The sequence below is a fragment of the Fructobacillus evanidus genome (assembly GCF_963580165.1).
GTDB lineage: Bacteria > Bacillota > Bacilli > Lactobacillales > Lactobacillaceae > Fructobacillus > Fructobacillus evanidus.
The window spans coordinates 1-57671 of the sequence record NZ_CAUZLM010000005.1 but is presented as its reverse complement, the minus strand read 5'-3'; the positions used below and the strand labels follow the sequence as shown (position 1 = coordinate 57671).

Here is a 57671-nt window from a genome sequence, read left to right as displayed (position 1 = left end):
TAAAACCGCTAACTTCTTGTCTGGTGGTGTCGGTCCGGCCATTATTTGGCAGGGAACGATGCAAGCCATTCTTGTTTTGGCGGTTTACGGGATTGCCTTGGCCTTCCCAGAACACCAAGGATCAGAATTGATTCATGGGGATGCCTTAACGATGGCCTTTATGACCTTAGGGTTGATGCAGATGTTTAATGCGATTAACGTTAAGAGCGTTTACCAATCAGAGTTGGGTCCACAGGCCTTTGCCAACAAGTTCTTCAACTGGGCCTTGGTCTTCTCACTCTTTGCCATGATGGCCGTTGTCTTCATCAAGCCATTGAACCCAATCTTCCACGTGACTTACCTTGATAGTCACCAGTGGTTGACGGTTGTCCTAGCAGCTTTCTCTATCATTGTGATTGTCGAACTGGTAAAATGGGTGCAACGACAATTTTTCAATAAAGGATAAAGCATAGTGGCAAAATTTAACCCCAAGCAATTACAGTATTATCTCCAAGCACTCCAGGATGTCTTAACGAAGACACAGGAGACAGCTGACCACGTTTCACCATTTTTCGTCAAATTAGATTCAGCTAAGCAAGAATCAGCAGTTGCTGACATGCCCAAGGCTGATTTTGCCGAAGTAAAGGCGGAATTTGATGATGCTGTGGCTGTTTACCAAGAAAACGCCAAGACTTTAGCCGCCTTGACTGTACCCGTTCGTTTTATGGGTGCCCACAAGACGTTGGCAAAAGCCTACCAAGATTATGCTGATGCAACAGCCATGATGGCTGATGCATTAATTCTTGACGGCCAAAAGGTTGATGACGAGAAGTTCGCACAATCTGAAGCTGACCAGGAAACTTACTTGAACAAGGTTCAAGCTCAAGTTGCTAAAATCTTTGGTGTATAAAAAGAGCACCGTGAATGACCAAGTAAAATTGGCCGCTTCGCGGTGCTTTTTCTATGTGCGAATGTCAGTTAGCTAGTCTCTATTGGAAGAAATCAGTTACGGCTTTGAGCGTTTGTTTAGTAAAGAACCCTTCGCTGACCTGTTCTCGCAGTGGCAAGAGGTTAGCCTGCCAGCTTTGATACTGGTCGGCAGTCATGGTTTTCATCAAATCTTCTAGTTCGGCTAAATCGTTGATGGTGAAACCGATTTGATAACGGTCAATCAACCGGCCAATATGGCTTTTTTGCCAAGCAATGAGCGGGAGCCCGGCCTTGAGATAGAGGCTCGCCTTGTGTGGGGCATTGATTTTCGTGTAGCTTTGATAGTGGAGAGTATCAAAATCGCTATCCCAGAGCAAACCAAAGCCGGCGCCCAAATGGTTTTGAATGTCGTCGGGCTCGAAGTTGCCAGCCCACTCGATGTCTGCAGGCGCTTGCCAGTCACGCCACTTCTTGGGTCGATTACCAAACAGTTTTAGCGCCTGTCCCTGGTAATTTTGTAGCCAGGGGGCTTTTTGCCAAGTACCGGCATAATTTAGAATTTTTTGATAGCTAGCGAGGGGTGGATTGGGGCCCAAATAGTCAAAAAGAGGTTGAACAATTGTTCTTTGAGTAACACCCATTTTTGCTAAGGCTTGGCTCATTGCCTCTGAATGGGTGATAATGAGGTCGGCCTTTTGTGCTAATGCAAACTCCGTCGGGTTAGCTTTTGTTACTCGGAATGGTTCGAAGTCGTGAATTAATAAGACATAATTAGCTTTTTTGTCTTTAATAGCTGCCAACCAATCGGCTTCAAAATCAGCACTCATGTAAGTTGGGAATTGATGGATCACGGTATCGCCTGGTACAATCAGCTTGAGTGCCTCCTCGATGCGCTTTTGACGTTCGGTTTCTGAGAAACGCTGATCGTTGTAACGTTCAAGAGGGAGGTGAGAGAAACCGCTTGCTTGAGCGATTTTGGCATAGTCGTCCTTGGCCTTTAAAGCGCCCTTGGGCATCCATGGTTCGATTGTTTGGCTAATCCAATTGGTCATGAAGTCTATTATAGCAGACTCCATTCACTCTTTCGGACTAGACCACTAACGTAATAAAAACTAACATTGTCAGTAAATGCCCTGTTAGTTTTTGATATAATAGGCACATTATGAAAAAGAGGTTATTATGAAAAAAGTACTAATGACTTTGGTGACTGCAGTGGCAGCCTTCCTGGCCTTTGGTGTGGCAAGCCAAAAGCCAGCTTCGGCCAGCGAACCCCACTACATTATCGCCACGGATGCTACTTATGCACCCTTTGATTTCCAAGATAAGAACAACAAGTACGTTGGAATTGACCAAGACATCTTGGCCACCATTGCCAAGCGTGAAGGATTTACATATGAATTAAAGCCAATGTCCTTCAACGCCGCTACTCAGGCCGTTGCTTCTGACCAGGCCGATGGGGTGATTGCTGGGATGTCAATTACTGACGCCCGTCGTCAGGTCTTTGATTTTTCAACGCCTTATTACCGTAGTGGAATTGGTTGGGCAACTGCCAAGGATTCAAAGATTAAGTCTTTGTCTGATTTGAAGGGCAAGACGGTTGCTTTGAAGACTGGAACTGCCGGTGCACAGTACGCCGAATCAATCCAATCAAAGTATGGTTTCAAGATTACTTACTTCTCTGATTCCGATACTTCATACCGTGATGTGATTAACGGGAACACGGCCGCTACGTTCGGTGACCTTCCTGTTTTGCAGTATGCCGTTAAGAACGGTACGGAATTGAAGGTTCAAAATCCAAAGGATCCATTTAATGCTGGTGACTATGGCTTTGCCGTTAAGAAGGGTGCTAACGCTTCCTTGTTGGCTGCCTTTGACAAGGGCTTTGCTGCCATCAAGAAGGATGGTACTTACGACAAGATTGTCAACAAGTACTTGGATGCGAAGGCATCAACCTTTACTGGTTCAGCTTCTGACAACAACTCCGTCTTTGGTATCTTGCGTTCAAACTCATCAGCTTTCTGGACAGGTTTGAAGGAAACACTTTACTTGACGATTGTTGGAATTGTCCTGGCAACTATCTGGGGCTTGCTCTTGGGTGTCATGGGTGTGGCAAAGTCAAAGTTTTTGCGTGGTTTGTCAACAACGATTATCTACATCTTCCGTGGAATGCCAATGATGGTTTTGGCCTTCTTTATCTACATCGGTTTGCCTGGTGTGATTGGCGTGAAGATTCCTGCCTTTACGGCCGGCGTTTTGACACTGATTTTAAATGAAGGTGCTTATACCGGTGCCTTTGTTCGTGGTGGTTTCAATTCTGTTGATGCTGGTCAAATGGAAGCTGCGCGTTCATTGGGACTTTCTCATTCAAAGGCCATGCGGAAGGTGATTATTCCGCAAGGTTTGAAGTTAATGATTCCAAGTTTTATTAACCAATTTATTATTACCTTGAAGGACACGTCAATCTTGTCTGCTATTGGTATTTTGGAATTGACACAGACTGGTACGTTGATTGTTACTCGGAATTCACAGGGATTCCGTGTCTGGGCAATTATCGCTGTGATATACTTAATTGTAATTACGTTACTTACATGGTTGAGTAACTGGGTTGAAAAAAGGACACGAGCATGAGTGAAGAAAAGCAAGTGAAAGTACACGTAGACAAGGTTAACAAGTCATATGGCGATAACCACGTTTTGCGTGACATCTCTTTGGACGTGATGGCCAACGAAGTTGTTGTTATGATTGGGCCTTCTGGTTCAGGAAAGTCAACCTTCTTGCGGATGTTAAATCAGTTGGAAATGCCAAACTCTGGTTTGGTTGAAGTTGATGGCTATGACATCTCTGATCCAAAGACTGATATTAATAAGGTTCGCGAAAACATCGGAATGGTGTTCCAGAACTTTAACCTCTTTAACAACTACACTGTTTTGCAAAACATTACTTTGGCACCTGTTCAATTGGGCAAGATGACAAAGGAAGAAGCAGACAAGCGTGGTAAGGAATTGTTAGAAACTGTTGGCCTGTCAGATAAGGCTGACAAATCAGTTAATTCATTGTCAGGTGGACAAAAGCAGCGTGTTGCTATTGCCCGTGCCTTGGCAATGGACCCAGACATCATGCTTTTTGATGAACCAACATCAGCCTTGGATCCAGAAATGGTTGGCGATGTGTTGGATGTTATGAAGGATTTGGCGAAGTCAGGAATGACGATGATTATCGTTACCCACGAAATGGGCTTTGCCAAGCAAGTGGCTGACCGGGTTGTCTTCTTCGAATCTGGTAAGATTCAAGAATCTGGTACGCCTGAAGAAGTGTTTAATGCACCAAAGAATGAACGTTTGCAAACCTTCTTGTCAAAGGTGATGCAAGCCTAAGGGTAACTAATCGTTAACACGAAAAGATAGGAAGAATGAATACAATGGTCAACCAACGAGTAAAGCCGATTTTGGTGGCGCTAACGCTTTTCTTGGGGCTCTTTGCCTTTGGAACGAAGGCAAGTGCTGCTGAACCCAATTATGTCATCTCAACGGATGCAACTTACGCACCCTTTGATTTCCAAGACAAAAATAATGAGTACGTCGGTATTGACCAAGATATTTTGAAGGAAGTGGCCAAGAGAAACCACTTCACCTATACATTGAAGCCAATGTCCTTTAACGCTGCCGCTCAAATGGTTGCTAACGGCCAGGCAGATGGTATCATTGCTGGAATGGCCATCACGGACGAGCGGAAGCAAGTCTATGATGTTTCGGATCCTTACTATAAGACTGGTGTTGCTTGGATTACTAAAAAGGGCTCCAAGATTAAGTCATTATCCGAATTAAAGGGGAAGACGGTTGCCTTGAAGTCTGGAACGGCCGCCTCGAACTATGGTTTGTCCTTGCAAAAGAAGTACGGCTTTAAGGTTAAGTACTTCAACGATACGGACACGATGTATAACGACGTTGTCAATGGTAACAGTGCTGCTACCTTTGAAGATATGCCCGTTATCCAGTACGCCATTAAAAACGGCTTAGATTTGGAAGTTAAGAATCCAAATAACCCTGGTAACGCCGGTGGTTATGGCTTCTTCGTTAAGAAGGGCCAAAACCCACAGCTGATTGCTGATTTTAACAAGACCTTGAAGGAAATGAAGGCCGATGGTTCTTATCAAAAGATTGTTGATAAGTATTTGAAATCAGACCAGAAGAACTTTACTGGTTCAGCTTCTGATAACAACTCTACTTGGGGTATCTTGCGTTCAAACAAGAAAGCCTTCTTTGATGGCTTAGTTCAAACGATTGAGTTGACTGTTACCGGCATTATCTTGGCTTCTCTTTGGGGCTTGTTGCTTGGTTTGATGGGTGTGGTTAAGTCAAAGTTCTTGCGTGGATTATCCACAACGATTATTTACGCCTTCCGTGGTTTGCCACTGATGGTCTTGGCCTTCTTCATTTATATTGGTTTGCCAGGTGTGATTGGAACGAAGATTCCTGCCTTTACGGCCGGTTTGTTGACACTGATTTTGAATGAGGGTGCTTATACTGGAGCCTTTGTTCGTGGTGGTTTTGAAGCCGTTGACCGAGGACAGATGGAAGCGGCTCGTTCATTGGGATTGCCTTATGGTAAGGCAATGTCCAAGGTCGTCGTTCCACAAGGTTTGAAGATTATGGTGCCATCGTTTGTTAACCAATTCATTATTACCTTGAAGGACACGTCAATCTTGTCTGCCATCGGAATTTTGGAATTGACACAAACGGGAACATTGATTGTTGCTCGTAACTCACAAGGATTCCGTGTTTGGGCCATTATCGGTCTGATTTACATGATTGTGATTACGCTGTTGACTTGGTTCTCAAACTGGTTAAAGAAGCGTTTAGATTAATTAAAAATGATTTTAAAGGGTTCTCTCGTCTAACTGACTGAGAGGCCCTTTTTATGTTACTTGCAATTAATTCATCCAACCAATACTGCTTTGCCAATTTGGCTAACCGAGAGGAAAGTTACCGGTGTCCAGCCTGCAAAGAGTCAGTCGTCCTTCGACACGGTCAACAAAATGTAGCCCACTTTGCCCACCAGGTGCAGGCGAGCTGCCATTCTTTTACAGAAGGTGAAACAATCGATCATCTTTTGGGTAAGATGGCACTCTATCGGTCTTTTGCAAAAGATTATCAGGTAGTAGTGGAACCCGTTTTAGGTCAAATTAGTCAGCGTCCTGATTTGTTGGTTAAACGACCACAGGGTCCTGATTTGGCAATTGAATACCAATGCTCACCAATTGGTCGAAAACGGCTGCAGGAGCGTAATCAGGGACTGAAAAGTCTTGGATTAGAGGTGCTGTGGGTTTTGGGGCCGGCTTACTATCAGCGGCGTTTATCAGGCGAGCTCATCTGTCGGTTTCTCTACTGCGGCCGACTATTTTTTTATGTACCCAAGCAGAAACGCTTTGATACCCGCTTTAATTTTTCTAAGACGGACTTTCACAAGTTACATTACCAAAATCAGATTGGTTTTCCGGCGATTTTATCTAGCTTAGCTAATGGTGCTGAGGATGATCACGACAAGCCTCTAGGAATGCGGTCAGCTAGCCAACCAGTCCTTTATCAGACAAAGTTGGTCAATCCGACCAGTAACCTGGCTCAGCACTTACTCTACCAGCGAACAAAGCTGACCTTGCTGATGGTTCAGGGTCGGGTCAACATTGACATGATTAACTATCTTTATGAACGAGGGCAGCGGCTCGACCAGATTCCGGACTGGTGCTTATTGGGGCAAGTTTTTGGCCTAGCAGTGCCAAATTGGTATTTCCGTTTAGTTCTTGTCTTATTATTAGAAAAAGTTGGGCTTAATCATTGGATCTTTGAGAAGAGCCTGAGTGCCCGGTTAAGGCAGTATTTTTACCCCAGTTTTCAGGAACCAGAAAAAATCGTGAAAGCGACTTATACTGATTTGGCAGTAAGTGGGGTTATCTGCTTACAGGACAACAAAATTCTAGTGATAAAGCTCCTGCAATTTGTCGCAGATTAAGATTGCTATGTTAAAATGAGTAAAATATCAGAAAAAGGGGGGCCTGAAGCAAGCCAATGCCTTGGGCAACAACTACATGGGACAAATCACACGACAAGAAGTGCCAACGGAACTGACTTGGGATTTAACCACGGTCTTTGCAGATGACCAGGCCTTTGAAGAAGCGGTTGCCGCTTTGAAGGCTAGCCTGGCTGACTTAGACCAATATGTCGGTCACCTTGGCGATTCTGCCCAGACCCTGTTGGCCGGTTTGGAAACGGATCTCCAAATCGAACGGTCATTTGAAAAGATTTACGTTTATGCCAATCAAAAATATGATGAGGATACGGCCAACAATCACTATGCCGGTGTTTATGCGCAGGCTCAAGATTTGTTAGCTGCTGTGAGCCAAGCAACCGCCTTCTTTCAACCAGAAGTTTTGGCGATTGATGAAAAGACTTTGGCCACTTATCTCGACGACCAAGCGCTGGTGCCTTACCGTCATTTCTTTGATGTCTTACTTTCAGAAAAGGCCCACACACTACCTGCCGACCAGGAGGCTTTGTTAGCGGGGGCTTCAACCGTTTTGTCATCGGCTGAACAAACTTTCTCAGCCCTCGACAACGCCGATATGGACTTTGGTGACGTTGTCACGGAAAATGGTGAAGTCGAAGAATTGACGAACGGTCTCTATGGTGTGATGCTGCGGTCTAAGAACCAGCCAACGCGTCAACAGGCCTTTACGACCCTCTACGACGCTTATATGGCATTGAAGAATACCTTTGCTTCAACTCTATCTTCAACAGTTAAGAAGCATAATTTCTTGGCGAAAACGCGCCATTATCAATCTGCTAAGGAAGCAGCCGTACTGTCAAATCAGATTCCAACGGCCGTTTATGATACCTTGACGGACCGTGTTGAAAAGAACTTGCCACTCTTGCATCGCTATGTTTCCTTGCGTAAGGAAGTCTTGGGCTTGGAAGAAGTTCACTCATACGATTTGTATGTTTCTTTGACGGACGATGTGGACTTGCCTGTTACCTATGAGGATGCCAAAGCAATCGCCTTAAAGGCCTTAGCACCACTTGGCGAAGACTACTTGGACGTTGTTAAGAAGGCCTTTGCTGAGCGCTGGATTGACGTCGTTGAAAACAAAGGTAAGCGGTCAGGGGCTTATTCTGGTGGGGCATATGATACCAACCCTTATATCTTGCTGAACTGGCAGGATACGTTTGATAACGTCTATACCTTGGTCCATGAAATGGGTCACACTGTTCATTCTTATTTAACTCGCCACAACCAGCCCTACCACTATGGTGATTATCCAATCTTTTTGGCCGAAATTGCTTCAACAACCAATGAAGCTCTCTTGACGGACTACCTTTTGAAGATCTATGATAATCCTAAGGTTCAAGCTTACGTTTTGAACCAATACTTAGACGGCTTTAAGGGTACGGTCTTTCGTCAGACGGAATTTGCCGACTTTGAAGCTTGGATTCATGACCAAGACGCTGCTGGTCAGCCATTGACAGCTGAAGCGATGGCCGACTACTATGGCGAGCTCGATTCAAAGTTCTATGGTCCTGATTTGACCAAGGACCCAGAAATTGCTTACGAATGGTCACGAATTCCACACTTCTACTACAATTTCTATGTTTACCAGTACGCTACTGGTGAAGCGGCCGCCACAACACTGGCCCAAAACATTTTGGAAAAGGGTGAAGCGGAACGCTATAAGGACTATTTGAAGGCCGGCAACTCGGCTAGTCCATTAGAAGTGATTGCCAAGGCTGGTGTTAATATGACAGAAGGCGCATACTTAGATCAAGCCTTTGCCGTCTTTGAAGACCGGTTAAATCAGCTTGAAGCACTACTTGGTCAGGCAAAGTAAGAAGGGAGTTTCGATAATTATGGCGAAAGTTTTAGTATTTGATGGGATTGATGAAAACGCTCTTGCTCCATTGAAGCGAGCAGGGTTGGAAATCGTTTCAAACCCACAGGCAACATCAGAGGATTTTGCCAGTGATGATGAGGTTATTGGTATCATCTTGATGATGTATCCAGTTGACGGAGCAGTCATGGACCGCTTCCCAAATTTGAAGGTTATCGCTCGTCATGGTGTTGGCTATGACAACGTTGACTTGCAGGCTGCTAGTCAACGTGGAATTGCCGTCACGAACACACCAGGTGCGAATGCCGGTGCAGTCGCGGAAACAGCGATTACGTTGATGCTGATGGCCGGCCGTCTGTTTGAAGCCAGCCACGACAGCATTACGGATAAGAAGCTAGCCGACTATATGGTCGGCAAGAGTGGCCAGCAAGTTTCTGGCAAGATTGTTGGAATTCTTGGTTTTGGTCATATTGGACAAGAAATTGCCAAATTATTGACTGGCTTTGGGGTTCACGTTTTGGCCTATGCGCGTCATGACCACGATGTACCCAATGGTCGGATGGCTGACCTTGATGAAATCTTCCAACAGGCTGATTTTGTTGTTTCGGCCTTGCCAGCAACACCAAGCACGACAGGTTTGATTGACCAAAAGGCCTTTGACAGAATGAAGTCAAGCACGGTGGTGGTCAACGTTGGTCGTGGCCCAGTGATTGATGAGACCGCTATGATTGCTAGTTTGAAGTCTGGTAAGATTGCTGCTGCAGGATTGGATGTGGTCGACCAAGAGCCAATTAGTCCGGACAACGAATTGTTGTCCCTACCAAATGCCTTTGTCTTGCCACACGTGGCAGCGCACTCAAAGGAAGCAGACTTTGAAGTCGCTAAGACGGCTGCTAAGAATGTCTTAGCAGTTTTCGAGGGCAAGCCTGCTGAAGACCAAGTTAACGATTAGACTAATAGGATTTTTTAAAAACGTCGAGCCAAAAAAACAGGCTAGGCGGTTTTCCTGATTTTTGTTATACTAGAGGTACGATGAAGGACCTAGTAGGGGTCAGCCAGTAGCAAAGCGAACGGTGTCTAGTGTAAGACCGTCTGCTGGTGCCTCGAATTTCAGTCTGGAGACTTTGGCCTAACAGTCAACGGTAAGCCACCGATACCGGCCAAGAGTGCTGGCCTTTTGGTCAGAAACTGGGTGGTACCGCGGAAGTTCTCTTACGTCCCTTATGTTGTGTGAACAACATAGGGGACTTTTTTATTGGGAAAAAGAGGAAGATGAATGACATTAATTGATGAATTACAGGCAATCGCCAAGCAAGCTGAGGCTGATTTGGCAGCAAAGGGAGCCGACTTGGAACAAGTCCGGGTGGCTTACCTCGGTAAGAAGGGGAAAATCACGACGGTTTTGAAGTCGATGAAGGACCTTTCAATCGATGAAAAGAAGGCTGTCGGTCAGGTGGGCAATCAGGTCCGCCAACAAATCCAAGATAGCTTAGCAGCCATGAAAGCCGTTCAAGAAAAGGCGGCCATGGATGCCAAATTGCAGGCGGAAACGCTTGATGTAACCTTGCCGGGAACAAAGCCCAAGTTAGGTAACCGTCATGTATTGCAACAAATCATGGATGAAATCGAAAGCCATTTTTTGGGATTGGGCTATCAAGTGATTGATGACCCAATCGATTCACCCGAAGTGGAAACGGATGAATACAACTTTGAACGGGAAAACCTGCCAAAGGATCATCCAGCCCGTGATATGCAGGATACTTTCTATGTGACGCCAGAAATTTTGCTGCGAACGCAGACATCACCAGTTCAATCACGCGCTTTGGAAAAGCATGATTTTTCTAAGGGGCCATTGAAGATGATTGCACCAGGGAAGGTTTACCGGCGGGATACCGACGATGCCACGCACTCACACCAATTCCACCAAGTGGAAGGTTTGGTCGTTGGTAAGAACATTACCATGGCTGATTTAAAGGGAACGTTGTTGTCGATTATGCAGGAGCTTTTCGGTGAAAAGCACCAAATTCGCCTGCGTCCATCTTACTTCCCCTTTACGGAACCTTCTGTCGAAGTTGACGTTTCTTGGAACGAAGTGACGGAAGACACCAAGCCAGAAGATATCCGTTGGATTGAAGTTTTGGGAGCGGGGATGACCCATCCGAACGTCTTGAAGATGGATGGCGTTGATCCAGAAGAATACTCGGCCTTTGCCTTTGGCTTGGGTCCTGACCGTTTTGCCATGCTGAAGTATGGCGTGGAAGATATTCGTCAATTCTACTTAAACGATGTCCGGTTCTTGGATCAATTTAATAAGCGGGGGAACTAATCATGAAGACCAACTTAAAATGGTTAAACGAATACTTACAGCCAGGGCTTGATTTGAGCGAGCAGGCTGTCTTGGATTTGGCACAGCAAATTGAATTGACCAGTGTGGAACTGGAATCCGTTGGAACGGCTGCTGCCAAGCAGTCAGGTCTCGTGGTTGTCCGAGTCGATTCGGTTGTGCCCCATCCAGATTCTGATCACATGGTGATCACGCAGGTTTTTGATGGTCAAGAGACAATCCAGGTTGTGACCGGTGCACCAAACGTGGCTGAAGGGCAGTTAGTGGTCTTGGCCCGTGTTGGGGCTCAGATTATCGACCGTGAAAGCGGTGACTTGGTGACCATCAAGGAGGCCCAACTTCGTGGGGAAACCTCTTATGGAATGCTGGTTGCCCTGCAAGAAATCGGCTTAGCTGATGCTGTGGCACCACAGGACTTTGAGGAAGGCATTCACGTCTTCACAGAAGAAGATGGTGCTCAGCCAGGGGATGATGCACTCGCAGTCTTGGGTCTTAAGGATCCGATGATTGATACTGATTTGACCCCGAACCGGGCTGACCTGTTGTCAATGCGGGGGATGGCCTATGAATTGGCTGCCATGACTGACCAGAAGGTGATGCTGCCACAGACAACGGTTTTGAGTGATCAATCCGAGTCGAATGCGGTGGTGACGGTTACCGGAAACGCTGATTTGGCAACGGGGTATGCAGTCCGTGTCTTGGGTCAAGTTAAAAACGACCCATCACCTCTTTGGTTGCAAAGCCGCCTGTGGAATGCCGGTTTCAAGCCAGAAAACAAGATTGCTGATTTGGCCAACTATTGGCTCTTACTGACGGGGCAACCTTTGTACGTCTATGATTTGGATAAATTAGCCACGATGCAACTGGAAGTTCGTTTGGCAAAAGAAGGCGAAACTTTGCCTCAGGGTGAAGAAGAGGCAATGGCTCTCCGTGCTGACCAAGATATTGTGGTTGCAGCCGGTGATCAAATTTTGTCTTTGGCAGGAATTGCCACGAACCCAGCGGTTGCTGTGACGGCTGATACGACCAAGGTGGTTGTTGAGGCTGGTCAGTTTAACCCAAGCCTCTTGCGGCAAAGTGCTCGCCGCCATACGTTACGGTCAGAGTCCTCTTTCCGTTTTGAACGGGGAATTGACTTGGATCAAACCCTTGAAGTCCTTGATCAAGTGGCTGCCGAGATGGCCATGCTGACTAAGGGGAAGATTGTTGTTGGTTTGAGCAAGTTTGGCTTTGCTTACCGGGCACCAGAGACGATTGCTATCAGTCGTGACCGTATCAATCAAATTTTGGGAACGGATTTGTCAGTGGCGACGATTTCTGCTATCTTCACTCGTTTGGCTTTGCCAATCGATGAAAACGATGGGCAATACTTAGTGACTATTCCGGGTCGCCGAACTGATTTGAATATTCCAGCCGATTTGATCGAAGAGGTTGGCCGTCTGTATGGTTATGACAACCTGCCAACGGCCTTGGTTGAAGGACAGAGCACGCCGGGTGATTTGACACCACGGCAAAAGAAAATTCGCGCTAGTCGAGAAATTATGGAAAGTCTCGGCTTTGACCAGGCCATTTCCTATGCCCTGACAACTCCTGAAAAGGCAACGGCCTTCAATTTGGACCAGAATCGTGATGTGGTGGTCTTGGATTACCCAATGTCATCAGATCGGACGACGATTCGACAAAACCTTTTGTCCGGTCTGTTGGATGATGTGGCCTATAACGTTGCCCGGTCCGTTAAGGACATTGCTTTATATGAGCAAGGACGAATTTTCTTGGCCCAGGGCGAAAATGTTCAGCCGGAAGAGCGCGAACACCTAGCCGGTGTCTTGGTCGGGAATGTGGCTGAATCAAGCTGGCAAACGGGTGAAAAAGATGAAGTTGCTGATTTCTACGATATCAAGGGCCGTTTAGAGGCATATTTGCAGACGATTGGCCTTGATTCAAATGCAGTGCGCTTTGAGCAAAGTGGACAACACGAAGCCATGCACCCGGGACAGACGGCGGATGTCTATCTTGGCTCCACTTACCTTGGTTTTGTTGGCCAAATTCATCCAGCAGTTTTGGCGAATGCCAAGTTGCCCGCAGTCTTTGCCTTTGAAATTGACCTGGAAGTGGTCATTGAGCATTCACAGGCACCAGTTGCTTATCAACCGGTTTCAAAGTACCCACAAATCAGTCGTGATTTGGCCGTCTTAGTTGATGACAGTATCGACCAACAACAGGTCTTTGATGTGATTAAAGAAAATGGTGGGTACTACCTTCAAAACGTGACTTTCTTTGACTTGTACACGGGTCAGGGATTACCAGCTGGTAAGAAGTCATTGGCTTATCAGTTGACTTATCAAGATAAGACCGACACCTTAGTTGAATCAGTTGTCACGGATGCCTTTGAAAAGATGACGGCAACTTTGACGGCAGAATTAGGTGCGGAAATCCGCTGATTTTGATTGTCTTGTTGTAACAAAAACGATATAATTAGGGTAAAACCACAAGCAAGTAGGATAGCCCTTATGGCAAAAATTATTATTAACGGTGGCCACAAGATTTCAGGTGCGGTGACCATTGGCGGAGCCAAGAACTCGACGGTTGCATTAATTCCAGCCGCAATTCTGGCCGACACGCCAGTCAACTTTGACAATGTTCCACAAATTTTAGATGTTAAAAACTTACAGTATATTCTCGCTGCGATGAACGTTCGTTCTAATTTCGAAAATGGTGATCTTTCGATTGATCCAACCACGATTACGGAATCCGAATTGCCTTCAACGGCCATTAAATCATTGCGTGCCTCTTATTACTTTATGGGGGCATTGCTTGGTCGTTTTGGTCGAGCAACGGTGACCTTCCCTGGTGGTGATAACCTTGGATCACGACCAATTGACCAGCACATCAAGGGCTTTGAAGCTCTTGGTGCAACGGTGACTGAAGTCGGTGACCTCATTACCCTTGATGCGACTGCGCATGGTTTAACTGGGGCACGAGTGACCTTGGACACGGTTTCAGTTGGTGCGACAGTTAATATTATTTTAGCTGCGGTAAAGGCTAAGGGACAAACCATTATTGAAAACGTCGCCAAGGAACCAGAAATCATCGATATTGCGACCTTCTTGAACAACATGGGCGCCAATATCCGCGGTGCTGGAACCGATACGATTCGCATTACAGGTGTCGATCGTTTGGAAGCACGCAATACCCACACGATTATTCCTGACCGGATTGAGGCTGGCACATACATGTCCATGGCCGCTGCCTTTGGTGACGGAGTGACGATTAAAAACGTTATTCCGGAACATTTGGAGTCCTATACTTCAAAGTTGTTGGAAATGGGCGTCGACATGCAAATCGGTGAAGACTCCGTTTATATCGGGCCAAGCCATGATTTGAAGCCTGTTTCAATCAAGACGATGCCATACCCTGGTTTTGCGACTGATTTACAGCAACCAATCACACCACTTTTGTTTTTAGCTAGTGGTGAAAGTACGATTGTTGAAACCATTTATCCAAAGCGGAATAAGCATATTGCTGAATTGCGACGGATGGGGGCGGAGTTATCGTCATTGAACCCAGGTGAAATCAAGGTCAACCATTCCGAGCGTTTGGTTGGAGCGACTGTGGAAGCAGCCGAGATTCGCGCAGGAGCAGCTTTGGTGATTGCCGGCATTATGGCCGACGGCCAAACCGTGATTGAAAATGCTACACACATCCTGCGAGGATACGACCGCTTAGCTGATAAATTAGCTTCGCTGGGCGTTGATTTAAAAATCGAGGGTGTTGATTTAATCAACTTGATGCCTTAACCTTGCATGGATAATATCCCTGTGATAGAATAGTTAAGTTAATAACTGACTCTGATTTAATAAAATCAGGGCGCTAAGGAGATACTCATGAAAAAAGAAATCCATCCAGATTACCGTCCAGTTGTCTTTATTGATGCCGCAACTGGTAAGAAGTTCTTGTCAGCATCTGTTGTTGCAACTGACACAACTACTGATTTTGAAGGTCAAGAATATCCATCAGTACGTATGGAAATCACTTCAGATTCACACCCATTCTACACTGGTAAGCAGAAGTTTACTCAAGCTGATGGTGCGGTTGACAAGTTTAACAAGAAGTTTGCTAACTTCGGCTTCAAGAACAACGACTAAGTTGTTGTATAAAAACGCTCACCTCGGTGGGCGTTTTTTCTTGGCTTGTGGAAAAAGAATTTGTTTGCAGTGAGTTATCACCAAGCAAAGTGCTGGAGGCATGATGGCAAAGACAATCGTACCCGTTAAATTACATGAAAAATTGACGGTCACTATCAAAGAGATTCGCCAAAATGGGATGGGGATGGCCTTTTTAAAGGATCGGCCGGATTATCCGATTTATTTAGCTGATGCCATGCTGGGTGAAGAAGTTCAGATTGAAATTATCCAGGTGGATAAGTATTCCGCCTACGGTAAAATTTTGGCCTGGGTCCAAGAGAGTACTGGCCGGAAAAATCAGAATCGACAATATTTGATTGAAGCTGGGACAGCTCCCCTGGTTAACTGGGCTTATGAAAATCAGAAAGATTTTAAGCAACAAATTGTGCAAAAAAACTTTCACGATGCTGACCTGAAAGTAACCGTTGCTGATCCGATTACGATGGACACAACGCCAACTTACTATCGCAATAAAACGGTCGTTCCCCTTAAGTGGCAGGATGGGCAGTTATTGTCTGGTTTTTACCAACGGGGCAGCCATCATTTGGTACCGATGGAAGACTATTACGTCAATGATGCTCGAGTAGATGAAGTGATTGTGATTGTCCGTGAGATTCTGGCTAAACGGGGCGTCTCTGCCTATGATCCGGACCAAGAAGAGGGAGCCATCCGTTATGTGATGGTGCGCCGGGGTTATTATAGCCAGCAGTTAATGGTGGTTTTGGTGACCAACGAAAAAAACTTGCCCGATGAGGCGGGACTCGTGGCTGAAATCGTGCAAGCATTGCCTGATTTGACATCCTTAATCTTGAACTTTGCACCTAAAAAAGACTATGTCCAATTGAGCGCCAACAACCGGGTTCTCTTTGGCCAGGCAACGATTGAGGATACACTACTTGGGAAAAAATTCTTAATTGGTCCAAATTCCTTCTACCAAGTTAATCCAGTGATGACGGAAAAGCTTTATCAGAAGGCAGCCGACTTGGCTGATTTGAAGCCAACGGATGTTGTTGTGGATGCATATGCCGGGATTGGAACAATCGGAATTTCAGTCGCTGACCGCGTCAAGGAAGTGATTGGTGTCGAGGTTGTACCCGGAGCGGTGCTGGATGCTAAGAAGAATTTGGCGTTAAATCAGATTGAAAATGCCAGTTATATTGAGCGCGATGCTCCTGACCAGTTTGAGGATTGGCAAAACCAAGGGATTCGACCAGACGTCGTCTTTGTTGATCCACCACGCCGGGGGTTGACGCCAAAGTTAATTGAAAAGACGGCTGAAATGGGACCTGACCGCGTGGTCTACGTTTCTTGTAATCCCGTGACCGCCGCCCGTGATGTTGCCCTGTTTAAGGACTTGGGTTACGAGGTCAAGGGACCGGTTGTTCCGGTGGACCAATTCCCTCAGACTGCTCACATCGAGACGATTACCGTCTTACAAAAGCGCGAAAACTAAGTACTATTGAAATCAGATGCTGGCTGTTTACAAGACATTAAAATTAAGCGTTATTGAAATCAGATGCTGGTCTCTTAAAAATCAACAAGATCAAGTGCCACCTAAATTTTTACTAAACAAGGAAATCAATTGCTATGAACCTTTCGTTACAAACAATCGCACAAGCAACTAAGGGAACCCTGCAAGGACCGGCCAATCAAACTGTGACGGGTGTTGCCTTCGATTCTCGCCAGGTCAAGGGTGGCGACCTCTTTGTCGCCTTAGTTGGTGAACAAGATGGCCATGATTATATTGATCAGGCACTGAAAAATGGTGCGACTGGTGTTTTAGCGCAGACACAGCATGTCATTGATGGGGCTGTCCCAGCGGTGGTTGTTGACGATACCTTGGCGGGCTTGCAGGAATTAGCGAAGTTTTATCTGCAAACGGTTCAGCCAAAGGTCGTTGCTATTACCGGTTCGAATGGAAAAACGACAACCAAGGATATGGTTGCCGCGGTTTTGGCCACGAAGTATCAAACTTTTAAGACACCAGCTAATTTTAATAATGAAATTGGCCTGCCGGTCACCATTTTGACGATGCCGGAGGCGACTGAGGTCTTAGTCTTGGAGATGGGCATGGACCGTCCGGGTCAGCTGACGGCTTTGTCGACGCTGGCTCAACCTGATTTGGCCGTCATTACCATGATTGGTGAGGCTCATCTTGAATTCTTTAAAACACGAGCCAACATTGCCAAGGCCAAGTTGGAAATTATTGCTGGCTTAAAGCCGGATGGGGAGTTGTTGATTCCAAAAGATGAACCACTCTTGCAGGATGCCAAAGGTTTGCCAGCCAATACGGTTAGTTTTGGACCGGAACCAAATGACTGTGTTGAAACGCTACAGGAAACAAAATTTAGCGATCAGGGCCAAGAATTTGCAATTCCGCTGCTGGGCCGTTATAATGTTAGGAATGCCTTGGCGGCAATTCGTGTTGGCCAAGCTTTCGATTTGGACCTCCAGACGATTGCTTCAGCCTTGAAAAATTTTGCGTTAACGAAAAACCGCACCCAGTTGCTGACAGCAACCAATGGGGCAATGGTCATTTCGGATGTTTATAACGCCAATCCAACAGCGACCAAAGAAGTTTTGGAGGCGTTGGCAAAGGATCATACTGAAAATTTGGTCTTAGTTCTTGGCGACATGCTTGAACTTGGTGAAGCGGCACCGGCCCTTCATGCCGATTTGAAAGAAGCTGTTTTGCAGTCACAACCAAAAGCGGTTTATCTGGTTGGTTCTCTTATGGTGGAAAACCTAGGACCGGCGTTAAAAGAAGCGTTGGCATCTGATCAAGTTCATTTATATCAAACTGACCAGCTGGAAACGCTTATAGCTGATTTGACCAAAAAACTTGATTCAAATGACTGTGTCTTCTTGAAGGCCAGTCATGGTATCCACTTGGAAAAAGTGGTAGACCATTTGGTCGATAATCGAGACAAGCAGGGAGGTGTCCATGCTTAAACGTGTCGATCTTTTCCCAGCAAAAGTAAAATCACTGTGGTTTAGGGATCATTGGCTGGCTTTGTTAACAATTACCTTGATTATTCTTTTTATTGGGGGAGCAATTGGCTTAGCAAAGTTAACCAAGGCTAGTCCGCAGACAATTTTGCCTGCAGAAAAAACATTTTCGGCTGACAATGTCAAAAATCTAAAAAAGGACCTTAGTCCGCAAAATCAGACTGCTGAAGAAATTGATCAGAAACTAAAAAATGAAAATTTTACCGGAACAGCTTTAGTCGTTAAGAATGGCAAGATTATTTTAAACCAGGGTTATGGTTTTTCTAATTATAGTAAGCAGTGGCATAATAATGCCCAAACGGTTTACCATATTGCTTCTTCCGCTAAGTTTTTGACGGCCGTTTTAGTCGGTCAGGCGGTTTCTGAAAAGAAGCTTTCCTATGATGACCACCTCAGCCAGTTTTATCCAAACATTGCCAATGCTGATCAGATTTCGATTCGAGACCTGTTGACAATGACCTCTTCTTTGCAGCAAAAGTTGCAACCAACGACCTTTACTTCTGACCAAGATAATGCCCAATTCTCGGCGGATAATACTGAGACTACTGGGGCAACCATTGGAAATGGCTCCGGCTGGTCATATCAGCCGGTTAATTATCGGTTGCTGGCTGGTATTTTAATGAAAATTTCAGGCCAGTCCTTTGACAAAATGGTTAAAGACTACTATAACAAGCAGTACAAGCTCGGAATTGATGATTATGCACGGTTTGCAGAAGATGATAAGGCTGCCTTGGGTTATCAAGAAGACACTACTAGCCCAACGGGTGTCACTAAGGTGGAAAATGAGCGAGAAACCGGAACAGGGAACCTCGCAATGTCTGCTGGTATGCTTTACCGAACTTATTGGCTCTTCTTCCACGGTGATTTCTTCAAGAATCCAATGGACCTCTTAGTCCAGCACTTGCCGGCTCATTATGTCGCCGGGCTTTATCGTTATGGCAATCTTTACACCTCTCATGGGATTTTCAATGGTTTTGAACCATCCGTTGTATTAGGCAAGAGTAGCCAAGATGCTGTCATCTTATTGGCAAATCAGTACTACCATGGCCATAGCTTTGAAGGCCTCTCACATGAACTATATGAAAAGTTAACAGGAGCGAAGGTTCCTTCCTAAACACTAGTCAGCCCAGCTAGACTATAAACTGCTTGGCGTATTTTTGACGTGCTGGTGGCACGTTACGATGGAAACGACTCAGAAATGGGTCAGGGCGCGCTGAACCAGTGCGCAAAAAGGAGATAATTTTGAAGTTTAATGAACTCGGCTTGTCACAAGCCATTTTGCAGTCAATCGAAGCCCACGGCTACGTTGAAGCAACCCCCATCCAAGAAAAGACAATTCCTTTGACCTTAGCAGGTAAGGATGTTATCGGCCAGGCCCAAACAGGAACTGGTAAGACAGCCGCCTTTGGTTTGCCAATCTTGGAAAACATCGACTTGAATGATCAAAACATCCAAGCCGTTATCATCTCACCTACACGAGAATTAGCCATCCAAACTGCCGAAGAATTGAAGAAGCTTGGTTCTGACAAATCAGTCAACGTCCAAGTGGTCTTCGGTGGTGCCGATATTCGCCCACAAATTAAGGGCTTGAAGTCACACCCACAAATTTTAGTTGGAACTCCTGGTCGTTTGTTAGACCATATTAACCGTAAGACTGCCAAGCTTGGCGGTGTTAAGACATTGGTTTTGGATGAAGCCGATGAAATGTTGAACATGGGCTTCTTGGATGACATTGAAGCCATCATCGCTCAGGTTCCTGACCACCGTCAGACACTGTTGTTCTCTGCAACGATGCCTGAAGCTATCAAGCGAATCGGGATGAAGTTTATGACTAATCCTGAATACATCCAAATCAAGGCCAAGCAATTGACAACTGATTTGGTTGACCAATACTTCATTCGTGTTCGTCACGAAGAAAAGTTTGATGCCTTGACTCGAACAATTGATATCCAAGAGCCATTCTTAGGCATTGTCTTTGGTCGGACAAAGCGTCGAGTAGAAGAATTGGCTCGTGGTTTGGAAGCTCGTGGTTACCGTGCCGCTGGTTTGCACGGTGATTTGACGCAACAAATGCGTTCACGTGTTTTGGACCAATTTAAGGCCCATGAAATCAACCTCTTGGTTGCAACCGATGTTGCTGCTCGTGGTTTGGATGTTAAGGACGTGAGTCACGTTTATAACTTCGATATTCCACAAGATCCAGAATCATATGTTCACCGTATCGGCCGTACTGGTCGTGCCGGTGCCGAAGGTGTTTCAGTAACTTTGGTTGCGCCAAATGAAATGGATTACTTGCGTGCTGTTGAAGAATTGACGAAGAAGCGCATGACGCCATTGCAACCAGCAACGTTGAAGGAAGCTCGGATTGGTCGGATTAACGGTGCCATTGACACTGCAGCCGCAACCATCAAGGGCTTGAACCCAGCTGAATTGCAAGAACAAGTTAACCAAATGACGTCACAATTCACAGCCGAGCAATTGGCTGCTGGTTTGTTGGCTGCTGTGGCTGGCTTGGATAAGCAAAATGCACCAGTTGTCTTGTCACGCGAACGTCCTTTGCCTCGCCGTAAGGGTGGTTCATCATCACGTCGCGGTGGTTACCGTGGCGGCAACCGTCGTTCAAATGGTAACGGTGGTGGCTACCGTGGCAATGGCGGCGGTCGTCGTAATGGTAATGGTGGTGGCTACCGTGGTGGTAACCGTTCACATTCTGAAAACCGCGATAACCGTGGTGGCCATCAAGGTGGTGGCAACCGCCGTCGCCGTGACTTTACCGTCCGCGAAAAAGACTAAATTAGATACATTACAAATTGAGCGGATTTGTCGCTTAAAAAAGTGTAAAACCGTCTGTAATCAGGCGGTTTTTTTGTCCCTATCTCGTTATAATGAGTATTAGAACTATAGTTGGGAGAACCGTTAGTGAAGAGAATTGAAGAGGCCTTGGCCTATATTCATGGTCGGCCAAAGGCTGGCAAAAAAGATAGCTTCACCCGTCTAGACGCCTTGATGACGGCTTTGGGTCATCCTGAAGACCGTCTGGCAGAAACGATTCACATTACTGGTACTAATGGAAAGGGGTCAGTTGCAACCATGGTGACGGCGGTCGCTAAGGAAGCGGACTTGCGCGTTGGGACCTTTACGTCACCATTTATTACTGACTTTCGGGAACGTTTTCAAATCAATGGGGAACTAATCACACCGGCTGACCTGATTTTTTATACTAATCAAGTCAAGGAGGCAACCGACCGGGTGGAGCAGGAGTCCTCTGGGCAGTTGACGCCAACTGAATTTGAAGTGGTGACGGCCATTATGTTCCTGTATTTCGCCGACCAAGACCTTGATTTGGCTGTGATTGAGGTAGGAATCGGTGGTCGCTTTGATTCTACCAATATTTTAAAGACGACCAAGGTGGCCGTAGTAACAACAGTGGCTTTGGACCATCAGGCAATGCTTGGCGACACCGTTGCCGCCATCGCCAGTCAAAAGGCTGGGATTATCAAGCCGGGGTCAAAAACAGTGATTGGGCCTGGTGTTACGGATGAGGCCAAAGAAGTGATTGAAGTGCAGGCCAAAGAGGTTGGCAGTCCGGTTTTGATGGCGCAGGTTGGGGCCTTTCATTCAGCTTTGGCGGGAAGCTTTCAAGCTGATAACACGGCGACCGCGGTGCTAGCCCTGAAAACTTGGCGTCCTGATTTGCAAGATGAGGTGATTCAAGCCGGATTGAACCAGGCTTTTTTGGCCGGACGTTTTGAACAAATTCAGCCAAAGATATACTTAGATGGGGCTCACAACCAGGCCGGCATTCAGGCCCTACACCAGTCAATTAAGGAAAATCTGGCTGGCCCAGTGACGGTCATTATTGGCTCTTTGGCCGATAAAAATGTTGATTTAGCTTTCTTGGAACTGGAAAACGATCCGCAAATTACGCTGGCCTTGGTACCCTTTGAGGGGGTTGCTGGCCGACCAGGCCTACAAAAAGATCAGGTGGACATAGCAAATCAGGACCTGATTTGGTACGATTCATTGGACCAGGCCCTCAGTGAAAATCAGGAGCAAACCGTTGTGATTACAGGGTCTTTGTACTTTATTAGTGATGTTAGGAGAGAATTATGCCAGAAAAAGTCTTAAGCCCTCGGCTAATTTTGAGTATTTTGGCAATTGCCTTACTTGGCTTTACGGATATTATGTTGGAAACGGCTTTGAACGTTTCCTTCCCAGCCTTGATGAAGCAATTGCATGTTGATTCAGCGACGGTCCAGTGGTTAACCTCAGGGGTCATCTTATTGACGTCGATGATTGTCATTATGTCGCCCTGGTTGAAGGCCCGGTTTAGTAACCGATCCCAGTTTATGGTGGCCGGGGTGGTGTCATTGATTGGAATTTTCATCGATGCGACTTCCAACCAATTTGGTCTCATCCTTTTTGGTCGCCTTCTGCAAGGTGTTGGAGCCGGCGTTGGCTTGCCCCTCATGAACAACGTCGTCTTTGAACAGGTTCCCGATAACCGCCGGGGGACGATGATTGGTTTAGCCTCCTTAATTGTTTCCTTTTCGCCGGCCTTGGGCCCTGCCTTTGGTGGTTTCTTAACGGCCTACTATGGCTGGCACATGATTTTCTGGGTAGTTTTGCCCATCCAGCTCTTTGCCCTAATCGTTGGTTGGTTCACCATTCAGCAAATTGATCCGCTTAAGAAAGCCCGCTTTGATTTGATTGGCTGGCTATTGTTGTCTTGCTTCTTTGTTGGTGGCTTAATCACGGTGGATCGCTTGTCTGGCCACGGTCTTTTCAATATTTTGAGTTTAACGGCTTTAGCAGTGATGTTAATTGGCATCTTCGGGTATTATTTCTATGCGCGAAAGGAAGAGGAACCACTGCTTTCACCAAAAATGTTTGCCCTGCCAATGTTCCGTCAGGCAGTCCTAGCGGCCGTCTTAATTCAGGTCGTTAACTTGACCTTTAACTACGCAATTCCAATGGGCCTGCAGTTGGTCTTGAAGCAGAGTTCAAGTGTCGCTGGTCTCTCGCTTTTCCCTGGCGCCATTGGCTTTGCTATTATGTCGATTATCTCTGGAAACCTGTACGACCGCTTCGGCCCTAAGTTGCCCAATGCGATTGGTCTTGGATTCATTGTTCTTGGCATGGTGTGGATTGTCTTGGTACCATTTACCGTCTGGTCGATGACGATTGCCTTTGTGATTACCCAACTAGGTGGTGGTTTCTGGTTTGGAAACAATATGACCAATGCCATTTCACACCTTGACCGAGTCTTTCACAGTGCTGGTAACTCAATCTTCTCAGCGGTTAATAATTACTCAGCCGCTGTTGGAATTGCCTTGGCTGCCTCAATTATTTCCATTTTCCAAAAGGGCGCAACGAATTTGTCTGCCGCAACGTTGAATGGTATTCAGTGGACTTACCGTTTTGATGTGATCCTGATTGCCCTGGCCGTCTACCTATCATTGAAGGTCATGAAGGATGCCGGTGATGGTCCAATGGTCATTAAGGACTAAAGACTCTTTGCTTTTTGGATAATTTTAACCTGATTTTTTCGTCTGATTGCTTGAAGGAGAATAGCAATATGATGAAAAATCAGGTTTTTAATTTTTACGAGGCCATCGGCGAGGACGGCCAAAAGAACAGCGAAATTTTTCAGCTGTATTTTCCCGAAAAATATCTTTTTTGGGAACTCGATTATGAGACAAAGGCTGATTTTATCGCTGAAAATCCCGGACCGAATCAGGCCCTGTTAATTGCGATGCACTTAGGAGTGGCCTTTGCGTCCGAACGTCGCCCAATCTTACTTTCTGCCCGGCATTCCAACATGGTTGGCGCTTTTGCAAAGGAAAAATTAGGAACGTTAAAGCAAGAACAACTTTTTCTGGCCCTCTTAAATACGCAATTGGACGTGATTGGTTGGGAAGTCGTCTTTGTTGGTACGTTGACAGAGGTGGCCGCTTCACCGCGGGAAATCTTTCAGCGGGCCCTGTTAGCCAATGCCTATGCGATTATTATTGCCCATAACCATCCGTCGGGAAATTTACGGCCTTCCGTTCAGGACAAACAATTTACGAGACGACTATACCATTTGGGGCAGGATTTAAACTTGCCACTCCTCGATGCCTTTATTGTGACCAAGGATGGCTATTGGTCGATGCAAGAGAATGGCCAATTGCTGGGTGGTGAAGTCGACGAAGCCACCGATTTTGTTTAGAAATTTCTTTCTTTCGCTCTCATGATAAACCGGTAAAAATGGTAAAATATTGTTAGTAATAGCACGAGAGGGGATCGAAAGATGACTGCAAAAATTGTGATGATTGGTGGGGGCTCGGGCTTGCCTGTCATTATTCACCCATTAATCCAACACGATGTTGATTTAACGGCAATCGTAACGGTTGCCGATGATGGTGGTTCTTCTGGTTTATTGCGCGACTACGTGAATATTATTCCACCTGGGGATATTCGTAATATCTTAGTAGCCATGTCAGAAGGGGACCAGGAACTATTAGATCTTTTCCAGTATCGCTTTAAGACTAATGATGCCTTCTTGGCTAAACATGCGGTTGGTAATTTGCTGATTGCGGCTTTGACGGAAATGACTGGTGATATTTCGGAGGCCATTGCCCGTTTGGCTAATTATTTAAAAATCAAGGGTCACGTCTTTCCTGTGGCAAAACAGCCACTGATTTTACATGCTCAAACGAAGGACGGTCAGCTTTTAGAGGGTGAAGCAGCTATTACGGCTGCTCACCAGTCCTTGGACCATGTTTGGGTAGAGCCAAATGAAGCAGGCGAAGAAATCGTGGCCAGTCCAGAGGCCATTGCAGCCATTTTAGATGCTGATTTAATCGTTTTTGGACCGGGATCGCTCTTTACATCAATCTTACCGAATGTTGTGGTGCCAGGTATTAAAGAGGCATTGCAAGAAACAAAGGCCAAGCAGGTTTACATCGCTAATATCATGACCCAAAAAGGGGAAACGGATTCTTATACCGATGCCGAACACTTAGCGGTCTTAAACCGCCATTTAGGTCAAAATTTGATTGACTATGTTTTAACGAATGATCAAGAGGTACCAGCAGATTTCGTTGATTACCAAAAGTGGGGCGAAATTTCCAAACAAGTTGCTCAAGATCCGGAGAAAATTAAACAAGCTGGGGCCAAGAGCATTTCCAAGGACTTCTTGGCCTTGCGTGATGCTGGGGCCTTTCACGATGGAGACAAGGTGGCCGACGTATTAGTTTCACTGACAGAGGAGTAAGATGTCTTACGCAGCAGAAGTAAAAAAAGAATTAACCGGTCGCACGGTTTCAGACGATGCTGCCAAATCAGAATTGGCTGCGCTTTTGCAGATGAATGGCGCTTCGACTTGGGGGATGAATCAAGAAGTCCAGGTTCAAACGGAAAATCCGGCCATTGCTCGTCGGATTTATACGTTGATTAAACAAATTTATCCGACGGCAGTGGTAGAAGTTCAAGTCAACCAGCGGGCCGCTTTATCTGATCGTAAGAAACTTTTGGTTGTTTTACAAAGTCAGGTTGATCAAATTTTAAAAGAGCTTGGTGTTGATCCATTGGGGATTGACCAGGAGGTTCCAGCTTGGTTATTGAATAGCCAAAAAAAACAGCAAGCCTTTTTGCGAGGGGCTTTTTTGGCTGCTGGTTCGGTGAACTCACCTGAGAAGGCCAATTACCATTTGGAAATTTACACCGGTCATGAGGAGTTAGCCGAACAACTGGTGGCTTTGATGACAAACTTTGACCTTCAGGTCAAGGTCACTCCTCGGCATTCTGGTTACATTGTTTATATGAAGCGGGCCGAGAAAATTGTTGATTTTCTAAAGTTAATTGGCGCTGTTCAAACCATGCTTCATTTTGCCGATATCCGGATTGCCCGCGATACTCGTAATTCGGTCAATCGGATGAATAATGCTGATGTGGCCAATATGCAGCGGACCGCTGTTGCAGCCAACAGCCAAGTTCAAGCGATTTTGACGATCCAAAAGGAAATCGGTGACCTTGATGAGTTGCCGGCTAAACTAGCTGATTTTGCCAGAGCCCGACTCGACCATCCTGATGGCTCCTTGGCTGAAATTGGCGATATTTTGGAAATTTCTAAATCAGGAGCTAACCATCGTATGCGTAAATTAGCAAAATTAGCTGATTTAATTCAATCCGGTGGCGACTTTGACTTGGATAACATTTAACTTGAAATCATTCGCCTTTATTTTAGTTTCTTGATAAAGTGCGTTACAATTATATTCTAAGAACACTACAAAGGAGTATTGCTATGTGGCCAGGAGTAATTGAACAAACCGCCAATGGGCGTGAATCCTATGACTTGCCTTCCCGTTTACTAAAGGACCGAATTATTTTGGTTCAAGGTGAGGTTGAGGATAGCATGGCAACATCAATTGTTGCCCAGCTACTCTTCTTGGAAGCCCAAGATCCTGAAAAAGAAATTGCAATGTATATCAACTCACCAGGTGGTTCTGTAACCGCTGGTTTGTCGATTACCGATACGATGAACTTCATCAAGGCCCCCGTGACAACGATTGTGATGGGATTGGCTGCTTCAATGGGAACCATCATTGCTGCCTCTGGTGAAAAGGGGCACCGTTTTATGTTGCCAAACGCCGAATATCTAATCCACCAACCAATGGGTGGGGCAGCCGGTGGTACACAGCAAACCGATATGGCTATTATTGCTGACCAGTTAACTAAGACACGTAAGAAGTTGAACAAAATTTTGGCTGACGGTTCAGGCAAGAGCTTAGATGAAATTGCTCATGATACGGAACGTGACTTCTGGATGTCTGCCGAAGAAACCTTAGAATACGGTTTGATTGATGGCATCATGGAGAAGGCTGGCGAAAAGCCAATTACTTTGAAAAAATAAGTAATTTAACCGGATTTTTTGACTAATTTTAGTGTATAATATTGTTAGAAAGTTAATTTGGAGGACGAAAATGAAAATTTTTGCTTACGGAATTCGTGACGATGAAAAGCCAGCTTTGGAAGATTGGGAAAAGAAGAACCCAGATGTAACGGTTGGTTACACGCAAGAATTATTGACGCCCGAAACTGCTCAATTGGCTAAGGGATCTGATTCAGCTGTTGTTTACCAACAGTTAGACTACACAAAGGAAACTTTGACTGCCTTGGCTGAAGTTGGGGTAAAGAACTTGTCTTTGCGTAACGTTGGAACTGACAATATTGATTTCGATGCTGCCAAGGAATTGGGCTTCAACGTGTCAAACGTCCCAGTTTACTCACCAAACGCCATTGCAGAACACTCAATGATTCAATTGTCTCGTTTGCTTCGTCGTACGAAGCCAATGGATGCTAAGGTTGCTAAGCATGACTTGCGTTGGGCACCAACCATTGGTCGCGAAATGCGCATGCAAACTGTTGGTGTTATCGGTACTGGTAACATCGGCCGTAAGGCAATCAATATCTTGAAGGGCTTCGGCGCTAAGGTCATTGCTTACGACAAGTTCCCAAACAAGGAATTGCAAGAAGAAGGATTGTACGTTGATTCATTGGATGACTTGTATGCACAAGCCGATGCCATTTCATTGTACGTTCCTGGTGTTCCTGAAAACCATCACTTGATTAACAAGGACAGCATCGCTAAGATGAAAGACGGCGTTGTCTTGGTTAACGTATCTCGTGGAAACTTGATGGACATCGATGCCGTTATTGATGGTTTGAACTCAGGTAAGGTTTCTGATTTTGCCATGGATGTTTATGAAGAAGAAGTTGGCTTGTTCAACGAAGACTGGTCAGGTAAGGAATTCCCTGATCCAAAGATTGCGGACTTGATTGCTCGCGACAACGTCTTGGTTACGCCACACATCGCCTTCTATACGACTAAGGCCGTTGACGAAATGGTTCACCAATCATTTGATGCCGCTGTTGCTTTTGCTAAGGGCGAAACACCAGCCATCGCTGTTAAGTTTTAATTGATTTTAGAAAGTTAGGAATAATGTTCCTAGCTTTTTTTATTTGTTTGCCATTCCAGTCAATTAAAAAAATTATCAGGAATAACTTTGTTTTCAATTCAAGATGTTGTTGATAAGCGGTTTATAGGAACTAAATTAGATTTTTATAATTGGGCAATTTAGTTGACCTTTTAATTAAAAGAGCGTATTATACTTTTAGCGATAAATAACTCGATTAATGGAGGTCGAAATGAAAGTTTTTGCTTATGGAATTCGTGACGACGAAGTACCAGCTTTGAAAAGCTGGCAAGAAGAAAATCCTACTGTTGAGGTTGATTACACGAACGAAGTGTTGACCGCTGATACAGTTGCTCTGGCTAAGGGAGCTAATTCTGTTGTAACTTTGCAGCTCGACCCTTATGGGGCAGATGTCTTAGAAGGCTTGGCTGATTTAGGCATCAAGAACCTATCTCTACGTAATGTCGGAACGGAAACAATTGATTTTGAAGCTGCTAAGCGTTTAGGCTTTAACCTTTCAAACGTTCCAGTTTATTCACCAAATGCCATTGCCGAACATGCGATGATTCAACTGTCTCGTTTGCTTCGCCGGACGAAGCCAATGGATGCAAAGGTTGCTAAGCACGACTTGCGCTGGGCACCAACGATTGGTCGCGAGGTCCGGATGCAAACTGTTGGTGTTATTGGTACTGGTAATATTGGTCGTAAGGCTATTAACATCTTGAAGGGTTTCGGTGCTAAGGTAATTGCTTACGACAAGTACCCAAACAAGGAGTTGCAAGAAGAGGGATTGTACGTTGATACTTTAGATGAACTCTTTGCTCAGGCCGATGCCATTTCATTGCACGTGCCAGGCGTTCCCGAAAACGTTCATTTAGTTAATGAAGAAAGTCTTGCCAAGATGAAGGATGGCGTTGTGATTGTTAATACATCACGAGGCAACCTGATCGATACGGATGCCGCCATTGCTGCCTTGGATTCTGGTAAGATTTCTGATTTGGCTTTGGATGTTTATGAAGAAGAAGTTGGCATCTTTGATCATGATTGGTCGCATGAAAAGTTGCCAGATGACAAGTTGGCTGATTTGATTACGCGTGACAACGTCTTAATCACGCCACACGTTGCCTTTTATACAACGAAAGCCATTCATGAGATGGTTTATCAATCAATGAGTGCTGCCGTTGCTTTTGCAAATGGTGAAACGCCAGATAACGCTTTAAAATATTAAGGATTCTAGCTCAAATTAGGAATAGTTTGAGCTTTTTTTGTGGGTTAAATTAGGTAAATTCCGAACATTGTGGTATTAGTTACATTTTTCACGTTATATTTTTGTGATTTAAAAGTGAAATAATAATGATTATAAACAAGTAAAAGTCTATTAAATTAGGATGAGAGGCGCAAGAAATCCTGTAACGGTCTTCACAATTTCAAACAGACCTGTTATACTATTTTATGCAATATAAAAACTTCACAATTACGAAACGTGAAGCGGAGGAAAAAATATGACAACAACAGAACAATTTTCCGGTAAAACGCCATTGGGCGTGAAGGACTTTTTCTTTAAGGTTCTTTCCGGATCTGCTCAAGGAATCTTAATTGGTGTGTTACCATCAGCCGTGATGAAGTACATCATCCAATTCTCAGGTTTGGGAAAGACAACCCTTGGGGCTGATTACTCAGCAATTTTGACACTCTTTACTTCAATGATTCCATTCTTAATCGGAATGGCCGTGGCCATGAACTTCAAGATGAAGGCTCTTGATACGGGGGTTGTGGCACTGGCAACAGTTGCTGCATCAAACTCAATTCAATGGGCAATGGTTAAGGCGGGTACGGTACAACCCGTTTCTGGTAAGACGTTGGCTGTTCCAACGCGGCTCTTTGTTGCTAACGGCGCTGGTGATGTGATCAATGCGATGTTGGTTGCTGGTCTAGCTGTTTTGGCTATTTGGCTGGTTGACCGCTATCTGGCCGGTTTTGGCTCAGTAGCGATTATCTTGTCACCAATTATTGTTGCTGGTGGCGTTGGTTTGTTTGGTAAGGTGATTGCACCTTACGTTGCCCGAATTACGACTTGGATTGGGGATATGGTGGAAGTCTTCACCAAGTTAGCCCCATTGCCAATGGCTATCTTGATTGGAATGGCTTTTGCCGTGATTATCATCACGCCGATTTCAACAGTTGGAATTGCCTTGGCCATTAACTTGCACGGAATGGCTTCTGGTGCCGCAGCCATGGGTGTGGTTGCAACAACCATCATTTTGCTTTTGAACTCATGGAAGGTGAACAAGAAGGGGACAACGGTTGCTATCTTCTTGGGAGCGATGAAGGGAATGATGCCTTCGATCTTTAAGAAGCCTGTGATGATTTTGTCCTTCATGTTTGCGGGGGCATTATCAAGTATCGCAGTGGCACTCTTTGACATCCAAGGAACACCAACAACGGCCGGCTTTGGTTACATTGGTTTGGTTTCACCATTACAATCAATGATTAAGGATGCTGCCGTACCAAGTTCAGTCATGAATAACTTTATCTCACCAATTGTTGGGCTATTGGCCTGGGTAGTTATTCCGGTTGTGGTAGGTTTGTTGACTCAATTTATTTTCGTTAAGGTTTTGCACCTCTTTGACCCAGAGGATTTGAAGCAAGAACTCTAAAATTAGCATGAAATTGGACCGCAAGGTCCTTTTTTTCTTGCCTTTTAAGGGGAGTTTCGTTAGAATATTATGGTATCTTTTTTCAACCTTTCGATAAATATAAAGAAATAAAATCGGATAAAAAGCTGACATCGTTCGGCTTTTTTATTATATTAAAATGATTATGAGGAAATATAGTCAGAATGTCCGAAGGTATGCTAGAATAGTAATGTTGAATTTTAATCTAAATTGGAGGGCCACTCATGGCAGAAGAAGAAAAGTTGAACAGAGGATTTGGCCTCTGGTCATCGTTAGCATTAGTGATCGGAACCATCATCGGTTCTGGGATTTTCTTTAAGCAGGGATCCGTCCTGCAAACCGCAGGTGACACGAATACTGCCCTTTGGGCCTGGTTGGCGGGAGGAATTCTGACCTTAACTGCCGGCATGACAGTAGCCGAAGTTGGTTCACAAATGGCAGAAACCGGTGGGATTTATTCTTATTTGACCCATCTATATGGCAAAACAACCGGCTACTTGGCTGGTTGGATGCAGGTAATTTTCTATGGCCCAGCAATGATGGGGGCGATTTCTGCCTACTTTGGTGTTTTATTTGTTTCTCTGTTTGGCTTAAAGAGTGTCTGGGCATTACCTGCTGGAATGGTGGCCCTCGCTTTGGTTGGCCTGTTAAATTCCATTCCAAACCATTTCTCAGCTGGCTTCCAGGTTTTAACAACTGTGATTAAGATGCTGCCGATTATTGCCTTGATTATTTTCGGTCTTTTCTTTGGGAAGCATGATGCCTTAGGTCAGATGGTGACGACCATGTCGCACTCAAGTGCTGGTGGTTTTGGAGTCGCCGTTTTGGCCACTCTCTTTGCCTATGATGGCTGGGTGACATTGGCAAATATTTCTGGTGAAATCAGAAATCCGCAAAAGGTTTTGCCAAAGGCAATTATTACTGGAATCTTAATTGTCATTGTCGCTTATATGGGGATTTCTTATGGGGCCTATCGTTCATTAACTGCTAATGAAATTGTTGCTCTAGGTGAAAATACCACATTGAAGATGGCCACGAATGCCTTTGGTTATTGGGGCGGTCGTGTCTTGTCGGTGGCGGTTTTGATTTCGTTAATCGGTACTTTGAATGGGAAGGTTGTCTCGTTTCCACGAATTTTGTATGTGATGGCTAAAAAAGGCGATTTTCCTTTTGCTAAGACTTTTGCTACAATCAATCACAAGTCCAAGACGCCGAATGCCGCAATTTGGCTAATGATTGTCATTGCTTACCTGATGATGGCCTTGACTAATCCTGACCAATTATCGGATTACGCGATCTTCGTGACTTTCTTGTTTTACATCTTGGTTTTTATCGGTGCCTTTAAATTGCGCCGACAAGATCCAAATGGACTGAAAAGAACTTTCTCAATGCCGTTGTACCCAATCATCCCAATTGTGGCTATCTTGGGTTCACTCTACGTTGAGATTTCTGAAATTATTAACGATTTGCATGGAATCGGAATTTCGGTTATCATAGTTCTAGCTGGTTTGCCACTTTACTGGTGGCTAAATCGAAAGAAATGACACTTAGATAAACGCGAATTTCTCGAAATCGAGTAGTTCTTATACAAAACATAGTGTGTTTGTATATTTTCCTGACGAACGTTACGGAAGCGTTATCTGCTTTAATATTCGTGTAATATTGATTGGGGAAAATAATAACCATGATGTTTAATAAAGTTTTACTTACAAGTATGGCCGTAGCCGGTTTAGCACTGACTGCCGCCAACACACAATTTAATAAAGGAAAATCAACCTCTGACCAAGCGGTCAAGGTTACTGACTCAGTGAACACCAAGAAGGTTTCTACTGCCGTTTCATCTGTTGATAATCTCAAGAGCTTGGAAAATACTGCAGCTAGCCAGACTGTTGCTTCATCTGATGATGACACTGCCAGTGCATCTGACGACACATCCAACAGTCAAAGCCAAGTGACTTCGTTGTCGGCAACGACAACTCAGGCAGCGCAAGCTACGCCTGTGGCCACTTCAACTGCTGCCCAAGCTTCATCGACAAGCACGGCAGCTGCATCAACTTCTTCCGCATCAACAGCAACGACATCAGCAGCTTCAACAGCTTCTGGTGACATTAACTGGTTGATTTCTCGTGAATCAGGTGGAAACGTGAATGCACAAAACGGACAATTCTACGGTATTGGACAATTGTCTCCAGCGGCCTATGCAACTTATGTACCTGGCCAAAACTACCAAGGTAATTATGCCGTCCAATTACAGGCTATGCAGGCTTATATTGCTGCCCGCTATGGTTCTGTAGCAAATGCTATTAGCCATTTCCAAAGTAATGGTTGGTACTAAGCTTTAAAAATCGGAAAACAAAAGGGCCCCGTCAAGGGGTCCTTTTTTGCTCGAAAGAAGGCCTAATCGTGTATAATAGGGACTAAGGAAATAAAAAAGGAAGACAGATATGCCCCTTAATTTTTTAAAGCCCACCTATACGGTTGAATCCGTTTATAACTTATCGGTGGCGGAGTTAAAAGACCAAGGCATCAAGGCCGTGTTAACAGACTTAGATAATACGTTGCTGGCTTGGAATAACCCCAATGGGACACCAGAATTGCATGCCTGGTTAAAGGAAATTAAAGCAGCCGGAATCGAGGTTGTGGTCGTTTCAAATAACACCTGGGATCGGGTCGAAAAGGCCGTTTCTGGTTTAGAAGTCGATTATGTAGCCTGGTCTTTGAAACCGATGCCACGTGGCATTTTGAAGGTCCTTAAGAAGCAGGGTTTGCAAAAAGAGAATGTGTTGATGGTTGGCGACCAAATGTTAACTGATGTTTGGGCAGCCCACTTGGCTGGTGTTAAATCAGTTTTGGTCAAGCAATTGGTCGAATCAGATATGTGGCAAACTTGGCTTAACCGATCACTGGAAAAGCTAGCTAAAAAGCTGATTTATAGTCAAAAACACCCGCTAATCTGGCACGCAACTTTCAAGGAAGCTGTTTTTGCTAGGGAAAATGATAAAAATTAATGACAGAAAAAGAATTTGAGCAAGAACAAGTGCAAACGATTGCAACGGATGAAGAGGTTCAAGAAGCTTTGGCTGAGGGATTATACTGCATTGGTTGTGGCGCTAAAATGCAAATTGATCATAAGGAAGAGGCTGGCTTTTTGCCCCTTTCTGCCTTGAAGAAGCAATTAATGGCCGAAGAATTACTGTGCCAACGTTGCTTCCGTTTGCGTCATTATAATGAAATTCAACCCGTTGAATTAACGGATGATGACTTTGCGAATTTGCTTCACCAGGTTTCTAAGACGAAGTCGTTGATTGTCTATGTCTTGGATTTGTTTGATTTTTCAGGATCAACGATTCCTGGATTGCCACGTTTTGTTGGCCAAGATAATCCAATTTTGGTCCTTGCTAACAAGGTTGACCTGCTACCGAAATCCTTAAAAGATCATAAGTTAAAGCATTGGGTCCAAGGACAGCTGAAAGAACAGGGAATTAACCCGGTTGGGATTGAGCTTGTTTCTGCTGCCCACCCAAAGAATTTGGATCAAATTTTAGATAAAATTGATACACTGCGGGCTGGTCGTGATGTTTACGTCGTTGGGACAACCAATGTTGGTAAATCAACTTTGATTAACCAAATTATTAAGTCGAAAACAGGCGTCCAAGAACTAATTACGACTTCACGTTTCCCAGGAACGACTCTAGATCAGATTGCCATTCCGTTAGATGATGGGCAGTCTTTGATCGACACTCCCGGGATTATTAAAAAAGATCAGTATGCTCATTTTGTGACTGAAAAAGATTTAAAGTATGTGTTGCCAAAGGCTGAGATTAAGGCCCGGACTTATCAATTAAATCCGGATCAGACGCTTTTCTTTGGGGCCTTAGCGCGCTTTGATTTAGTGACTGGTCCTGCGGACGGAGCAAAAGCAGCCGTTACGGCCTACTTTGAAAATAATCTAATGATTCACCGTACGAAGCGTCAGGGTGCAGATGATTTCTACACAAAGCACAAGGGACAACTATTGACACCGGCACCAGCTGATGACAATGTTGCCTTTGCTAAATACGAATTTAAAATTAACGAAAAGACGGACTTGGTCTATGCTGGTTTGGGCTTTATTACCCTGCCAGCTGGGATTCACGTTCAGGCCTATGCTCCTAAGGGAGTGGGGGTCTTCTTACGAAAGGCAATGATTTAATGCAAAATTTAACTGGAAAACAAAAACGCTACTTGCGGTCACAAGCAAATGGACTAACACCAATCTTCTCTGTTGGGAAAGCTGGAGCTAACCAGGAATGGTTGGCAGAAGTCAAAAAGGCGTTGGCTAAGCGTGAGCTGATTAAGGTCAACTTGCAGCAGGGAAGCGACTGGTCAGCCAAGGACTTGGCTGCCTTTATTGAAGAAGAATCAACGGTGACGGTTGCCCAGGTGATTGGAAAGACTTTGGTCTTGTACGAACCTGCAACCGATGCCAAGTATGTCAAGTATTCAGTTGAAGTGGAAAAGATTCGTTAGACAGAGGACTTTTCCACTAAATTTTGTGAAGAGGGGGGAACAGATGACAGCTTTTGAAGAAGAGTTGCATGCAGTTGAAAAAAAGGTTTCGGCCCAGCTTTCAGATGGCCGGTTCCAACATTGCTTACGCGTTTCAGATTATGCCCGTAAGTTGGCTCAAGAAAATGGTGTCGATGAAAACCAAGCGGCCTTGGCCGGTTTGGTTCACGATTATGCCAAAGAACGGCCTGCTGAGGACTTTTTGACAGCCATTGATCGTTTTCACTTGGATCCTGATTTGAAAAATTGGAGTCGCGCTATTTGGCACGGTGTTGTTGGGGCAGAAATGATTCAAGATGAGCTGGGGATTGATGATCCAGCCATTTTGGATGCGGTTCGGTTGCACACAACTGGAGAAGGTGTTGAGATGCCGACTTTAGCTAAGATTGTTTTCATGGCCGATTACTTGGAAACTGGTCGTGATTTTCCTGGCGTTAAAGAAGCCCGAGAAATCACGGATAAGTCCTTGGACCGGGGTGTCTTTTATCAATTACAGCACACCCTCTCGTTTTTGGCCGAGAATGGTAACGTGATCTATCCCAAGACCTTCACCAGTTATAATGACTGGGCTCGTCATTTTGCAGAATAAGAAGGAGTTTACATGACAATCATCAATTCAAAGGATTTGTTGCAAACAGTCGTTTCCGCCATTGATAGCAAGCATGGTGATCGTATCACCGCCTTAGATATGCAAAAGGTGTCCTTGCTGGCCGACTACTTTGTGATTGCATCGGCGGGTTCTAGCCGTCAGGTGCAAGCGATTGTTCGTGAAGTCAAGGAAGAAGTTCAAAAGGCCGGGGGACAGGTACTCAATATTGAGGGCTATGACCGTGCCGAATGGGTTTCATTAGACCTTGGTGATATTATTGTCCATGTTTTTGATGAAGAGTCTCGTGATTTCTACCACCTGGACCGTCTCTGGTTCGATGCTGAAAATGTCGACTTAACGAATTACCTCGCAGAAGAAGTATATTAATTAATCAGTAAGATATCTGGCTGGGGGTTGGTCTGTTATAGACTAGCCACCAGCCAATGTTGTTTAAGTGAGAAAAAGATGACTGACGAAAATAATGCACCATACCAAACCTTTGCTAGCCTCTATGACAACCTCTTCGATGGTGATTTGTACGTGGACTGGCAGCACTTTGTTGAAGACCGTCTGCCCGCTAGTAAAATCCTTGATTTGGGTGGTGGCGCTGGTCGCCTGGCTGTTTTACTGGCAAAAAGGGGCTTTACGGTTGATCTCTTAGATATGGCACCCGCCATGCTCTCCTTGGCGCAAAAGCATGCCGAAGAGGCGAATGTTGACCTACGTTTGTTGGAGGCCGATATTCGCGATTTTTCAGATTGGGAAGAACAGTATCCAGCCATTGTTTCCTTTGCGGATACCTTTAATTACTTGCCTGGGAAAGCTGATTTTCAAGCGGGCCTTAAGCAGGTCTACGATCACTTGGAACCCGGTGGCACCTTCTTATTTGATGTGATTACGCCCTACCAAGTTAACGTTTTGTATGATAATTACTGCTACAACAATGATGATGACCCGGATCAAATCTTTATGTGGACTAGTTTTCCTGGTGAAGAAAAGAATTCCGTTGATCATGATTTAAAGTTCTTTTTGTACAATGAGGGCATCGACGCCTTTAACTTAGTGCGGGAAGTCCATCATGAGCAGACTTACGACCTGGCCTACTACCAAAAGGCCCTGCGCAAGGCTGGCTTTGACCAAGTGGAAATCAGTGCTGATTTTGGCCGTAAAACGGCCGATGATCAAGACGATCGCTGGTTCTTTGTGGCCCATAAAGGAGGAGAATCATGAAAGCAGTCGGCATTATTGCAGAGTATAACCCCTTCCATAACGGCCACGCCTATCACATCAAAAAAGCCAAAGAGCTAACGAATGCTGATTTAGCAGTCGTGGTGATGTCTGGCAACTTTGTCCAGCGTGGTGAACCAGCTATTCTGGATAAATGGGAGCGGACCAAGCTGGCTTTGGCAGCAGGTGCTGATTTGGTGGTTGAATTACCGGTCTTTTATGCGGTGCAACCTGGCCACTTGTTTGCGGCTGGCGCCATTCAAATTTTGCAAGCGCTGGGCGTCAAAGACCTTGTTTTTGGTTCGGAACATCCGGAAGTTGACTTTCTTGATTTGGCCAAGCAGGCCTTGGCTATCGAAAGTGAAGGGCAGTTTACTGACCGGACGCAGACCTATGCTTCGGCCTATGCCCAGCAGCTAGAAGAGCGAACTGGTTTCAAAATGGAAGATCCAAATGATATTTTGGCATTTTCCTATGCCAAGGCCGTGGTTGCGAGTGGTCAAGCGATGCAATTGCACCCAATTGGTCGGTTGGAAGCGGGCTACCATGATCAGACCTTTGAGGAGGGGCAGACAATTGCTTCGGCCTCTTCAATTCGACTTGCTCTTCACAAGGGCAGGTTTGAAAAAATTAGGCCGGTGGTTTCGGACCAAGCCTTTGAGGCTTTATCGACAAAGCCAACTGCTTTAGCCTTTGAAAAGCCTTTCTTTGAGTTGCTCCGCTATCGTCTGTTGACCGACACAGTTGGGCAATTGGGCCAGGTTTACCAAATGGCCGAGGGCTTGGAACACCGATTAGCCGGAGTGGCTTCGGCCGTTGAAGGACCGCAGTCCTACCAGTCTTTTATCAAATCAGTCAAGACCAAGCGCTACACCTTTGCCCGAATCCAACGAACGTTGTTGTACACACTTTTGAATATTAAAGTCGATCAAATGCAGGCTGCCATGGCGGATTCTTACATTCGTTTGCTCGGCTTTAATGATTTGGGGCAGGCCTATTTGAGTGAGGTCAAGCGGACGGCAACGCTACCAATTATTTCGCGAGTTGATATGTCACTAGCGAAAGCTAATTTACGATTAGATTATAAGGCCGGCCAAATCTGGCAGGTGCTGGCTGGTCAAACCCACGCCAGGCAGGGCCAAGACGTTGGTCGTAAGCCAATTTATCAAAGTCAGGAGTAAAATGATGAAGTACGCCAAACAACAATTAGCCAAGTTTCAACAAAGCCCATTAGTAATTGATGAAAAATTAGACCTACAATATTTGATTGATGAGCGTTTTTCTGATTTAATTATTAAGGCGCCATTCGTGCAGGTCAAGGGGACCATTAAAACACTATCAAACGAAGACATCGTTTTGTCTGCCAGTGTTCATGCTGATTTAATCCTGCCATCATCACGGTCACTTGCACCGGTTGATTGGTCAACCGATGTTGATGTCCATGAAACCTATGTGGCTGATGAAGAACGGTTACAACGTTTTGATGAGGATGAGGCAGTTTTCGTCTTAGAAGAAAACAGCCTGGACTTGGATTCGGTTATCTTAGATAATTTGGTAGCCGTTTTGCCAAGTCAAATTTTGACCGCAGAAGAAGCCGCAGGGTCAGACCTGCCAACTGGTCAAGACTGGCAAGTCATCTCGGAAGAGGACTTTGCCAAACAAGAGCAAGAAAAGAAAGAAGAAACAACAGATGAGAAACAGGCTCTTGATCCCCGCCTGTCAAAACTGGATGATTTCTTTAAAAAATGAGAAAATTTTGACGTTTATGGTAGAATAAGATTAAAACTTATTCATTTTTGTTCGATTGCGCTTGAGCTATTGAGCATCCAGGGACGTCGTGAGGGAAAATATGAGTCGGATTTTAATTGTAGAAGATGAAGAAAACTTGGCGAAGTTCGTCAGTTTAGAGCTAAAGCACGAAGGCTATGACGTGGAAACGGTCTTAAATGGTCGTGAGGGCTTGGACAAGGCTCTAAACGAGGACTTCGACCTGATTTTGCTTGATTTGATGTTGCCAGAATTAAATGGTTTTGAAGTAGCTCGCCGCTTGCGTGAAGTCAAGAAGACGCCAATCATTATGATGACGGCGCGTGACTCCGTGATTGATCGAGTTTCAGGTTTGGATTATGGGGCTGATGACTACGTTGTCAAGCCATTTGCCATTGAAGAACTTTTGGCCCGCGTGCGGTCACTTTTGCGTCGAATTGATATTGAACAAAACCCAGCAGATAAGTCACCTTCGATTATCCGCTTTAAGAACCTGCAACTGGAAAAAGAAAATCGGATTGCCCGTCGCGATGATCAAGTGATTAACTTGACGAAGCGTGAATACGATTTGCTGTTGCTGCTGGTGGAAAATATTAATGTTGTTCAGTCACGGGAAAAGTTACTGAAAGAAGTTTGGGGCTTTGACACACAAATCGAAACGAACGTTGTCGATGTTTATATCCGTTACTTGCGTAATAAGTTGGATGACCCAGAATCAAAGACTTCTTATATCCAGACTGTCCGTGGAACGGGCTATGTAATGCGGAGCTAAGATGAAAGCAAGCAAGCAGAAAACAAAAGATGTCTCACCGACCCTTTCAATCCAGACGTTATTGACGCTGGCCTTGTCGGTGGGCTTTTTACTATTATTAGCCGTGATTTTGTTTTGTCTGGATCTGATTTTAGGGCCGAATATTCACGGTGAGACCATTGAAAAGCTGAGCCATTGGTGGGCTTTTCTAGTCATTGTTGCCGTGATTTGGACGATTTGTTTGTCTTGGATTTTGGCTCAATTTTTGGTGCGCCCAGTTAAAAAGTTACAAGAAACGATGCTGGCCTTTGAAGAGGACCCTGTGACAGATGACCGAGTCAAGCCGGTCGCCTACAATAAGGAGCTCAATGACTTGGGGCAGGTGCAAAACGAGACGATGGATAAGGTCCAAGGCCTTATCCATGCTCAGCAGGATTTTGTCTCAGATGTCTCGCATGAATTGCGGACGCCAGTGGCCATCGTTAAGGGGCATTTGGAGCTGTTGGAACGCTGGGGGAAGGATGACCCAGAGGTATTAGAAGATTCCATTCACTCTTCATTGTCTGAAATTTCGCGGATGGAAACCTTGGTCAACGAAATGTTGATGTTAACCCGAGCTGAAAACTTAACGGTTAGCAGCCAGCCCGAAAAGACTGAGGTAACGCCTGTTTTGGAACGGGTTTACCACGACTTGCAGATGGTCCATCCTGATTTTTCTTGGACATTGGACAATGCCTTGGGGGCTCCGGCCGAAGTGGCAGTGCGTTCGGATCATTTGGAACAACTGCTCATTATTTTGATTGATAATGCTCTGAAGTACTCAACTGACCGGAAGGAGATTCACCTAGCTTTGGCCGAATCCGGTTCTTGGGTCGATATTGGCGTTCAAGATTTTGGTCAGGGCATTGCTGCTGAGGATTTAGATCGCGTTTTTGACCGCTTTTACCGTGTCGATAAAGCCCGGGTACACCAAACTGGTGGCAATGGTTTGGGCTTGAGTATCGTGAAAAAGATGGTTGCTGCCTATGGTGGCCAAGTTCAGGTTGAATCAGCGCTTGGATCCGGTTCGGTTTTCCGGCTGCGCTTCCCGCTGGTTAAGGAAACAGATGATCATCAAAAAGACTGATTGGCTGAATGGCTGTCAATTTCCAATTTGGGGATTTGTAGCGTATCGACTAACCGGTCCTTTTTTATTTGGTTCAACCAGTTTTCAGAAAAGACAGTTTTTCGCGAACATTCTTGTTATAATGGTCAAGACTAATTAAATTATTAAAAGAGGAATTTTTTCATGAAATCAGCAAAGCGGACATTCACGATTTTGTTTGTCCTGTTAGATATTTACTTGATGACCGGTGGTTACGGCGTTCATGGCCGGATGTATCGGTTTGTTTCGACACCAATTGCTCACATTTTGACGGAATTATCCAAGTGGGTTGGTGGTGTCAACGCTATTGGTTGGGCGATTATCATTTTAACGGCGATTATTCGTTTGATTTTGTTGCCAATCTTTGTCAACCAACAAATCAACACAACGAAATCAACATTAAAGATGCAAAAGTTGCGCCCCGAATTGGAGAAGGTTCAAGCGGCTGTTAAGAGCGCCAAGACGCCAGAAGAACAGCAAGCAGCTTCAATGGCTTCCATGTCTTTGTACCGTGAAAATGGTGTTTCCATGACCGGTGGGATTTCTTGGTTGACGATGGCGATTCAATTGCCAATTTTCTCTGGTTTGTACCTGGCCATCCAACACGCCGATGGCTTGAAGACGGCTACTTTCTTCGGTTTGCCTTTGTCAAAGCCTGAAATTTTGCTGTCATTGGTCGTTTTTGTCATCTATGCCGCCCAAGCATACCTGTCATTGATTCATATGCCAGCCGAACAGAAGAAGACGTCCGGACAAATGATGTGGATTTCACCAGTAATGATTGCTGGGATTACCCTGATTTCATCCGGAGCCTTGGGACTCTACTTTATTGTTGGTGGAATTACCGTTGTTTTGCAAGCATTCATCGTGCATTTGATGTATGCTAAGTTGGAGGACGACGTGAACAAGAACTTTGTCCTCAAGAAGGGGGCCGATGATTTGTTGCACCAACCGGCTTCTGCAGTCTTCGGACAAAATCAGAACCGGGTTCGCCCTGAAGACTTGCGCCCACGTGACGTTACAAATGACGACAAGGGTCAACAATCTGGTCAACGAAATGCCGGTAAGCAACAGCGCCGGAACGAGAAGTAATTAATAAAGGACATATAATGGAACGAATTTTATCCAAACAAAACGCCAAGGTGAAAGCCTGGGCCAAGTTAGCCACAAAAAAAGGACGACTTGAGCAAAAAACTTACTTGCTTGATGGTTGGCACCTAGTGCAGGAAGCTATCAAGGCGGGAGCAAAGTTCCACGCTATCATGGCCACTGAAGAGCAGATGGCCGAACATTTGCCAGATGTTCCTCATGGTGTACCTGCTTTTGAAATTTCAAAGGAAGTTGCTGCCCATATTGCTGGGTCAAAGACGCCACAGGGAATCTTTGCTGAAGTAACCTTACCCGAAAAGACTTTTGACCCTGCCTATGTCCACGATGGACTTTGGCTCTTCTTGGATGCTATCCAAGATCCAGGTAACGTTGGAACCTTAATTCGAACAGCGGATGCTGCTGGCTTTAAGGGAGTTGTTTTGGGTCAGGATACTGCTGATGCTTATGCACCAAAGGTTGTTCGTGCCATGCAGGGATCACACTTCCATTTGGAAGTTTTGCAGGGCGACTTAAATGACTGGATTGCTGCCTTTGAAAACAATAACTTGCCTGTTTACGGTTCCGAATTGAATGAGGAAGCCAAGCCATACCAAGAAATTCAAGGTTTGTCAGCGGGTGCCTTAATTGTTGGAAATGAAGGCCAGGGCATTAACCCTGAATTAGCCAAGAAGACAACGGCTAACCTCTATATTCCAATCTTGGGTCAAGCAGAATCGTTGAACGTTGCTGTGGCTGGCGGAATCTTGATGTTCCGGCTGAGCCTTGGAAATTAGGACAAGTTCTGCTATACTAAGAGATATGAAATAGCGAGTGGAGGCGGTCATTGTGACGAATATTCTCACCATCCTTTTGCTGGTTGTCGGTTTTCTGTTAGTCGTGACAGTCATGATGCAGCCAAGCAAACAACAGGATGCTTTGTCAGCTTTGTCTGGTGGAGCAGCCGATTTATTTACCGAGCGAAAGTCACGCGGCTTTGAAGCCGTGTTGCGTCGGGCAACAACCATTTTGGGAGCCATCTGGTTCATTATTGCCTTGGCCTTGATGTATATTGCCGCTCATTAATTGAAAGGTCAGTTTACTTTTTTGTAGACTGATTTTTTATTTACCATTTTTAGGAGAACATTAAGAAAATAATGGAATTAAAACAATTAAAAGAACAAATTGCGGGCTTTTTGAAGGCCAATTCAACCCAGGCTTTTACCGCACAAAATTTGGCTGATGGTCTGCGCATGAATGATGCAACCGGCTATAGACAGGTAGTTGGCGTGTTGGACCAAATGGTCGTTTCTAAGACGGCTAAGCAGGTGGGCGATGCCTATCAATACCAAGCCGTAAGCGGTGAAATTGAAGGGGAATTCAAGGCTAACGATAAGGGCTTTGGCTTTGTTCGCTACGATGAAAACTTACCCGACTACTTTATTGCCCCTGATAATACTGGACAGGCAATGCAAGGGGATACTGTCCGCGTTTCGATGGTGAAGCCGGCACAGTCTGAGGACCGTGGTCCTGAAGGTCGCGTTGAAGAAATTATTGACCATGCCTACCAACGCCTTGTTGGCATTTATACGGCAGGGTCGCAACAAGAAGGGGCCCTGGGCCAAATTCGGTTAAACGATAAGAAGGCCGGTTCTTACCAGGTCTTGGTGCAAAAAGCCAAAGATGGCTTAGACTTGCACGATGGCCAGGTAGTGGTGGCAGAAGTCGACCGCTTTGCCGACCGTGTTCACCCTAAGCAACTCTTAGTTTCCGTGACCCAGATTTTGGGTTATGAAAACGAACCTGGCATGGATATCATGCAAATTGTGGAAAATAAGAAGGTACCGAACCATTTCCCTGATGAAGTTATGGCTGAGGCCGATGCCATTCCAAATGAAGTTTTGGAAGAAGATTATCAGGGCCGTCAGGATATTACTGACCAACCGTTGGTAACGATTGATGGCGCCGATACCAAGGATATTGACGATGCCGTCGTGGTCTGGAAAAAGGATAACGGCAACTATCACCTTGGTGTCCATATTGCGGATGTTTCCCACTATGTGCGTCCTGGTTCAGCCATCGATAAGGAGGCTTACAACCGGGGAACGTCTGTTTATTTGACGGACCGAGTGATTCCAATGTTGCCGCAAAAGTTGTCAAACGGGATTGCTTCCTTGAACCCAGACGTCAACCGCTTGGCTATGTCCGTTGAAATGGAAATTAACCGTGAAGGCCAGGTTGTTAAGCATGAAATTAAGCAATCAGTCATTCGTTCTCATGCACGAATGACCTATACGGCCGTGAACGAAATTTTGGCCGGGGATGATCAGACCCGAGAAGAGTACAGTGGTTTGGCTGACATGTTTGATCAAATGGGTGAGTTACACCAAATTTTGTATCAAAAGCGTGTTCGCCGTGGTGCCATTGAATTCGATACACCAGAAGCCTCGATCGTCGTTGATGAAAATGGGAAGGCGATTGACGTGGTTGTTCGCGAACGAGGAACAGCCGAACGAATGATTGAATCATTTATGTTGGCGGCCAATGAAACTGTGGCGGAACACTATGACCGTCTGAAGGTACCGTTCCTTTATCGAATCCACGAAGTGCCTGATGAAGAACGAGCACAGTCCTTCTTCGAGTTTAGTAAGGCTTTGGGACATCCTGTTAAGGGTGATCCGGCTAAGGTCACGCCGATGATGTTGCAGACCTTGATGGACCAAGTTAAGGATGATCCAGCAGAGCAAATGATTTCAACGATGATGCTGCGAGCAATGAAGCAGGCCAAGTATTCACCAGAACCACTGGGTCACTTTGGTCTGGGTGCTGATTACTATACGCACTACACGTCACCAATTCGTCGTTATCCTGATTTGACGGTCCACCGCTTAATTAAGTGGTATGCCAAGAACGGAACGGGTGCTGAAGCGCAAGAAAAGTATGCCTCTTCACTGGGACAAATCGGAATTGATACCTCAACCCGTGAACGTCGGGCCATCGATACGGAGCGCTTAGTCGACTCGATGAAGAAGGCTGAGTACATGGAAGACAAGGTTGGCATGGAATTTGATGGTGTCGTGAATGCCGCCCTTAAGTTTGGCCTCTTTGTTTCCTTGGAAAACACGGTCGAAGGACTGGTTCATATCTCAAACCTCACGGATGATCACTATGAATACGATGAAAAGCATGCTGCTTTAATTGGCCGGTCAAAGCACCATATTTTCCAAATTGGGCAAAAGGTTAAAATTAAGGTCATTCGTGCCAACAAGGAAGAATCAACGGTTGACTTTGTTCTCTTAAATCCTGAAGAGGCACCAACGACTGATATTCGAGTACCACAACAAAACCAGGGCAAGTTTGGCCGTGACCGTAATGGTCGTGGCAACCGTCGTGGTGGACAAAATAAGGATGCGGGTCATGGAAATGGCTCGAACCAGAAGTCCAACGGTCATGGTTCAAATAACCGTTCCGGTAACCGTCACCATGGCGGACAGGACGGTCAGAAGACGGCTGGTAGCCAACAACGCAATCATGGTGGTAATCGTGGTGCTAGTGGTCATAACTCGAGTCGATCAGCTAAACCAGGCCAGAAAAAGAATGGCTCAAGTAACGGTAAGCACCAATTTAAGGTTAACCATCGAAAGTAAGCAGTTTTAAAACTTGCAGAAGGGAAGCCGGATGGCCAAAAAGAAAATTAAAGACGATCCAGCCCTGGCGCAGAACCGCAAGGCTCGCTTTAACTATGCGATTGAAGAAACCCTGGAAGCAGGAGTTGTGTTGACTGGAACCGAGATTAAATCAGTTCGAGCCGGTCAAATTACGATTGGGGATGGCTTTGTGACGATTAATAACGGACAAGCAATCCTCACCAATGTCCACATTGCGGCCTATGAAAACGGTAATCAATTTAACGTTAATCCTTTGCGCAATCGGGTGTTACTTTTGCACAAGAAGCAAATTGCTCGATTGAGTGGATTGGCGAAAGAACCCGGAGTAACCATTGTACCGTTGAAGGTTTATTTGAAGCGTGGCTTTGCCAAGGTTTTGATTGGTGTTGGCCATGGAAAAAAGCAATACGATAAGCGTCAATCGATTAAAAAGCGCGATCAGGAACGAGATTTAAATCGTCGTTTTAAAAATTAAGCATAACAGGTCTGTTCTTGTGGTATTTAAGAACAGACCTGTTTTCATTAATTGTGCTTTTGTTTTGGTTTTATCGAATTTTTTTAAAATATTTTATTTAAAAAAACAAGAAAAAGACATTTTCTTTTCTAATTGACCCAAAGACTATTTTTGTCTATACTAGGATTGTGAATTGAAAAAAATTCACTGCTGAAAGGAAGAAAATACGATGAGTATGATTATTATTTCAGCATTCTTTGCTTTGATAATCGGCTTGGCTGGTGGCTATTTTGTGAAACAGGTCTTAGATAAGATGCGTTTAAATAGCGCCAAGCAGATTGCAGCAAACATTTTAAAACAAGCAAATGATGAAGCAAAAAGTATCAAACGGGATGCAGAGGTTGACGCGAAGGACTTAGCCCAGAAGTACCGTCATGAAGTGGTTGAATCACTGTCAGGTCGGGAAAAAAAGGTTGAGGCCCAAGAGAGCCGTCTGCAGGACCGGACGGATACTTTGGACCAAAAAGACGCAACTTTGAACCAGCGAGATGCTTCGCTGATTCAAAAAGAGAACCAGGTACAAAGCCAATTAGCAGAAGCCACAAAAAAGGCTGATGCTGCGCAGGCTACTTTGACTGCACAAGAAGAGAAGTTGCAGGAAATTGCGGCATTGACTCGAGATCAGGCCAAGGATCAAATCCTAGCCGAAACGAGTGCCCAGTTAGATCGTGAACGGGCAGCTTTGATTCAAGAGTATGAAATTGATGCCAAAAGCGAAGGCGAAAAGCGGGCAAGGAACGTGGTAGTGGAAGCTATCCAACGTTCAGCCGCTGACACCGTTTCAGATGTCACGGTTTCCGTTGTGAACTTACCTGGTGAGGAGATGAAGGGTCGGATTATTGGTCGTGAAGGCCGCAACATTCGGACGCTTGAGGCATTGACTGGGATTGATTTGATTATCGATGATACACCAGAGTCAGTTGTCTTGTCAGGGTTTGACCCCCTGCGTCGCCAAATTGCTAAAAACGCCTTAGAGGCTTTGATTTCTGATGGACGGATTAACCCGGCTAAGATTGAAGAAGCTGTTGAAAAGGCGCGTCGCCAAATGGATGAAAATATTCGCCAAAAGGGTGAAGAAGCTGTCTTTGAATTAGGCTTGCGCGGCTTGCACCCAGACTTAATCAAGTTAATTGGTCGAATGAATTATCGGACATCATACGGACAAAATGTCTTGCAACACTCAATTGAAGTGGCAAAGATTACCGGTTTGATGGCTGCCGAATTTAAAATGGATGTTGCACAAGCAAAGCGTGCTGGTCTCTTACATGATATTGGTAAGGCTGTTGATGCGGAAGTTGAAGGTTCTCACGTAGAACTTGGCGTTCGCTTAGCTGAAAAGTATCAGGAAAAGCCAGTGGTTGTGAATGCCATTGCCGCCCACCACGGCGATACGGAGGCAATTTCACCACTAGCGGACTTGGTCGCAGCTGCGGATGCTATTTCTGCTGCTCGTCCAGGTGCTCGATCAGAATCGCTTGAGAATTACGTAAAGCGTCTGACTGACCTTGAAAATATTGCGGATGGTTATCAGGGTGTGAAATCAGCCTATGCTATCCAAGCTGGTCGGGAAGTTCGCGTGATTGTTGAACCTTCAAAGGTAACCGACATTCAAGCAACGGTTTTGGCCCATGATATTAAGGCTGAAGTCGAGGAACAACTTGAATATCCAGGCCACGTGAAGGTGACGGTTGTTCGAGAAACCAGAGCAATCGATTACGCGCGTTAACAAAAAGCCCCTTGGGGCTTTTTTAATTTGAGGGACTAAATTGAAGTCTAGGACTGCAATAATGTTTCAAGTCTGCTACAATAAGAGCAAATAACCAGTTCTTTATTGAAACGAGAGGAGAATCTCACTTTATGACTATTGGAGAACTTTCAATTTTAATTTTTGCCTTAGCATTTTTGCTTTTGGTTGTTTTTATCGGCATTTTCTTGTTGCGACTGACACGGTCTGTGACTATTTTAACGACCGATATCGATACCATCGCCCGCTCTTCCAACGAGGTCTTGGCGAACACAAACATGCTGTTGGATGATGTGAACGACAAGATGGCGACGCTGGATGTTACTGTCCAGGCTGCTGCTGATTTATCACAGACAGTTTCAGATTTGAATGGTTCGGTCCGCAAGGCATCCACTAATCTAGCGGGAATGGGGACAATCTCAAAGGCTGGCGCTACATTAGCATTGTCGAAGGTTTTCGGTCTCTTTTCTAAGAAAAATAAAAAATAACGGAGGAATGGCTATGTCAAAAGCAACAAATGGTATTTTTGCCGGTTTCTTGTTTGGCCTTGGTGTCACTGCGGCCTACAAGCTGATGCATGAAGAACAAAAGGATGAACTAAAAGAAAAGGTTCAGGCGAAGGCCGACCAGGCCAAGCAGGCTGCTAATCGCGTTCAAGACAATTTGGCTCCTTATGTTTCGAAAGCCAAGGAAACCTTGGCTGCTAAAAAGGCAGAACTGGCCAATCAAGTGGTTGATCAGGAAGATCAGGACCGCAATGATATTGAAATTAGTGAACACGACTTGTCCTTAAACGATGACAAGTAAAGAAAACCACTAGGCAGGTGATTCTGCTTAGTGGTTTTCTTGTCGATAAAAATTTGGGTTGGGACAGAATCACTTTGTGGTGTCGTTTTGGCCTAAGTGTGCAAAGGGGTCAAAACCGCTCACTAGCATAACCTACCCTCGGGCTAATTTTTCAGCCTTTTTGGTGTTGGCGAAGTGAACCTTGGCAAAGTGGTTCAAGTTTTTTCCTTCTTCGATGAGGCGGCTAGCAACGCGGTCTGCTTCCTTACCAGCGCCGATTGGTAGGTGAATACCGGCTTCTTGGCTCAGTTCGGCCATTGAAATCAGTTCGACGTAGCGGGCGAGAATAGAAGCTGCGGCGACGGCTAGGTGGTAACGCTCGCCCTTGGTGGTGAAGTAGACCTGGTTTTCCACAATTGGCTGCTGGTGGTTCTTTTTTAAATAGCGGAAGTAAGAGTTGGGGGCAACGAATTGGTCGATCAAGAAGCCATCCGGCTTTGCAGGACTGATTTTTCCAAGCACGGTTGCCAAGACGAAATTGTGCGACAGAGCCTTCATCGCCACCACGTTTTGGCCACTTTGCTGTAACTGGTTGTACTTATCCGGCATGAGGTTGACGACGTGATGGGGCAGGCGCTCGATGATTTGAGGGGCCATGGCCTTAATTTTTTCATCGGTCAGTGTCTTTGAATCAGCAATACCGAGGCTCTTGACCCAGGCGTTTTGGTCTTGTGGCACATAGACGGCCGCAGTTGTGAGCGGGCCAAAGTAGGCTCCGGCGCCAACCTCATCTGAACCAATGACGCTCCAATTTTGAAAGCCTGTAGGGAGATTTTGGCCAGGTTGATCCTGCTGGGGTCGTACCTTGACTCTTTTTTCACCCTTCTTGCTAAGGTCTAACTGCTGGTCGGCCCATCGGTTCGCCTCTAGGCTGGCATTTTTGCCTTGGAAGAGGACTTTACCAGAATGGTAAGCTGTGATGGTTGTCTGGTTTGTTTGGGCCTGAAAGAGCGCGCCGGCCGGCGCTGATTCTTTCATGTGACCTGCATAGTAGTCCTGACATTTTTTAATGCTTGCCTTTGACAAGGATAGTACGCTTTGCATTGAAGCCCGCTTTCTTCTTGGTAAATGGGGTAGTAACCACTTAATTATAGCAGTTTTAATGGTATAATTGACCGTATTAAGTATGTGAATTGAGCGCATTTGGTTGGGGGAGAGCCAGATAAAATCGCGACGAAATAGGAGCTTGAAAATGATTCTTTCATTGATTTTTGTTGTTATAATTTTCCTCATGGCCTTGTCCGGTTACCGGGAAGGCTTGGTCCACGTCTTGGCTCGTTTGGCTATTTTTGCTCTAGTTTTTTATATGGCCACGGTTTACTCCAAGCCACTCGCTGATCTCTTTTCCAACTGGGTTTCGGGCCAGTTCTCCCGTCCAGGTGTGCCGGAAGAGGTTTCACGTCAAGGAACTCAGTTCTTATCATCGGGCTTGGCCTTTATGGTCGTGATGGCCTTGGGTTCTTTTGTTGGCCACTATTTATTGCGCCCCATTCGCTTTATCCGCCGTTTGCCAATTTTAGGGGCACTCGACGGCCTACTGGGCGGCATCCTGTATTTGGGGATTGGCGTTGTTTTAAGCTTTGTGGTTTTGCAAGTCTTATCGGTTGTCCCCAACGCCTGGTTACAAATGCAGTTTAGCCAAAGCCCAATTTTAAATCAGTTTTTGAACACCACGCCGGTTTTGTCGAACCAGATTTATCAGTGGTGGCTTTAAGTAATAAGGAACAAATAGAATGAATAAAAAAGTCTTACAGACATTAGAATATGAAAAGGTCAAAGACCAGCTATACCCCTTTATTCAGACCGAACAGGGGCAAGTTCTAGTTGATCACCTACAACCGTCTTCTGATTTTGACCAAGTGTCAGCCTGGCTGCAAGAAACTAACGAGGCCGTCTTGATTGACCGAATCAAAGGTGGCATGCTGTTGCCGGCCTTGGTGGATATTAAAGATCAGATTCGTCGATTGGAAATCCAAGCAAGTCTTAATGGAACGGAAATTGTTAGTTTGGCCCAGGTGTTAACTGCTACCGCCGCCATTGCTCATTTCTTTGAAAATATTCAAGATGATGACCTGGCTGGTTCGGTTGACCGTCTGGCTGCTAAAGCGGCCGGCTTGGTGCTTTTGCCCGAATTAACGGCTCAAGTTGACAAGGCTATCGATGAGACGGGGCAAGTATTGGATAGTGCCTCATCGGCGCTGGCGAGCCTGAGGCGGCGAATGACGGGGCATGAGAATGCTATCCGACAGAAGCTGCAAGGGTACACTCGGGGGAAATCAGCCCAGTATCTCTCAGAACCGATTGTCACCAAGCGGTCTGACCGTTATGTTTTGCCGGTGAAGGCCGAATATCGGCACCAAATTCCGGGAGTCGTCCATGACCAAAGCCAAAGTGGTCAGACTTACTACATTGAGCCGCAGGTGGTGGTTGAATTAGCCAATGAATGGTCAGAATTAAATGTTTTGGCTCGAGCTGAGGAAAATCGGATTTTAGCCGAACTCTCGGCTGAATTGGCCCTTCATAGTGAAGACTTGGTCACTAATGCTTTGATTTTGGGACAATTAGACTTTGCTAACGCTAAAGCACGGTTAGCAAAAAGCCAAAATGCTCAGGCACCCGCTTTGTCAACCAACCAGTCGGTTGTCTTAAACCAGGCCTGGCACCCGTTGATTGGTGAAAAGAAGGCCGTTAAAAACGATATTAGTCTTGGTGTTGATTACCAAACGTTGATTATTACCGGACCGAACACCGGTGGAAAAACCATTACCATCAAGACGTTGGGTCTCTTGCAGCTTTTGGCTCAATCGGGACTCTTTATTACCACCGGTCGCCCTTCGACGGTAGCGGTCTTTGACCAGATTTTTGCTGATATTGGGGATGAACAGTCGATTGAACAGAACTTATCCACGTTCTCCTCGCATATGGCCAACATTAAGCAAATTTTGCAACAGACCAATGATCAGTCCCTGGTCATCTTTGATGAATTGGGGGCTGGAACGGATCCCCAAGAAGGGGCCGCGTTGGCCATGGCGATTTTGGATCGAACCCGCTCTTTGCAGGCCAAAACCATTGCTACGACCCATTATCCAGAATTAAAGCTTTACGGTTATGACCGTCCAGAAACGGAAAATGCCTCCATGGTCTTTGACGTGGAGACGCTCAAACCGACTTACCAGCTCTTAATCGGTGTACCAGGACAGTCGAATGCCTTAGCCATCGCCAAGCGCTTAGGTTTTGACGATGAGTTGTTGGCGGACGCCCAATCATTGGTGAACCCAGAGGACCAAAATCTGAATAAGATGATTCAGGATTTGGTTGACCAGCGCCAGTTGGCCAAGGGTGAACGAGCTGATTTGGCAAAAAAGACCGCTCAAATTCAAAGTGAACAATCGCTTTTGGAAGAAAAGACGTTAAAACTGGAGCAAAATCAGGCTAAGGTCATGATGGATGCCAAGAAGGAAGCCAACCACTTGGTTGCGAAGACCAAAAAAGAGGCTGACCAGTTAATTGCGGCTATCCGCAAGGAACGCTTGGCCGGCGGTCAAAAGGCTGGCTTGTCCGAGCAGGATTTGCAAAAGCAAAAGCAGGCCATCTCTTCCTTGCATCAAAGTGACCACTTAGAGAAAAACAAGATTCTTCAGAAGGCTAAGAAGGCCAAGGTGCTTGCTCCTGGGGATGATGTGGTGGTTCAATCTTATAACCAGCAGGGAACTTTGGTGAAAAAGCATAAGAACGGTCAGTGGGAAGTCCAATTAGGTATCTTAAAGATGCTGGTTGACGAAGACGATCTGACGAAGACTGAGGCAACTGCTAAGGCCCAAAAGGAAAAGCAGAAGCAACACCGACAAAAGGTTGCTAAGACGGCCCACAGCGATTCAGCAACTGGCCGCGTCCAGGCAAAGCTTGACCTCCGTGGTGTTCGCTACGAGGCGGCTATCACTGATTTGGACCGGTACCTGGATACGGTGGTCTTGGCCAACCTATCTTCCGTGGAGATTATTCACGGAAAGGGAACCGGGGCATTGCGCAAGGGTGTGACTGATTTTCTGCGGTCCGACCGCCGAGTCAAGGACTTCCATTTTGCTTCCGCCAATGCTGGCGGGGATGGTGCCACAATCGTGACTTTGCGCTAAAGCCTGATTTGGTCAAGGTTAAAAAATCAGCCTTGCTGTAGTCCAATAAATCCCGTCCTTATTTATAAAAGGCGGGCTTAGTCCTGACGCTAGTAACGCATTTAATCCGCCACCAATTACCAGAAACAACGAGAAGGGAAGACAACATGTCTGATAAGTACCCAGCCGGAGAATTTTTATCCGCACTATTTTTATACGCACGCGATTTTAACTATAATCACTTGGTCTTTGAAGCCAACCGCTTTAAAGTATCCGTGAACTTAGTTCGTCGCTCCAATACCTATGGAAATGCGGAGCTCTTTTATGCCTCCGCGGACCCAAAGAGTTTTGCACCCGTGATGTCGGCCATTAACCAGGCCATCGAGGTAGCAGAGCTTGAAGGTGACTTGCAGGCTAAGGTGCAAACACCAAACTTAGAGCGTAAGGAACAGATTTTCCAATTTAAGCTGCGTGAGTTTGGTCATGGACGTTACCAACTCGATTTGTCAATTTAAAGTAGGAGGCCCATTGTGAAACAAGGAAAGTCCGCACAAATTAAAGCATTTAAGCACCAAAATACAAAGCACAAGTTTCGTGAAAGTAAGAAATTAGCGCCATTTGATTACAATGAATTTGCTGGTTTCTTGCGAGCACGGTTCTTTTTGACCAAGAATAATGCTTACCAACCAGCAGTCTTTGAGGCGGCTTCATTCTTCTTGGATGACTTGATTGCTACCATGGTGCAGCAAAATTTCTCTGCCTTTACGAGTGATGAACGGGTGATTGTTAACTTAAACGAGGCGATGCAAGCCACTTTGGTTCAATCAACGGATCGCGATTGGCGCTACTTTGTCTTACTGACGCCTGTTTTGTATGATATCCAAGCCTTTTTGGCTAAGGAAGGGCAGGTTTCACCACGTTATGGCGTGCAAACCACTAAGTTTGATCCAAACTTCTGGAAAATGATTATGCGTACAGTCATGGCAGTTAACTATTTCCGCTTCCAAGGCCAAGATGTTGCCAAGTTGATGAGTGAGTCATCAGCCATCGATGACTTGCAATTTAAATTCTTAAAGCAAAACGGGGACGCCGATGACTTCGACTTGGAAACGATTCAAGAAGTCTTCCGTGGCTTAACCGTTACCTTGCCTGATTTAAAAAATGCCGATGCAAAGCCTTTGACGCCTGCTCTAACGGCAGACCAACAGGAAGAAGAAATTGCCTTTGGGAAGCGAATGGTGGAAACCTTCCAAAAGACATCGACGGCCGGAGTGGTGTCAGACCAGGAAATGGCGCTTTTGCAAGCCTTACATCAGGGATTGGCTGAAAAGTTCCAGGCTGATCACCACCAATGGACGGCTAGCTTGATTGCCACCTTTGTCAAAGAAGACCTTTTTGACTATTGGCAGCCAGTTTTTGACTCATTGGATGGCTTAGGGGGCGAGATTACCCGCTATTTGCAATTCTTAGCAAGTAAGAAGGCCGTGACGGACTTTAAGAAGATGGAAGCTGGTTTAACTGGCGTCGACCATTATCTGGACGTTACTGCCTTAAACAAGCTCTTAGGACAGTTAACGGTTGCTGACGTTGAAGAACTTGTCAAAGAAAAGTAAAGATAAAAAAATGCCTGCTGGTCTTCAATGAAAACCAACAGGCATTTTTAGCAGAATTATGAAAATGAGATGTGGCGCAAGAGGTCTGGCATCAATTGATGAATTTGCTTCGTCTTTTGATCCTGAATCAACAATGCGCCGGCTGGCGTCTGAGATAAGACGCCATGGAAGTCCTGGATTTGTTCTTGGTCAAAGCCATAGTTCATTTGGACATCTACTGGTTCTTGAAGATTAATGGCCAACTCTAAACGAGTAATGAGTTCTTGGCTATTTTGCTGCTGCTTCAATGGGACGACAGCAAAGTGTTCGCGTAAGCGGGCAAAAACATGCTTGCCTTGCTTAATGATTTGATTGTAATAAGTCCGGCTATCAAGATTGACTTGCATGAGACCGCCTCCTCTTTCACTGTTGACTTTAGTATACGAACAAATGTTTGGTATTGCAAGTGTTTTTCATGGTTAAATTTTTATTAAGAACCAGTTTAAGGCTGATTTAAAGGCATTTTGGTCTTTGTTCCCCTCAGGCGAACAGACTTTCTAAAATGTCTCTAAGAAGGTTAGAATTAGGTCGACAAAGCTTTGGTCACTGGAGCCCATCATTGAATAATGAGAAAAATTCTGGTAAAATACAAACATTAAAGTAGATTTTGATGTTAAAGAGGAAGAGCATGACACAACGTGGTTTGTTAATCGTCCTTTCAGGCCCATCTGGTGTCGGAAAAGGAACAGTTCGTAAGGCAATCTTTGAAGATGACGGTGTTGATTTCCGTTACTCCATTTCAGCAACAACTCGTAAGCCACGAGTTGGTGAAGTGGACGGCCAGGATTACTTCTTTGTTTCCCGTGAGGAATTTGAGGAAAAGATTCAGGCAGGTGACATGTTGGAATATGCCGAATACGTCGGTAATTACTACGGAACGCCACGTTCTTTCATTGATGAAACTTTAGCTTCCGGTAAGGATGTTTTCTTGGAAATTGATGTCCAAGGGGCCTTGCAAGTGAAGACAAAAATGCCAGAAGGGGTTTATATTTTCTTGACCCCACCTGACATCAAAAATCTCCGTACTCGTTTAGAGGGTCGGGGAACTGATTCGCCTGAAGTCATCGACCAACGTGTTGAAGCAGCTAAGGACGAATTGAAGAAGATGATCAATTATAATTATGCCGTCGAGAATGATATCGTCGAGTTAGCCGTTGACCGAATTAAGGCAATTATTACTGCTGAACGTTTGAAGGTTAGCCGCGTATTTGATCAAATTGCGGACTAAAGGAGTAGCACATGTTATTGTATCCATCAGTAGATAAGTTGTTAGAGCGAGTTGATTCACGGTATAAGTTGATTGCCTTAGCTTCAAAGCGCGCCCGCGAATTGGATGCCGGGATGCCAGCAACGAAGGTTAAGTTTGATTCCAACAAATCAGTTGGGCAAGCTTTAGAAGAAATTGAGGCGGGGGATGTTGTCATTAACCCTGTTGTTCAGGACGAAGGGGAATAAGATGGCTGATTTTCCACAGTTAGATTTGGCGGCAAAAGAAGCACAAGCCACTTTGCAAACCAACTATGGTGATATTGACTTGATTTTCTTTGAAGATGAAGCACCGAAGGCAGTCGAAAACTTTTTGACACACGCCAAGGAAGGTTACTACGATGGCGTTATCTTTCATCGAGTGATTCCTGATTTTATGATTCAAGGGGGAGACCCTGAAGGATCTGGTCGCGGTGGTGAAAGTATCTGGGGTAAGCCTTTTGAGGACGAATTCTCGGATGATTTGTTTAACCTCCGTGGTGCCTTGTCAATGGCTAATGCTGGACCAAAAACGAATGGATCACAGTTTTTCATTGTTCAGGCGAGTCATTTTCCTAAGCAAATGAAGGCAGCCCTTAAGGGATTGCCAGAAGAAATTCAAACTGCCTACCAAGAAAATGGGGGAACCCCATGGTTGGATGGCAAGCACACTGTCTTTGGTCAAGTTGTGGCTGGGATGGATGTTGTCGATAAGATTGCTAAGGCAAAAGCAGACTATGCTGACCGCCCAATCGATGATATTATCATTGAAAAAGTCGTCCTTCACTAAAAGTGTTGGGCGCTTTTTGCTATAATGAGGACAGTAGGAGAAAAAAGATGCCTTATAAAATTGGACAGCTGGTGACAGGAACAGTCACTGGTATTCAGCCCTATGGTGGCTTTATTAAATTAGACGAGCAAACCCAAGGTTTGGTTCATATTTCGGAGTTCAAATCAGGAATTGTCAAGGATTTGAATGGCGAATTGAAAGTTGGTGACCAGGTACAAGTGATTGTGCTCGATATTGACCAGTACACTGGTAAGATTTCACTTTCTCTTCGTCAGGTAGGCATCATGCCACTCAAGGACACGCCGATTATTAAGAACAACAGCGTGAAACGACATTTCTGGACGAATTATCACTTGGACTATGGTTTTGAACCAATTGCGTTAGCCTTGCCAGGTTGGATTGAGGAAGCAAAGGAAAGAATTAGCTGAGGAGTACTATATGACAATGGTAGCAGCGACGGTTATTGCATATGACCACGATATTCCCTATTTTTTAGTACATCAAAAGGACTCTGGTGATCATTTTTGGGCAGTGAAAGTTCACCATCATGAAGAAAAAACCTCTTTGGGGACAATTCTGTCTGCTTTTCAAAAGATTGGTGTGACTAATTTTGATGATTGGCGCTTAGGTGAATTGGCCACTGCAGTTGAAGATGAGGGGCATGCTGAGTCGCTATACTCCTTTCATGTGACTGATTACCACGCGTTACAGAAACAGTTACCGAAGGAATTAGTCTTTAAGAGCGGGGATGATATTCGTGGATTACTAACAACAATTCAGCCATCAACTTTTACGTCCTTTGATGCAAGTTAATATTGATTGATGATTTAATGGCTAATAGAAATAATATTCGGATTTTATCTGATAATAAAAGGGCGGGAGAAAGTATCTTTCGCCCTTTTAGAATCTCTTTAAAAAACATTGAAAAACTATTGACGAGTAGGAGGGTAGGCGCTATACTAGTTATTGTTCGTTACGAAGCAAACGTGCTTCTAGCGAGGCGCTGGTTATCTTTGGTAGCCGGCAGTTGAT

The 57671-nt window shown here is 45.2% G+C and carries 57 protein-coding genes (1 of these 57 running past the window's edge); 54 read left to right on the top strand and 3 right to left on the bottom strand.

Features of this window, described 5'->3' with window-relative positions:
• Together AABI08_RS04950 and AABI08_RS04945 are read left to right on the top strand one after the other, a co-directional pair.
• Positions 1-445: the 3' end of a cation-translocating P-type ATPase gene (locus AABI08_RS04950; RefSeq protein WP_338344383.1), read on the top strand. It extends 2234 nt beyond the left edge of the window; the window shows 445 of its 2679 coding nt (coding positions 2235-2679); the start codon falls outside the window, past its left edge; its stop codon occupies positions 443-445.
• Positions 446-451: 6 nt separating this feature from the next.
• Entirely contained in the window at positions 452-889 is a 438-nt protein-coding gene (locus AABI08_RS04945) for a hypothetical protein (RefSeq protein ID WP_047974276.1), read from the top strand.
• Between the two features lie 79 nt (positions 890-968).
• Here AABI08_RS04945 and AABI08_RS04940 read toward each other — a convergent pair whose 3' ends face one another.
• The gene (locus AABI08_RS04940) at positions 969-1961 is read right to left on the bottom strand and encodes a glycosyltransferase (RefSeq protein WP_338343997.1); all 993 of its coding nucleotides are present in this window, start codon (positions 1959-1961) and stop codon (positions 969-971) included.
• A gap of 127 nt (positions 1962-2088) precedes the next feature.
• On the opposite strand from AABI08_RS04940, the gene AABI08_RS04935 reads away from it, so the two are divergent.
• From AABI08_RS04935 to AABI08_RS04725, 43 genes are all read left to right on the top strand, one after another.
• The gene (locus tag AABI08_RS04935) at positions 2089-3537 is read left to right on the top strand and encodes an ABC transporter substrate-binding protein/permease (protein WP_338343998.1); all 1449 of its coding nucleotides are present in this window, start codon (positions 2089-2091) and stop codon (positions 3535-3537) included.
• Positions 3534-4283, top strand: coding sequence for an amino acid ABC transporter ATP-binding protein (locus AABI08_RS04930; RefSeq protein WP_338343999.1), 750 nt, complete (start codon positions 3534-3536; stop codon positions 4281-4283). The genes AABI08_RS04935 and AABI08_RS04930 overlap by 4 nt, the downstream gene beginning before the upstream one ends.
• 44 nt (positions 4284-4327) lie before the next feature.
• The gene (locus tag AABI08_RS04925; protein ID WP_338344050.1) at positions 4328-5773 is read left to right on the top strand and encodes an ABC transporter substrate-binding protein/permease; all 1446 of its coding nucleotides are present in this window, start codon (positions 4328-4330) and stop codon (positions 5771-5773) included.
• 53 nt (positions 5774-5826) lie between these two features.
• Positions 5827-6915, top strand: coding sequence for a competence protein CoiA (locus AABI08_RS04920; protein ID WP_338344000.1), 1089 nt, complete (start codon positions 5827-5829; stop codon positions 6913-6915).
• 76 nt (positions 6916-6991) lie between these two features.
• Positions 6992-8785: an oligoendopeptidase F gene (gene pepF, locus AABI08_RS04915; RefSeq protein WP_338344001.1), complete on the top strand. Its 1794-nt coding sequence runs from the start codon at positions 6992-6994 to the stop codon at positions 8783-8785.
• A gap of 19 nt (positions 8786-8804) precedes the next feature.
• Positions 8805-9737, top strand: a complete 933-nt coding sequence (locus AABI08_RS04910) for a phosphoglycerate dehydrogenase (protein ID WP_338344002.1) — start codon at positions 8805-8807, stop codon at positions 9735-9737.
• Between the two features lie 324 nt (positions 9738-10061).
• Positions 10062-11111 carry a phenylalanine--tRNA ligase subunit alpha gene (gene pheS / locus AABI08_RS04905; protein ID WP_338344003.1) on the top strand — a complete coding sequence of 350 codons (1050 nt, stop codon included), beginning with the start codon at positions 10062-10064 and terminating at the stop codon, positions 11109-11111.
• A 2-nt stretch (positions 11112-11113) separates the two neighbouring features.
• Positions 11114-13570, top strand: a complete 2457-nt coding sequence (pheT, locus tag AABI08_RS04900) for a phenylalanine--tRNA ligase subunit beta (protein ID WP_338344004.1) — start codon at positions 11114-11116, stop codon at positions 13568-13570.
• A gap of 69 nt (positions 13571-13639) precedes the next feature.
• Positions 13640-14926 (top strand): UDP-N-acetylglucosamine 1-carboxyvinyltransferase, encoded by a 1287-nt coding sequence (locus AABI08_RS04895; RefSeq protein ID WP_338344005.1) that lies wholly within the window; start codon positions 13640-13642, stop codon positions 14924-14926.
• 87 nt (positions 14927-15013) lie between these two features.
• Positions 15014-15274: a type B 50S ribosomal protein L31 gene (locus AABI08_RS04890; RefSeq protein WP_047974287.1), complete on the top strand. Its 261-nt coding sequence runs from the start codon at positions 15014-15016 to the stop codon at positions 15272-15274.
• A 103-nt stretch (positions 15275-15377) separates the two neighbouring features.
• Positions 15378-16766, top strand: a complete 1389-nt coding sequence (rlmD, locus tag AABI08_RS04885) for a 23S rRNA (uracil(1939)-C(5))-methyltransferase RlmD (protein WP_338344006.1) — start codon at positions 15378-15380, stop codon at positions 16764-16766.
• Between the two features lie 134 nt (positions 16767-16900).
• Positions 16901-18265, top strand: coding sequence for a UDP-N-acetylmuramoyl-tripeptide--D-alanyl-D-alanine ligase (locus tag AABI08_RS04880; protein ID WP_338344007.1), 1365 nt, complete (start codon positions 16901-16903; stop codon positions 18263-18265).
• Complete coding sequence (locus tag AABI08_RS04875; RefSeq protein ID WP_338344008.1) at positions 18258-19436, top strand: serine hydrolase domain-containing protein; 1179 nt, start codon at positions 18258-18260, stop codon at positions 19434-19436. The genes AABI08_RS04880 and AABI08_RS04875 overlap by 8 nt, the downstream gene beginning before the upstream one ends.
• Positions 19437-19564: 128 nt before the next feature.
• A complete protein-coding gene (gene cshA, locus AABI08_RS04870) occupies positions 19565-21115 on the top strand; it encodes a degradosome RNA helicase CshA (protein WP_338344009.1) in 1551 nt (516 codons plus the stop codon).
• 126 nt (positions 21116-21241) lie between these two features.
• Positions 21242-22450, top strand: coding sequence for a bifunctional folylpolyglutamate synthase/dihydrofolate synthase (locus AABI08_RS04865; protein WP_338344010.1), 1209 nt, complete (start codon positions 21242-21244; stop codon positions 22448-22450).
• Complete coding sequence (locus AABI08_RS04860; protein WP_338344011.1) at positions 22432-23832, top strand: MFS transporter; 1401 nt, start codon at positions 22432-22434, stop codon at positions 23830-23832. The genes AABI08_RS04865 and AABI08_RS04860 overlap by 19 nt, the downstream gene beginning before the upstream one ends.
• 68 nt (positions 23833-23900) lie before the next feature.
• Positions 23901-24533, top strand: coding sequence for a JAB domain-containing protein (locus AABI08_RS04855; protein WP_338344012.1), 633 nt, complete (start codon positions 23901-23903; stop codon positions 24531-24533).
• An 81-nt stretch (positions 24534-24614) separates the two neighbouring features.
• Positions 24615-25580, top strand: coding sequence for a gluconeogenesis factor YvcK family protein (locus AABI08_RS04850; protein WP_338344013.1), 966 nt, complete (start codon positions 24615-24617; stop codon positions 25578-25580).
• Between the two features lies 1 nt (position 25581).
• Positions 25582-26526, top strand: coding sequence for a DNA-binding protein WhiA (whiA, locus tag AABI08_RS04845; protein ID WP_338344014.1), 945 nt, complete (start codon positions 25582-25584; stop codon positions 26524-26526).
• 83 nt (positions 26527-26609) lie between these two features.
• Positions 26610-27218: an ATP-dependent Clp protease proteolytic subunit gene (locus AABI08_RS04840; RefSeq protein WP_338344015.1), complete on the top strand. Its 609-nt coding sequence runs from the start codon at positions 26610-26612 to the stop codon at positions 27216-27218.
• 70 nt (positions 27219-27288) lie between these two features.
• Positions 27289-28284 (top strand): D-2-hydroxyacid dehydrogenase, encoded by a 996-nt coding sequence (locus tag AABI08_RS04835; protein WP_338344016.1) that lies wholly within the window; start codon positions 27289-27291, stop codon positions 28282-28284.
• A gap of 229 nt (positions 28285-28513) precedes the next feature.
• Positions 28514-29509 (top strand): D-2-hydroxyacid dehydrogenase, encoded by a 996-nt coding sequence (locus AABI08_RS04830; protein WP_338344017.1) that lies wholly within the window; start codon positions 28514-28516, stop codon positions 29507-29509.
• Between the two features lie 274 nt (positions 29510-29783).
• Positions 29784-30938, top strand: coding sequence for a PTS sugar transporter subunit IIC (locus tag AABI08_RS04825; protein ID WP_338344018.1), 1155 nt, complete (start codon positions 29784-29786; stop codon positions 30936-30938).
• Between the two features lie 242 nt (positions 30939-31180).
• Positions 31181-32500: an APC family permease gene (locus AABI08_RS04820; protein WP_338344377.1), complete on the top strand. Its 1320-nt coding sequence runs from the start codon at positions 31181-31183 to the stop codon at positions 32498-32500.
• 143 nt (positions 32501-32643) lie between these two features.
• A complete protein-coding gene (locus tag AABI08_RS04815; protein ID WP_421823502.1) occupies positions 32644-33291 on the top strand; it encodes an aggregation-promoting factor C-terminal-like domain-containing protein in 648 nt (215 codons plus the stop codon).
• 109 nt (positions 33292-33400) lie between these two features.
• Positions 33401-33964, top strand: a complete 564-nt coding sequence (locus tag AABI08_RS04810; RefSeq protein ID WP_338344021.1) for a YqeG family HAD IIIA-type phosphatase — start codon at positions 33401-33403, stop codon at positions 33962-33964.
• A gap of 29 nt (positions 33965-33993) precedes the next feature.
• The gene (gene yqeH / locus AABI08_RS04805) at positions 33994-35148 is read left to right on the top strand and encodes a ribosome biogenesis GTPase YqeH (RefSeq protein WP_338344052.1); all 1155 of its coding nucleotides are present in this window, start codon (positions 33994-33996) and stop codon (positions 35146-35148) included.
• The gene (yhbY, locus tag AABI08_RS04800) at positions 35148-35465 is read left to right on the top strand and encodes a ribosome assembly RNA-binding protein YhbY (protein WP_047974300.1); all 318 of its coding nucleotides are present in this window, start codon (positions 35148-35150) and stop codon (positions 35463-35465) included. Before yqeH ends, yhbY begins: the two co-directional genes overlap by 1 nt.
• A gap of 43 nt (positions 35466-35508) precedes the next feature.
• Positions 35509-36093: a bis(5'-nucleosyl)-tetraphosphatase (symmetrical) YqeK gene (gene yqeK, locus AABI08_RS04795; protein ID WP_338344022.1), complete on the top strand. Its 585-nt coding sequence runs from the start codon at positions 35509-35511 to the stop codon at positions 36091-36093.
• Between the two features lie 12 nt (positions 36094-36105).
• Positions 36106-36480, top strand: a complete 375-nt coding sequence (gene rsfS / locus AABI08_RS04790; protein WP_338344023.1) for a ribosome silencing factor — start codon at positions 36106-36108, stop codon at positions 36478-36480.
• A 78-nt stretch (positions 36481-36558) separates the two neighbouring features.
• Entirely contained in the window at positions 36559-37323 is a 765-nt protein-coding gene (locus AABI08_RS04785; RefSeq protein WP_338344024.1) for a class I SAM-dependent methyltransferase, read from the top strand.
• The gene (locus tag AABI08_RS04780) at positions 37320-38501 is read left to right on the top strand and encodes a nucleotidyltransferase (RefSeq protein ID WP_338344372.1); all 1182 of its coding nucleotides are present in this window, start codon (positions 37320-37322) and stop codon (positions 38499-38501) included. The genes AABI08_RS04785 and AABI08_RS04780 overlap by 4 nt, the downstream gene beginning before the upstream one ends.
• Before the next feature lie 4 nt (positions 38502-38505).
• Complete coding sequence (locus tag AABI08_RS04775; RefSeq protein WP_338344026.1) at positions 38506-39069, top strand: YceD family protein; 564 nt, start codon at positions 38506-38508, stop codon at positions 39067-39069.
• Positions 39070-39169: 100 nt separating this feature from the next.
• The gene (locus AABI08_RS04770; protein WP_047974306.1) at positions 39170-39859 is read left to right on the top strand and encodes a response regulator transcription factor; all 690 of its coding nucleotides are present in this window, start codon (positions 39170-39172) and stop codon (positions 39857-39859) included.
• A gap of 1 nt (position 39860) precedes the next feature.
• Positions 39861-40964, top strand: coding sequence for a sensor histidine kinase (locus AABI08_RS04765; RefSeq protein WP_338344027.1), 1104 nt, complete (start codon positions 39861-39863; stop codon positions 40962-40964).
• A 162-nt stretch (positions 40965-41126) separates the two neighbouring features.
• Entirely contained in the window at positions 41127-42074 is a 948-nt protein-coding gene (gene yidC, locus AABI08_RS04760) for a membrane protein insertase YidC (RefSeq protein WP_338344028.1), read from the top strand.
• Between the two features lie 17 nt (positions 42075-42091).
• Entirely contained in the window at positions 42092-42865 is a 774-nt protein-coding gene (locus tag AABI08_RS04755) for a TrmH family RNA methyltransferase (protein ID WP_338344029.1), read from the top strand.
• Positions 42866-42917: 52 nt separating this feature from the next.
• The gene (gene secG, locus AABI08_RS04750; RefSeq protein ID WP_047974310.1) at positions 42918-43154 is read left to right on the top strand and encodes a preprotein translocase subunit SecG; all 237 of its coding nucleotides are present in this window, start codon (positions 42918-42920) and stop codon (positions 43152-43154) included.
• Positions 43155-43225: 71 nt separating this feature from the next.
• Entirely contained in the window at positions 43226-45715 is a 2490-nt protein-coding gene (gene rnr, locus AABI08_RS04745; protein ID WP_338344030.1) for a ribonuclease R, read from the top strand.
• A gap of 31 nt (positions 45716-45746) precedes the next feature.
• A complete protein-coding gene (smpB, locus tag AABI08_RS04740; protein WP_338344031.1) occupies positions 45747-46211 on the top strand; it encodes an SsrA-binding protein SmpB in 465 nt (154 codons plus the stop codon).
• 208 nt (positions 46212-46419) lie between these two features.
• A complete protein-coding gene (gene rny / locus AABI08_RS04735; protein WP_338344032.1) occupies positions 46420-47976 on the top strand; it encodes a ribonuclease Y in 1557 nt (518 codons plus the stop codon).
• A 131-nt stretch (positions 47977-48107) separates the two neighbouring features.
• Positions 48108-48482 carry a DUF948 domain-containing protein gene (locus AABI08_RS04730; RefSeq protein ID WP_338344033.1) on the top strand — a complete coding sequence of 125 codons (375 nt, stop codon included), beginning with the start codon at positions 48108-48110 and terminating at the stop codon, positions 48480-48482.
• 13 nt (positions 48483-48495) lie between these two features.
• Positions 48496-48801, top strand: a complete 306-nt coding sequence (locus AABI08_RS04725; protein WP_338344035.1) for a hypothetical protein — start codon at positions 48496-48498, stop codon at positions 48799-48801.
• Between the two features lie 132 nt (positions 48802-48933).
• Here AABI08_RS04725 and rnhC read toward each other — a convergent pair whose 3' ends face one another.
• On the bottom strand, positions 48934-49884 hold the full coding sequence (gene rnhC, locus AABI08_RS04720) for a ribonuclease HIII (protein WP_338344036.1): 951 nt from the start codon (positions 49882-49884) through the stop codon (positions 48934-48936).
• 148 nt (positions 49885-50032) lie between these two features.
• Between rnhC and AABI08_RS04715 the strand changes: the two genes are divergently transcribed.
• From AABI08_RS04715 to AABI08_RS04700, 4 genes are all read left to right on the top strand, one after another.
• Positions 50033-50554: a CvpA family protein gene (locus AABI08_RS04715; RefSeq protein WP_338344038.1), complete on the top strand. Its 522-nt coding sequence runs from the start codon at positions 50033-50035 to the stop codon at positions 50552-50554.
• Positions 50555-50573: 19 nt separating this feature from the next.
• A complete protein-coding gene (locus AABI08_RS04710; protein WP_338344039.1) occupies positions 50574-52973 on the top strand; it encodes an endonuclease MutS2 in 2400 nt (799 codons plus the stop codon).
• Positions 52974-53119: 146 nt separating this feature from the next.
• A complete protein-coding gene (locus AABI08_RS04705; RefSeq protein WP_047974319.1) occupies positions 53120-53467 on the top strand; it encodes a hypothetical protein in 348 nt (115 codons plus the stop codon).
• A 15-nt stretch (positions 53468-53482) separates the two neighbouring features.
• Complete coding sequence (locus tag AABI08_RS04700) at positions 53483-54565, top strand: metaphase chromosome protein 1 (RefSeq protein WP_338344041.1); 1083 nt, start codon at positions 53483-53485, stop codon at positions 54563-54565.
• Positions 54566-54621: 56 nt separating this feature from the next.
• Here AABI08_RS04700 and AABI08_RS04695 read toward each other — a convergent pair whose 3' ends face one another.
• On the bottom strand, positions 54622-54951 hold the full coding sequence (locus tag AABI08_RS04695; protein WP_059393939.1) for a hypothetical protein: 330 nt from the start codon (positions 54949-54951) through the stop codon (positions 54622-54624).
• A 281-nt stretch (positions 54952-55232) separates the two neighbouring features.
• Between AABI08_RS04695 and gmk the strand changes: the two genes are divergently transcribed.
• The 5 genes from gmk to AABI08_RS04670 are packed head-to-tail and all read left to right on the top strand — an operon-like array spanning position 55233 to position 57452.
• Positions 55233-55832, top strand: a complete 600-nt coding sequence (gene gmk / locus AABI08_RS04690; protein WP_168779101.1) for a guanylate kinase — start codon at positions 55233-55235, stop codon at positions 55830-55832.
• An 11-nt stretch (positions 55833-55843) separates the two neighbouring features.
• On the top strand, positions 55844-56059 hold the full coding sequence (gene rpoZ / locus AABI08_RS04685; RefSeq protein ID WP_047974323.1) for a DNA-directed RNA polymerase subunit omega: 216 nt from the start codon (positions 55844-55846) through the stop codon (positions 56057-56059).
• A gap of 1 nt (position 56060) precedes the next feature.
• Positions 56061-56639, top strand: coding sequence for a peptidylprolyl isomerase (locus tag AABI08_RS04680; RefSeq protein WP_338344044.1), 579 nt, complete (start codon positions 56061-56063; stop codon positions 56637-56639).
• 47 nt (positions 56640-56686) lie between these two features.
• Positions 56687-57067, top strand: a complete 381-nt coding sequence (locus AABI08_RS04675; RefSeq protein ID WP_338344045.1) for a CvfD/Ygs/GSP13 family RNA-binding post-transcriptional regulator — start codon at positions 56687-56689, stop codon at positions 57065-57067.
• Between the two features lie 10 nt (positions 57068-57077).
• The gene (locus AABI08_RS04670) at positions 57078-57452 is read left to right on the top strand and encodes a hypothetical protein (protein ID WP_338344046.1); all 375 of its coding nucleotides are present in this window, start codon (positions 57078-57080) and stop codon (positions 57450-57452) included.
• Positions 57453-57671: the final 219 nt, after the last annotated feature.

Excerpts from the sequence above, each read along its gene's own strand:
- AABI08_RS04820 (WP_338344377.1), top strand. The coding sequence starts at position 31,181 with ATGGCAGAAGAAGAAAAGTTGAACAGAGGATTTGGCCTCTGGTCATCG.
- AABI08_RS04910 (WP_338344002.1), top strand. The coding sequence starts at position 8,805 with ATGGCGAAAGTTTTAGTATTTGATGGGATTGATGAAAACGCTCTTGCT.
- rny (WP_338344032.1), top strand. The coding sequence starts at position 46,420 with ATGAGTATGATTATTATTTCAGCATTCTTTGCTTTGATAATCGGCTTG.
- yhbY (WP_047974300.1), top strand. The coding sequence starts at position 35,148 with ATGCAAAATTTAACTGGAAAACAAAAACGCTACTTGCGGTCACAAGCA.
- AABI08_RS04770 (WP_047974306.1), top strand. The coding sequence starts at position 39,170 with ATGAGTCGGATTTTAATTGTAGAAGATGAAGAAAACTTGGCGAAGTTC.
- rlmD (WP_338344006.1), top strand. The coding sequence starts at position 15,378 with ATGGCAAAGACAATCGTACCCGTTAAATTACATGAAAAATTGACGGTC.
- AABI08_RS04675 (WP_338344045.1), top strand. The coding sequence starts at position 56,687 with ATGCCTTATAAAATTGGACAGCTGGTGACAGGAACAGTCACTGGTATT.
- AABI08_RS04920 (WP_338344000.1), top strand. The coding sequence starts at position 5,827 with ATGTTACTTGCAATTAATTCATCCAACCAATACTGCTTTGCCAATTTG.
- AABI08_RS04775 (WP_338344026.1), top strand. The coding sequence starts at position 38,506 with ATGAAGTACGCCAAACAACAATTAGCCAAGTTTCAACAAAGCCCATTA.
- AABI08_RS04715 (WP_338344038.1), top strand. The coding sequence starts at position 50,033 with ATGATTCTTTCATTGATTTTTGTTGTTATAATTTTCCTCATGGCCTTG.
- AABI08_RS04935 (WP_338343998.1), top strand. The coding sequence starts at position 2,089 with ATGAAAAAAGTACTAATGACTTTGGTGACTGCAGTGGCAGCCTTCCTG.
- rpoZ (WP_047974323.1), top strand. The coding sequence starts at position 55,844 with ATGTTATTGTATCCATCAGTAGATAAGTTGTTAGAGCGAGTTGATTCA.
- AABI08_RS04830 (WP_338344017.1), top strand. The coding sequence starts at position 28,514 with ATGAAAGTTTTTGCTTATGGAATTCGTGACGACGAAGTACCAGCTTTG.
- AABI08_RS04890 (WP_047974287.1), top strand. The coding sequence starts at position 15,014 with ATGAAAAAAGAAATCCATCCAGATTACCGTCCAGTTGTCTTTATTGAT.
- AABI08_RS04860 (WP_338344011.1), top strand. The coding sequence starts at position 22,432 with ATGCCAGAAAAAGTCTTAAGCCCTCGGCTAATTTTGAGTATTTTGGCA.
- rnr (WP_338344030.1), top strand. The coding sequence starts at position 43,226 with ATGGAATTAAAACAATTAAAAGAACAAATTGCGGGCTTTTTGAAGGCC.
- AABI08_RS04835 (WP_338344016.1), top strand. The coding sequence starts at position 27,289 with ATGAAAATTTTTGCTTACGGAATTCGTGACGATGAAAAGCCAGCTTTG.
- AABI08_RS04810 (WP_338344021.1), top strand. The coding sequence starts at position 33,401 with ATGCCCCTTAATTTTTTAAAGCCCACCTATACGGTTGAATCCGTTTAT.
- AABI08_RS04725 (WP_338344035.1), top strand. The coding sequence starts at position 48,496 with ATGTCAAAAGCAACAAATGGTATTTTTGCCGGTTTCTTGTTTGGCCTT.
- AABI08_RS04730 (WP_338344033.1), top strand. The coding sequence starts at position 48,108 with ATGACTATTGGAGAACTTTCAATTTTAATTTTTGCCTTAGCATTTTTG.
- whiA (WP_338344014.1), top strand. The coding sequence starts at position 25,582 with ATGTCTTACGCAGCAGAAGTAAAAAAAGAATTAACCGGTCGCACGGTT.
- pheT (WP_338344004.1), top strand. The coding sequence starts at position 11,114 with ATGAAGACCAACTTAAAATGGTTAAACGAATACTTACAGCCAGGGCTT.
- rsfS (WP_338344023.1), top strand. The coding sequence starts at position 36,106 with ATGACAATCATCAATTCAAAGGATTTGTTGCAAACAGTCGTTTCCGCC.
- AABI08_RS04670 (WP_338344046.1), top strand. The coding sequence starts at position 57,078 with ATGACAATGGTAGCAGCGACGGTTATTGCATATGACCACGATATTCCC.
- pheS (WP_338344003.1), top strand. The coding sequence starts at position 10,062 with ATGACATTAATTGATGAATTACAGGCAATCGCCAAGCAAGCTGAGGCT.
- gmk (WP_168779101.1), top strand. The coding sequence starts at position 55,233 with ATGACACAACGTGGTTTGTTAATCGTCCTTTCAGGCCCATCTGGTGTC.
- pepF (WP_338344001.1), top strand. The coding sequence starts at position 6,992 with ATGGGACAAATCACACGACAAGAAGTGCCAACGGAACTGACTTGGGAT.
- AABI08_RS04710 (WP_338344039.1), top strand. The coding sequence starts at position 50,574 with ATGAATAAAAAAGTCTTACAGACATTAGAATATGAAAAGGTCAAAGAC.
- AABI08_RS04695 (WP_059393939.1), bottom strand. The coding sequence starts at position 54,951 with ATGCAAGTCAATCTTGATAGCCGGACTTATTACAATCAAATCATTAAG.
- AABI08_RS04850 (WP_338344013.1), top strand. The coding sequence starts at position 24,615 with ATGACTGCAAAAATTGTGATGATTGGTGGGGGCTCGGGCTTGCCTGTC.
- AABI08_RS04895 (WP_338344005.1), top strand. The coding sequence starts at position 13,640 with ATGGCAAAAATTATTATTAACGGTGGCCACAAGATTTCAGGTGCGGTG.
- AABI08_RS04705 (WP_047974319.1), top strand. The coding sequence starts at position 53,120 with ATGTCTGATAAGTACCCAGCCGGAGAATTTTTATCCGCACTATTTTTA.
- smpB (WP_338344031.1), top strand. The coding sequence starts at position 45,747 with ATGGCCAAAAAGAAAATTAAAGACGATCCAGCCCTGGCGCAGAACCGC.
- AABI08_RS04855 (WP_338344012.1), top strand. The coding sequence starts at position 23,901 with ATGATGAAAAATCAGGTTTTTAATTTTTACGAGGCCATCGGCGAGGAC.
- AABI08_RS04880 (WP_338344007.1), top strand. The coding sequence starts at position 16,901 with ATGAACCTTTCGTTACAAACAATCGCACAAGCAACTAAGGGAACCCTG.
- AABI08_RS04755 (WP_338344029.1), top strand. The coding sequence starts at position 42,092 with ATGGAACGAATTTTATCCAAACAAAACGCCAAGGTGAAAGCCTGGGCC.
- AABI08_RS04780 (WP_338344372.1), top strand. The coding sequence starts at position 37,320 with ATGAAAGCAGTCGGCATTATTGCAGAGTATAACCCCTTCCATAACGGC.
- rnhC (WP_338344036.1), bottom strand. The coding sequence starts at position 49,884 with ATGCAAAGCGTACTATCCTTGTCAAAGGCAAGCATTAAAAAATGTCAG.
- AABI08_RS04840 (WP_338344015.1), top strand. The coding sequence starts at position 26,610 with ATGTGGCCAGGAGTAATTGAACAAACCGCCAATGGGCGTGAATCCTAT.
- yqeK (WP_338344022.1), top strand. The coding sequence starts at position 35,509 with ATGACAGCTTTTGAAGAAGAGTTGCATGCAGTTGAAAAAAAGGTTTCG.
- AABI08_RS04765 (WP_338344027.1), top strand. The coding sequence starts at position 39,861 with ATGAAAGCAAGCAAGCAGAAAACAAAAGATGTCTCACCGACCCTTTCA.
- AABI08_RS04785 (WP_338344024.1), top strand. The coding sequence starts at position 36,559 with ATGACTGACGAAAATAATGCACCATACCAAACCTTTGCTAGCCTCTAT.
- yidC (WP_338344028.1), top strand. The coding sequence starts at position 41,127 with ATGAAATCAGCAAAGCGGACATTCACGATTTTGTTTGTCCTGTTAGAT.
- AABI08_RS04875 (WP_338344008.1), top strand. The coding sequence starts at position 18,258 with ATGCTTAAACGTGTCGATCTTTTCCCAGCAAAAGTAAAATCACTGTGG.
- AABI08_RS04930 (WP_338343999.1), top strand. The coding sequence starts at position 3,534 with ATGAGTGAAGAAAAGCAAGTGAAAGTACACGTAGACAAGGTTAACAAG.
- AABI08_RS04940 (WP_338343997.1), bottom strand. The coding sequence starts at position 1,961 with ATGACCAATTGGATTAGCCAAACAATCGAACCATGGATGCCCAAGGGC.
- AABI08_RS04680 (WP_338344044.1), top strand. The coding sequence starts at position 56,061 with ATGGCTGATTTTCCACAGTTAGATTTGGCGGCAAAAGAAGCACAAGCC.
- AABI08_RS04815 (WP_421823502.1), top strand. The coding sequence starts at position 32,644 with ATGTTTAATAAAGTTTTACTTACAAGTATGGCCGTAGCCGGTTTAGCA.
- AABI08_RS04925 (WP_338344050.1), top strand. The coding sequence starts at position 4,328 with ATGGTCAACCAACGAGTAAAGCCGATTTTGGTGGCGCTAACGCTTTTC.
- AABI08_RS04825 (WP_338344018.1), top strand. The coding sequence starts at position 29,784 with ATGACAACAACAGAACAATTTTCCGGTAAAACGCCATTGGGCGTGAAG.